General features: G+C 34.2%; 57 protein-coding genes and 1 pseudogene (2 of these 58 cut by a window edge). 21 read left to right on the top strand and 37 right to left on the bottom strand.

Translation table 11 applies throughout. From position 1 onward, the window contains the following. Together metE and IDG64_RS02310 are read left to right on the top strand one after the other, a co-directional pair. On the top strand, positions 1–818 hold the final stretch of the coding sequence (metE, locus tag IDG64_RS02305; RefSeq protein ID WP_000207615.1) for a 5-methyltetrahydropteroyltriglutamate--homocysteine S-methyltransferase. Its footprint begins 1,411 nt before the window's first position; only the last 818 of its 2,229 coding nucleotides appear in the window; the start codon falls outside the window, past its left edge; the stop codon is at positions 816–818. 42 nt (positions 819–860) lie between these two features. After that, positions 861–1,613 (top strand): cyclase family protein, encoded by a 753-nt coding sequence (locus tag IDG64_RS02310; RefSeq protein ID WP_000195907.1) that lies wholly within the window; start codon positions 861–863, stop codon positions 1,611–1,613. An 82-nt stretch (positions 1,614–1,695) separates the two neighbouring features. Here IDG64_RS02310 and IDG64_RS02315 read toward each other — a convergent pair whose 3' ends face one another. Continuing rightward, positions 1,696–2,877 (bottom strand): acetyl-CoA C-acetyltransferase, encoded by a 1,182-nt coding sequence (locus IDG64_RS02315; protein WP_000199068.1) that lies wholly within the window; start codon positions 2,875–2,877, stop codon positions 1,696–1,698. A gap of 538 nt (positions 2,878–3,415) precedes the next feature. On the opposite strand from IDG64_RS02315, the gene IDG64_RS02320 reads away from it, so the two are divergent. Continuing rightward, complete coding sequence (locus tag IDG64_RS02320) at positions 3,416–4,549, top strand: low temperature requirement protein A (RefSeq protein ID WP_000245684.1); 1,134 nt, start codon at positions 3,416–3,418, stop codon at positions 4,547–4,549. Between the two features lie 380 nt (positions 4,550–4,929). On the opposite strand, the gene IDG64_RS02325 is transcribed toward IDG64_RS02320, so the two are convergent. The 4 genes from IDG64_RS02325 to IDG64_RS02340 are packed head-to-tail and all read right to left on the bottom strand — an operon-like array spanning position 4,930 to position 7,339. After that, a complete protein-coding gene (locus IDG64_RS02325) occupies positions 4,930–5,559 on the bottom strand; it encodes an ABC-2 transporter permease (RefSeq protein WP_000677723.1) in 630 nt (209 codons plus the stop codon). Beyond that, complete coding sequence (locus IDG64_RS02330; RefSeq protein ID WP_000209562.1) at positions 5,559–6,401, bottom strand: ABC transporter ATP-binding protein; 843 nt, start codon at positions 6,399–6,401, stop codon at positions 5,559–5,561. Before IDG64_RS02330 ends, IDG64_RS02325 begins: the two co-directional genes overlap by 1 nt. A 24-nt stretch (positions 6,402–6,425) precedes the next feature. Continuing rightward, the gene (locus IDG64_RS02335; RefSeq protein ID WP_000698767.1) at positions 6,426–7,139 is read right to left on the bottom strand and encodes a DUF3169 family protein; all 714 of its coding nucleotides are present in this window, start codon (positions 7,137–7,139) and stop codon (positions 6,426–6,428) included. Next, on the bottom strand, positions 7,136–7,339 hold the full coding sequence (locus tag IDG64_RS02340) for a helix-turn-helix transcriptional regulator (protein WP_001246014.1): 204 nt from the start codon (positions 7,337–7,339) through the stop codon (positions 7,136–7,138). The genes IDG64_RS02335 and IDG64_RS02340 overlap by 4 nt, the downstream gene beginning before the upstream one ends. Positions 7,340–7,579: 240 nt before the next feature. Between IDG64_RS02340 and IDG64_RS02345 the strand changes: the two genes are divergently transcribed. From IDG64_RS02345 to tatC, 3 genes are all read left to right on the top strand, one after another. Beyond that, positions 7,580–7,969 (top strand): DUF1398 domain-containing protein, encoded by a 390-nt coding sequence (locus tag IDG64_RS02345; RefSeq protein WP_000886005.1) that lies wholly within the window; start codon positions 7,580–7,582, stop codon positions 7,967–7,969. Positions 7,970–8,068: 99 nt separating this feature from the next. After that, positions 8,069–8,293 carry a twin-arginine translocase TatA/TatE family subunit gene (locus IDG64_RS02350; protein ID WP_001794540.1) on the top strand — a complete coding sequence of 75 codons (225 nt, stop codon included), beginning with the start codon at positions 8,069–8,071 and terminating at the stop codon, positions 8,291–8,293. A 55-nt stretch (positions 8,294–8,348) separates the two neighbouring features. Beyond that, positions 8,349–9,011: a twin-arginine translocase subunit TatC gene (tatC, locus tag IDG64_RS02355; RefSeq protein ID WP_077477263.1), complete on the top strand. Its 663-nt coding sequence runs from the start codon at positions 8,349–8,351 to the stop codon at positions 9,009–9,011. A gap of 91 nt (positions 9,012–9,102) precedes the next feature. Here tatC and IDG64_RS02360 read toward each other — a convergent pair whose 3' ends face one another. The 4 genes from IDG64_RS02360 to IDG64_RS02375 all read right to left on the bottom strand — a co-directional run bounded on the left by IDG64_RS02360 (position 9,103) and on the right by IDG64_RS02375 (position 13,689). After that, positions 9,103–10,815, bottom strand: a complete 1,713-nt coding sequence (locus IDG64_RS02360; protein WP_206171277.1) for an FTR1 family protein — start codon at positions 10,813–10,815, stop codon at positions 9,103–9,105. Then, entirely contained in the window at positions 10,796–12,025 is a 1,230-nt protein-coding gene (gene efeB, locus IDG64_RS02365) for an iron uptake transporter deferrochelatase/peroxidase subunit (protein ID WP_000186209.1), read from the bottom strand. The genes IDG64_RS02360 and efeB overlap by 20 nt, the downstream gene beginning before the upstream one ends. Next, entirely contained in the window at positions 12,022–12,876 is an 855-nt protein-coding gene (gene efeO / locus IDG64_RS02370) for an iron uptake system protein EfeO (RefSeq protein ID WP_000737196.1), read from the bottom strand. Before efeO ends, efeB begins: the two co-directional genes overlap by 4 nt. A gap of 267 nt (positions 12,877–13,143) precedes the next feature. Then, a complete protein-coding gene (locus tag IDG64_RS02375; protein WP_000467650.1) occupies positions 13,144–13,689 on the bottom strand; it encodes a GNAT family N-acetyltransferase in 546 nt (181 codons plus the stop codon). Positions 13,690–14,162: 473 nt separating this feature from the next. Between IDG64_RS02375 and IDG64_RS02380 the strand changes: the two genes are divergently transcribed. Further along, entirely contained in the window at positions 14,163–15,158 is a 996-nt protein-coding gene (locus tag IDG64_RS02380; RefSeq protein WP_000157639.1) for a YeiH family protein, read from the top strand. Between the two features lie 59 nt (positions 15,159–15,217). Here the strand turns inward: IDG64_RS02380 and IDG64_RS02385 are convergent, their stop codons facing one another. Genes IDG64_RS02385 through IDG64_RS02395 form a run of 3 tightly spaced genes read right to left on the bottom strand, consistent with a single transcriptional unit; the run spans position 15,218 to position 17,799 of the window. Further along, positions 15,218–15,784: an NADPH-dependent FMN reductase gene (locus IDG64_RS02385; RefSeq protein ID WP_001028431.1), complete on the bottom strand. Its 567-nt coding sequence runs from the start codon at positions 15,782–15,784 to the stop codon at positions 15,218–15,220. A 13-nt stretch (positions 15,785–15,797) separates the two neighbouring features. Further along, positions 15,798–16,859, bottom strand: coding sequence for an LLM class flavin-dependent oxidoreductase (locus IDG64_RS02390; RefSeq protein WP_001096115.1), 1,062 nt, complete (start codon positions 16,857–16,859; stop codon positions 15,798–15,800). A gap of 13 nt (positions 16,860–16,872) precedes the next feature. Continuing rightward, complete coding sequence (locus tag IDG64_RS02395) at positions 16,873–17,799, bottom strand: VOC family protein (protein ID WP_001028206.1); 927 nt, start codon at positions 17,797–17,799, stop codon at positions 16,873–16,875. 311 nt (positions 17,800–18,110) lie between these two features. Between IDG64_RS02395 and glpT the strand changes: the two genes are divergently transcribed. Next, a complete protein-coding gene (gene glpT / locus IDG64_RS02400) occupies positions 18,111–19,469 on the top strand; it encodes a glycerol-3-phosphate transporter (RefSeq protein ID WP_001010111.1) in 1,359 nt (452 codons plus the stop codon). 82 nt (positions 19,470–19,551) lie between these two features. Here the strand turns inward: glpT and IDG64_RS02405 are convergent, their stop codons facing one another. From IDG64_RS02405 to mepR, 3 genes are all read right to left on the bottom strand, one after another. Beyond that, the gene (locus IDG64_RS02405) at positions 19,552–19,992 is read right to left on the bottom strand and encodes a MepB family protein (RefSeq protein WP_000335332.1); all 441 of its coding nucleotides are present in this window, start codon (positions 19,990–19,992) and stop codon (positions 19,552–19,554) included. A 103-nt stretch (positions 19,993–20,095) separates the two neighbouring features. After that, a complete protein-coding gene (gene mepA / locus IDG64_RS02410; protein ID WP_000651048.1) occupies positions 20,096–21,451 on the bottom strand; it encodes a multidrug efflux MATE transporter MepA in 1,356 nt (451 codons plus the stop codon). 106 nt (positions 21,452–21,557) lie between these two features. After that, on the bottom strand, positions 21,558–21,977 hold the full coding sequence (gene mepR, locus IDG64_RS02415; protein WP_000397416.1) for a multidrug efflux transporter transcriptional repressor MepR: 420 nt from the start codon (positions 21,975–21,977) through the stop codon (positions 21,558–21,560). A 211-nt stretch (positions 21,978–22,188) separates the two neighbouring features. Between mepR and IDG64_RS02420 the strand changes: the two genes are divergently transcribed. Genes IDG64_RS02420 through IDG64_RS02435 form a run of 4 tightly spaced genes read left to right on the top strand, consistent with a single transcriptional unit; the run spans position 22,189 to position 26,239 of the window. Next, the gene (locus IDG64_RS02420; RefSeq protein ID WP_000954265.1) at positions 22,189–24,144 is read left to right on the top strand and encodes a BglG family transcription antiterminator; all 1,956 of its coding nucleotides are present in this window, start codon (positions 22,189–22,191) and stop codon (positions 24,142–24,144) included. A gap of 4 nt (positions 24,145–24,148) precedes the next feature. Beyond that, entirely contained in the window at positions 24,149–24,592 is a 444-nt protein-coding gene (locus tag IDG64_RS02425; protein WP_000050769.1) for a PTS sugar transporter subunit IIA, read from the top strand. Between the two features lies 1 nt (position 24,593). Continuing rightward, the gene (locus IDG64_RS02430; RefSeq protein WP_000699538.1) at positions 24,594–24,878 is read left to right on the top strand and encodes a PTS sugar transporter subunit IIB; all 285 of its coding nucleotides are present in this window, start codon (positions 24,594–24,596) and stop codon (positions 24,876–24,878) included. Positions 24,879–24,892: 14 nt separating this feature from the next. Next, positions 24,893–26,239 carry a PTS ascorbate transporter subunit IIC gene (locus IDG64_RS02435; protein ID WP_001147984.1) on the top strand — a complete coding sequence of 449 codons (1,347 nt, stop codon included), beginning with the start codon at positions 24,893–24,895 and terminating at the stop codon, positions 26,237–26,239. A 92-nt stretch (positions 26,240–26,331) separates the two neighbouring features. Here IDG64_RS02435 and IDG64_RS02440 read toward each other — a convergent pair whose 3' ends face one another. The 7 genes from IDG64_RS02440 to IDG64_RS02470 form a co-directional block, all read right to left on the bottom strand. Beyond that, on the bottom strand, positions 26,332–27,357 hold the full coding sequence (locus IDG64_RS02440) for an SDR family oxidoreductase (RefSeq protein WP_001060936.1): 1,026 nt from the start codon (positions 27,355–27,357) through the stop codon (positions 26,332–26,334). Between the two features lie 315 nt (positions 27,358–27,672). Then, positions 27,673–28,695: a lipoate--protein ligase gene (gene lplA / locus IDG64_RS02445; RefSeq protein WP_000280795.1), complete on the bottom strand. Its 1,023-nt coding sequence runs from the start codon at positions 28,693–28,695 to the stop codon at positions 27,673–27,675. Further along, complete coding sequence (locus IDG64_RS02450) at positions 28,673–29,617, bottom strand: SIR2 family NAD-dependent protein deacylase (RefSeq protein ID WP_001191955.1); 945 nt, start codon at positions 29,615–29,617, stop codon at positions 28,673–28,675. Before IDG64_RS02450 ends, lplA begins: the two co-directional genes overlap by 23 nt. Continuing rightward, entirely contained in the window at positions 29,607–30,407 is an 801-nt protein-coding gene (locus IDG64_RS02455) for a protein-ADP-ribose hydrolase (protein ID WP_000449077.1), read from the bottom strand. The genes IDG64_RS02450 and IDG64_RS02455 overlap by 11 nt, the downstream gene beginning before the upstream one ends. Beyond that, positions 30,408–30,740 carry a glycine cleavage system H family protein gene (locus IDG64_RS02460; protein WP_000731878.1) on the bottom strand — a complete coding sequence of 111 codons (333 nt, stop codon included), beginning with the start codon at positions 30,738–30,740 and terminating at the stop codon, positions 30,408–30,410. Between the two features lie 33 nt (positions 30,741–30,773). Continuing rightward, entirely contained in the window at positions 30,774–31,775 is a 1,002-nt protein-coding gene (locus tag IDG64_RS02465; protein ID WP_000240062.1) for an LLM class flavin-dependent oxidoreductase, read from the bottom strand. Positions 31,776–31,888: 113 nt separating this feature from the next. Then, complete coding sequence (locus tag IDG64_RS02470) at positions 31,889–31,981, bottom strand: hypothetical protein (protein ID WP_001802007.1); 93 nt, start codon at positions 31,979–31,981, stop codon at positions 31,889–31,891. 95 nt (positions 31,982–32,076) lie between these two features. Between IDG64_RS02470 and IDG64_RS02475 the strand changes: the two genes are divergently transcribed. Both IDG64_RS02475 and IDG64_RS02480 read left to right on the top strand, forming a co-directional pair. Further along, positions 32,077–33,276 (top strand): NADH-dependent flavin oxidoreductase, encoded by a 1,200-nt coding sequence (locus tag IDG64_RS02475; RefSeq protein ID WP_000286465.1) that lies wholly within the window; start codon positions 32,077–32,079, stop codon positions 33,274–33,276. Between the two features lie 72 nt (positions 33,277–33,348). Next, entirely contained in the window at positions 33,349–34,176 is an 828-nt protein-coding gene (locus IDG64_RS02480; protein ID WP_000136016.1) for an alpha/beta hydrolase, read from the top strand. Positions 34,177–34,417: 241 nt separating this feature from the next. Here IDG64_RS02480 and lip2 read toward each other — a convergent pair whose 3' ends face one another. Then, positions 34,418–36,493: a YSIRK domain-containing triacylglycerol lipase Lip2/Geh gene (lip2, locus tag IDG64_RS02485; RefSeq protein ID WP_000943815.1), complete on the bottom strand. Its 2,076-nt coding sequence runs from the start codon at positions 36,491–36,493 to the stop codon at positions 34,418–34,420. 417 nt (positions 36,494–36,910) lie between these two features. Between lip2 and IDG64_RS02490 the strand changes: the two genes are divergently transcribed. Next, positions 36,911–38,224, top strand: a complete 1,314-nt coding sequence (locus IDG64_RS02490) for a YjiH family protein (protein ID WP_001077728.1) — start codon at positions 36,911–36,913, stop codon at positions 38,222–38,224. Between the two features lie 130 nt (positions 38,225–38,354). On the opposite strand, the gene IDG64_RS02495 is transcribed toward IDG64_RS02490, so the two are convergent. Further along, complete coding sequence (locus IDG64_RS02495; protein WP_000936721.1) at positions 38,355–39,023, bottom strand: N-acetylmannosamine-6-phosphate 2-epimerase; 669 nt, start codon at positions 39,021–39,023, stop codon at positions 38,355–38,357. Between the two features lie 139 nt (positions 39,024–39,162). On the opposite strand from IDG64_RS02495, the gene rpiRa reads away from it, so the two are divergent. Further along, positions 39,163–39,963 (top strand): pentose phosphate pathway transcriptional regulator RpiRA, encoded by an 801-nt coding sequence (gene rpiRa / locus IDG64_RS02500; RefSeq protein ID WP_000667382.1) that lies wholly within the window; start codon positions 39,163–39,165, stop codon positions 39,961–39,963. A gap of 277 nt (positions 39,964–40,240) precedes the next feature. Here rpiRa and IDG64_RS02505 read toward each other — a convergent pair whose 3' ends face one another. Next, entirely contained in the window at positions 40,241–41,101 is an 861-nt protein-coding gene (locus IDG64_RS02505) for an ROK family protein (protein WP_000291439.1), read from the bottom strand. A gap of 157 nt (positions 41,102–41,258) precedes the next feature. On the opposite strand from IDG64_RS02505, the gene IDG64_RS02510 reads away from it, so the two are divergent. Both IDG64_RS02510 and IDG64_RS02515 read left to right on the top strand, forming a co-directional pair. Next, a complete protein-coding gene (locus tag IDG64_RS02510; protein ID WP_001030741.1) occupies positions 41,259–42,140 on the top strand; it encodes an N-acetylneuraminate lyase in 882 nt (293 codons plus the stop codon). Positions 42,141–42,179: 39 nt separating this feature from the next. Beyond that, positions 42,180–43,712 (top strand): sodium:solute symporter family protein, encoded by a 1,533-nt coding sequence (locus IDG64_RS02515; protein ID WP_000665749.1) that lies wholly within the window; start codon positions 42,180–42,182, stop codon positions 43,710–43,712. A gap of 104 nt (positions 43,713–43,816) precedes the next feature. Here IDG64_RS02515 and IDG64_RS02520 read toward each other — a convergent pair whose 3' ends face one another. The 4 genes from IDG64_RS02520 to IDG64_RS02535 all read right to left on the bottom strand — a co-directional run bounded on the left by IDG64_RS02520 (position 43,817) and on the right by IDG64_RS02535 (position 48,396). Continuing rightward, positions 43,817–45,037 (bottom strand): NupC/NupG family nucleoside CNT transporter, encoded by a 1,221-nt coding sequence (locus IDG64_RS02520; protein ID WP_001022968.1) that lies wholly within the window; start codon positions 45,035–45,037, stop codon positions 43,817–43,819. A 10-nt stretch (positions 45,038–45,047) separates the two neighbouring features. Further along, positions 45,048–45,971, bottom strand: coding sequence for a pseudouridine-5'-phosphate glycosidase (locus IDG64_RS02525; RefSeq protein WP_000002071.1), 924 nt, complete (start codon positions 45,969–45,971; stop codon positions 45,048–45,050). Next, positions 45,946–47,064 carry a carbohydrate kinase gene (locus IDG64_RS02530; protein WP_001283961.1) on the bottom strand — a complete coding sequence of 373 codons (1,119 nt, stop codon included), beginning with the start codon at positions 47,062–47,064 and terminating at the stop codon, positions 45,946–45,948. Before IDG64_RS02530 ends, IDG64_RS02525 begins: the two co-directional genes overlap by 26 nt. Positions 47,065–47,406: 342 nt before the next feature. Next, positions 47,407–48,396 (bottom strand): PTS sugar transporter subunit IIC, encoded by a 990-nt coding sequence (locus IDG64_RS02535; RefSeq protein WP_001822575.1) that lies wholly within the window; start codon positions 48,394–48,396, stop codon positions 47,407–47,409. Here IDG64_RS02535 and IDG64_RS15130 point away from each other — a divergent pair. Continuing rightward, positions 48,347–48,487, top strand: coding sequence for a hypothetical protein (locus IDG64_RS15130; RefSeq protein ID WP_011446983.1), 141 nt, complete (start codon positions 48,347–48,349; stop codon positions 48,485–48,487). The two genes, IDG64_RS02535 and IDG64_RS15130, sit on opposite strands and share 50 nt — an antisense overlap. Before the next feature lie 158 nt (positions 48,488–48,645). Here IDG64_RS15130 and IDG64_RS02540 read toward each other — a convergent pair whose 3' ends face one another. The 3 genes from IDG64_RS02540 to IDG64_RS02550 form a co-directional block, all read right to left on the bottom strand. Further along, a complete protein-coding gene (locus IDG64_RS02540) occupies positions 48,646–49,323 on the bottom strand; it encodes an ABC transporter ATP-binding protein (RefSeq protein WP_000911019.1) in 678 nt (225 codons plus the stop codon). 12 nt (positions 49,324–49,335) lie between these two features. Further along, a complete protein-coding gene (locus tag IDG64_RS02545; protein ID WP_000477931.1) occupies positions 49,336–50,385 on the bottom strand; it encodes an ABC transporter permease in 1,050 nt (349 codons plus the stop codon). A gap of 248 nt (positions 50,386–50,633) precedes the next feature. Next, positions 50,634–51,524 (bottom strand): 5'-nucleotidase, lipoprotein e(P4) family, encoded by an 891-nt coding sequence (locus IDG64_RS02550; RefSeq protein WP_001033876.1) that lies wholly within the window; start codon positions 51,522–51,524, stop codon positions 50,634–50,636. Positions 51,525–52,107: 583 nt separating this feature from the next. Here IDG64_RS02550 and brnQ2 point away from each other — a divergent pair. Next, the gene (gene brnQ2, locus IDG64_RS02555) at positions 52,108–53,415 is read left to right on the top strand and encodes a branched-chain amino acid transport system II carrier protein BrnQ2 (protein WP_000828859.1); all 1,308 of its coding nucleotides are present in this window, start codon (positions 52,108–52,110) and stop codon (positions 53,413–53,415) included. A gap of 236 nt (positions 53,416–53,651) precedes the next feature. Next, positions 53,652–54,476: a formate/nitrite transporter family protein gene (locus tag IDG64_RS02560; protein ID WP_000659770.1), complete on the top strand. Its 825-nt coding sequence runs from the start codon at positions 53,652–53,654 to the stop codon at positions 54,474–54,476. A gap of 215 nt (positions 54,477–54,691) precedes the next feature. Here IDG64_RS02560 and IDG64_RS02565 read toward each other — a convergent pair whose 3' ends face one another. The 5 genes and pseudogenes from IDG64_RS02565 to IDG64_RS02585 form a co-directional block, all read right to left on the bottom strand. Further along, complete coding sequence (locus tag IDG64_RS02565) at positions 54,692–55,090, bottom strand: DUF4064 domain-containing protein (protein WP_000415676.1); 399 nt, start codon at positions 55,088–55,090, stop codon at positions 54,692–54,694. 155 nt (positions 55,091–55,245) lie between these two features. Then, positions 55,246–55,620, bottom strand: a complete 375-nt coding sequence (locus tag IDG64_RS02570; RefSeq protein WP_000822165.1) for a DUF4467 domain-containing protein — start codon at positions 55,618–55,620, stop codon at positions 55,246–55,248. 624 nt (positions 55,621–56,244) lie between these two features. Next, positions 56,245–56,733, bottom strand: coding sequence for a TIGR01741 family protein (locus IDG64_RS02575; RefSeq protein WP_000141987.1), 489 nt, complete (start codon positions 56,731–56,733; stop codon positions 56,245–56,247). 10 nt (positions 56,734–56,743) lie between these two features. Then, positions 56,744–57,240: pseudogene (locus IDG64_RS02580) on the bottom strand (TIGR01741 family protein). 10 nt (positions 57,241–57,250) lie between these two features. After that, on the bottom strand, positions 57,251–57,671 hold the 3' portion of the coding sequence (locus tag IDG64_RS02585; protein ID WP_000141961.1) for a TIGR01741 family protein. Its footprint extends 68 nt past the window's final position; the window shows 421 of its 489 coding nt (coding positions 69–489); its start codon lies beyond the right edge, outside the window — the gene reads right to left on this strand; its stop codon occupies positions 57,251–57,253.

Raw genomic sequence — 57,671 nt, forward strand, 5'->3', positions numbered from 1 at the left:
ACGGTGAATTTGAACGTAATGACATGGTTGAATTCTTCGGAGAAAAATTACAAGGTTTCTTAGTAACTAAATTCGGTTGGGTGCAATCATATGGTTCACGTGCCGTAAAACCACCAATCATTTATGGTGATGTAAAATGGACAGCGCCTTTAACTGTTGATGAAACAGTTTATGCACAAAGCTTAACAGATAAACCAGTTAAAGGTATGTTAACTGGACCTGTAACAATTCTAAACTGGTCATTTGAACGTGTTGATTTACCACGTAAAGTCGTTCAAGATCAAATTGCTTTAGCAATCAACGAAGAAGTATTAGCACTTGAAGCTGCAGGAATCAAAGTTATCCAAGTTGACGAACCTGCATTACGTGAAGGCTTACCATTACGCTCTGAATATCACGAACAATATCTTAAAGATGCTGTTTTATCATTTAAACTTGCAACGTCTTCAGTTCGTGATGAAACTCAAATCCATACACATATGTGTTATTCTCAATTCGGTCAAATCATTCATGCTATTCATGACTTAGATGCTGATGTTATTTCAATTGAAACATCTCGTAGCCATGGTGATTTAATTAAAGACTTTGAAGATATTAATTATGATTTAGGTATTGGTCTAGGTGTGTATGATATTCATAGTCCACGTATTCCAACAAAAGAAGAAATTACTACAGCAATCAATCGTTCACTACAACAAATCGACCGTTCATTATTCTGGGTAAACCCTGACTGTGGTTTGAAAACGCGAAAAGAAGAAGAAGTTAAAGATGCATTGACTGTGCTTGTGAATGCTGTTAAAGCTAAACGCCAAGAATAATCGCAGCATTTATCATATAATAAACTAAAAACGGGTGATTTTATGACACAATATCCTTTATGGCAACAATTAAATACTTTAAAACAAGCAACTTGGGTTGATTTAACGCATACATTTGATCCGGAAATACCACGTTTTAGTGAGTTTGAAAAAGGCGAAGTTTCAACTTTATTCACGGTTAAAGATCATGGTTTCTATGTGCAACGTTGGAATATTGTAACGCAATATGGTACTCACATTGATGCACCAATTCACTTTGTCGAGAATAAACGTTATTTAGAAGACATTGATTTAAAAGAATTGGTATTGCCGTTAATTGTATTAGACTTTTCAACAGAAGTAGCGAACAACAATGATTTCATCGTAACACGTGCGCATATAGAAGCATGGGAAAAAGAGCATGGTACTATTGAACCTGGCACTTTTGTTGCACTTCGTACCGATTGGTCAAAACGTTGGCCTAATATTGAAAAGTTTGAAAACAAAGATGCGAACGGACAACAACATGCACCGGGTTGGGGATTAGATGCTTTGAAGTACTTAATTGAAGAACGCCGTGTTGAAGCTGTTGGTCATGAAACATTCGATACCGATGCATCTGTGGACGTTGTAAAAAATGGCGATTTAGTTGGCGAACGTTATATTCTTGGTCAGGATAAATACCAAGTCGAGTTATTAACTAATTTAGATCAATTACCAACTCGTGGCGCCATCATTTACGCTATCAGCCCTAAACCAAAAGATGCACCTGGGTTCCCTGTTAGAGCATTTGCAATTAAACCATCAAATGACTAATATTACCCAATAAATCCATAAACAAATAAAAACAGGTTATGCCAACATGTAATTAATACTGTTGTGATAACCTGTTTTCTTATTATTTATATTTTGATACAACTGCAGCGATAGCTTGACCGCCACCAATACACAATGATGTTAAACCAGTTTCAACTTCATCATTCAGTTGATGCAATAATGTCACTAATACTCTAGCACCAGATGCACCAATAGGGTGTCCTAATGCAATAGCGCCACCTTTAACATTCACCTTCTCAGGAGGTAATTTTAATTCACGATCAACAGCTAATGATTGTGCTGCAAATGCTTCATTTAATTCAAATACATCAATATCGCTTAATTCTTTTTTACTACGTTTCAAAGCCTTTTCAACAGCGCCAACTGGTGCAATACCCATAATAGAAGGATCTACACCATGAGTTCCAAAGCCATCAAGCACTGCCAATGGTTCGATATTTAATTCTTTAGCTTTGTCTTCTGACATGACTAACATCATCGCAGCACCATCATTAATTCCTGATGCATTACCTGCTGTAACTGTACCGTCTTTTTTGAAAGCTGGTCTTAAGCGACTTAGTTTTTCGACTGATACATTTTCACGTACACCTTCATCCTTAGTGACAACTATTGGTTCACCTTTACGTTGAGGAATCGATACTGGAACTATTTCACTATCAAATTCACCATTTTGCTGTGCACGTACTGCTTTATGTTGTGAGTTTACAGCAAATGTATCTTGTTCTTCTCTTGAAATACCATATTGCTCTACTAAATTTTCAGCAGTAATACCCATATGATATTGATTAAATACATCTGTTAAACCATCATATACCATGCTATCAACCATTGATTGATGTCCCATTTTAAAACCGAAGCGACTGTTGTTGACAAGCATTGGTGACTGAGACATATTCTCCATACCGCCAGCTAGCACGATGTCATTTTCACCAGTCACAATAGATTGATATGCTAATTGAATCGACTTTAACCCAGAACCACATACTTTATTCACTGTAAATGCAGGTACTGTTTCTGGCAAGCCACCTTTCATAGCAGCAATTCGTGCTGGATTTTGTCCTTGTCCTGCTTGTAGTACGTTACCGATGATAACTTCATCAATCTCACTTGGATTCAAACCCGTCTCTTTAATAATATGTTCTATTAAAGTCGCACCTAAATCATAGGCTGGCACGTCTTTAAACGCACCTCCAAAAACGCCAATAGGTGTCCTGTATGCTGCTGCTAATACGACTCTCGTCATGTCATATTCATCTCCTTATGATATATACAATTTTATTACTAATACGTCTAATGAACCAATACGCCACTAACATCCAATTTATGAAACCAATTGCTACGTATGTTACATTTTCATTCTTGTTATGCATTTAACAAATCATATTATACAATGATGTAATTTGTTTGGGCAATCGGAAACGTAAACGGTTTCACGTTAACATTTCACACTCTTAAATATGCTCTATCATCCTCATCTATAGTACAAAATTATGCTTTGATTTACCACAAATTATCATTAATCATTTCGCGTAATGACTCTAATTAAATGCTATCTATCATTGCATCGCTATTCACAGCTGGTTTCACCATCAATTTCTCATCAACTTTTTCTTACCATGACGTCTCCAGTCAAATATTAAATCGCTGATGATTGTTAATTCAGCAATTACCTTGCAGTCACCTCTCCTTCCACTTCATCGCCAAATCTGCCCCTATTCACTAGAAAAAATAAATAGTATACTTAGTAAATTAATTACACATCTTAAAGGAGTTAAAATTTTATGGTTAATGCATTAACACCAAAACATTTAGCTGAAAAGCGTGCAGGATTCCATGAGTTGTTCTTTGATTTGATTTTCGTCTATGCCATTCAAAAAATTGCACATGTGATTTTAACAACACAAAATGGTTCCATTTCAGCTGATTTATTTTTCAAATACATCGTCATGAGTTTGTTCTTATGGTTAATGTGGTCTCATCAAACATTTTTTACAAATCGATTTGGTCAAGTTACATTCAAAGACGTCTCGTTTATGATGTTTAATATGTTCATCATGGTCTTCCTATCTAACAGCCTATATCCGGACTTTGAAAAGACATTCTTCCCATTCTTCTTATGCGTGGCAATTATGTATTTAAGTATCGGATTACAGTATTTATTACATATACGTACAGGGTTAGATTATGGCGATAAGCGTACATGTCAAGCTTTTGCGAGCGTAGCCTTTGTGATTTCATTTTTATCATTTCTATCATTAGTACTACCACAAAGTATCCATTACATCCCTGGATTTTTAGGCGTATTCATTGCAGCGACAGGACTTATTCCATTTCAGAAATATCTTGTATTATCACCTGTTAATATGATGCATTTAGTAGAACGTTTTTCGTTACTAACAATTATTATCTTTGGCGAGGTACTGGTTGGTTTAGCTTCGTCATCATTTAGCATTGATCATTTTAGTTACATTTATATATTCCAATTTATGATTTTAATTAGTCTTTTCGGTGTTTATTGGATCATTACTGAAAATTACATTAATCATAAATTGTCATCTATCGGTTTCCGTTTATCGTATACGCATCTATTAATCAATATCGCTTTAGGTGTGATTAATGCCGCAATTGTTTTTAGTAATAACAATAAACTAAATGACTTGTTTGAAATTAATATGATGTATATCAGTGTTTTAATATTCTATACTGGATTATGGTTAATCACGCCTTATTTCCATAATGAACTGACAAACGCAAAATATATTTCTTCTTCACTAGGCATACTTGTAGTTTCATATATCATCAGCCTTATCTTTAAAGGGCATGACCAAGTAATGATTATTTCGGTATCCGTTGCGACTTTCTGCATCATGCTCATCTATTTTAAAAATCAACGTCTACGTAATAAAAATGAATAAATAGTATTCACCTCGGTCAAAGTATTTGAACTGAATCCAAAAGTGTCGAACTTCACATTATACTTTTGGATTCAGTTATGCTACATGATCGAGGTTTTTAAATATTTCCAAGGAAATCATTGGCATATACCATCATCAATTGATACACACAAATAAATTTCAGCAACATACTAAATAATATATACACGTTAATCCTCACTATAAAAGGAAATAATTCCCACACAACATAACCACCTCAAAACAAATAAATCAATATAGATATGTCACCTATACTTATCCCCCACATTTCATTCCACACCAAAAAGAACAGATGACAATCGTAAAGATTTATCACCTGCTCTAAATATTATTTCAAATACTATCATCACCAAAATCGACAATTATAGTTCTTGTTTGTTAAAAATTTTAATAGACAATATATAAGAAACGCTCGTTATAACTATACCAATGACCGCATATGCTATGACAACTAGCCATCCTTCAGTGCTAATTTTTTCAAATTCTAATGCAGATGCACCACTAACCATACCATATATAAAGAAAAAGACCACGAAAGAAATAAGTAGTAGTATAGATGCAAATATCATAATGACATTAGAGTTTTCAGCGCCAAATTTAAATGTCAATGGGAAAATGATAGAGTATGCCCCTATGATACCAAAACTCATTAAACCTGACATAATACCAATCATCACACTTTGGGTCACGATTGTAGTCACAACTAATCCAATCATTAAACTTGCACCGAATAAGATTAAATAAAAGGCAAAGTATGACTTAATATAATCACTACGTTTAACCGGTAACGTAGATACATAATACATCCATCTTGAGTCTTTTTCATGTTTAATATTATCAGTAATGGGTGTGATTAACATAACCCCAGCCATTGCAGAACTCATCAACGGATTAAATACTGCAAAGTATCCCGCAGCTATGATAGCGACTATAAAATAAATATATGTTTGCTTTCTCGTTGCATAAAAACTACTTAGGAACATACCTTTCATTATACTTCACCTCGCATTATGATTTTCGTAGCGTCATCAATGTGTTTTAAAGGCTCTGCATTTTCAATTTCTGCATAATCTTTAACTAAAATTTGATATTTCCCCTTTGACAATCTAGAAGCAATGATTAAATGCTTAGGAATTTCAACATCTTTATCTCCTGTCGTAACAATTCCATATTGTGCTAAAAGTATATCTTTCTGTTCAGTTAAAATCATTCGTCCATCTTTCATAAACACTAATTTATCCGCTAATTGTTCTATATCTTCAGAAATATGCGATGATATTAAGATGCCTCCACCTTGAGCGACAAAATCTTCTAATAGTTCCATTACTTCTTCTCGTCCAGAAACATCCATACCTGCAGTTGCTTCATCTAAGATTAATAACTTCACATCATGAGAAAGCGCAATTGTTAAAGCTATCTTCATTCGCATCCCTCTTGAAAAAGTTTTAATTTTAGTTTGTAGTGGTAACTCGAAATATTTGATTAAATCAAAGAATTTTTGACTATTCCAAGTCGTATAAATAGATTGAAATACTTTATCAATATCTTTAATAGTCAATTTATTAGGTACTCTCAGATCATCAAACACAACACCTATGTGTTCTTTATATTCGACATCATCCGCAGCATGTTCTTCTCCAAAAAATGCAATACTACCGTTATCTTTATGTCGATTGCCTACTAGAATATTAATTAATGTCGATTTACCTGAGCCATTTTTCCCAATTAATCCAACTGTCTCATTAGTAGAAATCGTTAAAGATGCATCTTGCAATTTAAAATCCGAATCTTTGTATTGTTTGTTCACACTATCTACGTTTAACAATGTTGTCATATCCATGCTCCTCTTTGTTTAATTTTAATAAAAACGTCTTCTCTTCAATAAATAACTAAAGGCGTTATATATGAAAATAGCAATGATAAGTAGCAAACTAAAGCTTTGATTAATTCCTGTAGCAATTGAATAAGACCCTATAAAAATAATGGCTAGTATCAATATGGATAAGTTGATCGCATATGTTTTAAATAATGCAATTAATTCTATATGGCGTTCACCCTCATCCAATATTTCCAATCGCTTTTCAGTGTAATTCTTATCTGCAATTTTTGGCATTCTGTCATCAAATTTTCTATTAAACAGTGTAAATTGTGTATTGAAAATAGCACTAGCAAAAAATGGTATTAAAAAGAATAGCATTGCATTTGCTGCAGCTTGCCCTACCACAAAAATTAGTAACACTACAAAGGCAATAATTGTCTGTATAACGCTTAATATACTTCCATTTAAAACATAACGATTCGCAAGCAATTCATATTGATCTGTTGCATCGATATCTACCTCTTCATCTACAAGTCGCTTATACTTCAATGCACGTCTTTGATTCATCAAAACAATGGCTTCTACCAATATGATAATAATCGTCGCAACAATCGATATTACAACGACATTGGTATATGTCGCAAACGTCAAGTTCTCAATACCCAATCCATCAAAATTACCTAAAATTCCACCAATGATACCCCCTACAAGTCCACCTAGTAAAAGATATCCGATATATCTTAGTATTTTCATACCTCATCCTCCTCAATAATAAAAACAGTTTCCACCGTTTCATTGAAAATTCGAGCAATTTTTATTGCCGTTAATACTGATGGCATAAAATTGTTTCGCTCAATTAGCGATATGGTTTGTCTTGAAACGCCCGCTTGTTTAGCAAGTTGCGTTTGGTTTAAGCCATCTCGTGCTCGTAATTCTTTCAATCGATTACGCACATCGCATCAACTCCTTAACTACACTGTAAATGATATGCGTCTTTTTGACAACTATATTTGTCAAATCCACACAAAAAAATATGATTGTCCACCTATGTATGACATTTTGAAACAAACACCTCAACGCCTACAAGTCATAATTGTTTACTTTCGTTACACCTTCCTGCATAATTAACAGCATTCTAATTTTAGTATGATGCACGCATTTTCACTAAATCAAATCATTCAAAGGAGATTATTATGGCATTTACATTATCTGCAATTCAACAAGCACATCAACAATTTACTGGTGTTGATTTTCCAAAACTATTCAAAGCATTTAAGGATATGGGTATGACGTACAATATTGTTAATATTCAAGATGGTACAGCAACATACGTACATCAATCAGAAGATGATATCGTTACGTCATCTGTAAAAAGTAATCATCCTGTTGCTCAAAAATCAAACAAAACAATAGTTCAAGACGTCTTAACAAGACATCAACAAGGGCAAACAGATTTTGAAACATTTTGTGATGAAATGGCTGAAGCTGGCATTTATAAATGGCATATCGATATTCAAGCGGGCACTTGTACTTATATCGACTTGCAAGACCAAGCTGTTATTTCAGAATTAATCCCTCAATAAACTATATTTATAGCAACATTTTAATTATTTCATAAAATTTTATTGATAATCATTATCGTTCGGTATAAAGTAAATACTATATACTACTTATGAGTGAGGTTGATTATCATGATAACTAACACTTTTATTTTAGGCATCACAGGCCCAACAAGTCTTGTCGTCATTAGCATTATCGCTTTAATTATTTTTGGTCCGAAAAAATTACCACAATTTGGTCGTGCTATCGGTTCTACTTTAAAAGAATTTAAATCTGCAACAGAAGATTTAGACAAAGAGTCTCACGACACACCCAGTAAGGAATCGAAACAACAGCGAGAGCAATAGCACTGACCACACCTTACTAGTTCATTTTAGCGAACTACGCCAACGGTTAGTTAAAATACTATTGTCGTTCGTCGTCACAGTCATCATCGTTTATGTTTCATCATTTTGGTGGATGACATTAGTCATATCATATATTACTCGAGCACATGTGTCCTTACATGCATTTTCATTCACAGAAATGATCCAAATATACGTGATGATTATATTTTTCATCTCGTTTTGTCTCATTTCACCGGTTATGTTTTATCAATTGTGGGCGTTTGTTGCGCCTGGTTTGCATAATAATGAGCGCCAATTTATTTATAAATATAGCTTATTTAGCGTACTTTTATTTATTTTTGGTGTCGCTTTTGCATTTTATGTTGGCTTTCCAATGATCATTCAATTCGCGTTAAAATTATCAACCACTTTGAACATTTCGCCAGTGATTGGCTTTAAAGCGTATTTAGTTGAACTTATACGTTGGTTATTCACTTTTGGCATTTTATTCCAATTGCCAATATTATTCATAGGACTTGCAAAATTCGGTCTTATAGATACCACATCATTGAAGCATTATCGAAAATATATTTATTTCGCTTGCTTTGTATTAGCAAGTATCATTGCACCACCCGATTTAACATTAAATATATTACTTACATTGCCACTCATATTGCTCTTTGAGTTCAGCATGTTCATTGTTAAGTTCACATGCCGAGGCAAACCGCCAACACATTAACCTTATACGAATTAATGCTGTGATTATCGTTATACTGCAATACCGAATATTTCCAACATCGCAACAAAAAAACAGGCACTCGGCCTGTTTTTTATTTTTTAAATTTAAAGATTAAGATAGCAACTACCATAATATAGGCAGCTTGTGCTATCAATGGTTCATAAGTTGGATAGAATCCTAACCAGTTAATCGTTGGGAATCCTTCAATGACATGTCTCGGCATAGCACCTAATAATTGTAACTTTTGAATACTTACGCCAAGCATTTTGAATCCCATAATAAAAATAAAAATCGACAACACTCTAAATATATAGAATATAGGTATCAATCTGACGATAAATCTAAATAATAACGCAAAGATGATTAAAATAACGATAGCTAAAGCAATACCAATAATAAAATCTTTGGTCGCTAGCTCACCTATCATCCCCATATAGAAAATGATAACCTCGACACCTTCACGCAACACAGATATTAAACCAATCGTCGCTAACAATACCAAATTACCATTACTAATCGCATTAGCATACATATTTTTAATCATGTCATTCCAACGTTTTGCATTTGAACGTTTGTGCATCCAAACACCAACGATAAACATTAATATGACCGCAACGATACCTAATCCCGCTTCCATACTTTCACGAAGAATGCCACTATTCCCTAAAGTTTCTACAAACGTAATTGCTATGATAATACTCAGTACAAGTCCGGCAATTGCACCACCAATCACACTTGCAGTCCCTTTCTTATCTTTTACATTACGCGTCATGGTAGTCAATGTCATTACAATTAACAACACTTCTAGCCCTTCACGTAAAAAGATAATCATCACATCGACAAAGCTATAACTATGGCCAACAACCTCTTTAATTTGATTGTTTATATCTACTAAGCCATATTTCACATGTGCTTTATTATGTTCGTCTAATACACTTTGATAATATGGTATTTTATCTTCAATTTTCGTATACAAAGCACCGTCTTTAGTTTGAATTTGACCTTCAACATACGGCCAAGTTTCTATAAAATGTGTAAGCGCAGCATCAGCATCCGACAATTGATTGTCGTCGATAGCTTTAATCGCCTTCTCTAACTCATCATTTAATTGTGATACACGGTATTGATCATTTGCAGACGTATCACTTTTTTTATCGACATGATCAATATTTGATTTAAAAGTTGTCCAAGCATGTGACACTTTTGCCGTATCTAATGGTGACTTATGAATTGCAATTCTAAGTTGTAATAATGCGACTTCAATTTGTCCATATTGATTTGCGTCATAATTGCGAATCACTGTTTCATTACTTGTCCAAATCTGATTCAAACTATTGTTCAAAGATTCTAATTCCGCTTTATTTTTATCTTTAATCGCTTTTGTCATCGCAGCATCTTTGGCATCGACTTGCTGTTGTAATAGTTTAATTTTAGAACCCGCATCTTTACTAGCCAATTTCTCTTCATAAGCAATTAATGACTTCGTTAATTGCGAAAGTGTATCTTTTTGATCATCATTCGCTTTTGCATCTTCAAGCTTTCTCACATCTGATTTGACAGCATTACCTTCACTATTATCTTCAAGCGATAATTTCTTAACTGCACTTACCACTTGCTCAATTGCTTTCTGCTTATTGTCATTCGATATCGAATTATTAGAAAGTGCAGATTTCGCATCCGTTATCACACTATATACATCACTAATACTTTGTTGTTCTGCTGCCTGACTTTTCAGTAACCCAAAGCTACACACCATAGCAGCAGTTATTAGCATTGCTACAAATTTAGTCAAATAATGTTTCACCAAGGTATCCTCCCTTACTAACACCTGGTAATACTAAAAATGAAGCAGAACCTCTATGTGTAATATATTCATTTAATTTATCATTACTACCTAAATTATTTTGTATATCGATAAATTGTTTTGTCGCTTTTTGAAAAGCAATGAACAACAAGCCTGTTTCGAAGTTACCTGTGCGGTCATCCGTGCCATCAACATAATTAAAGGCTCTACGTAAAATTGACGTATTTGCTTCTTTCGCTAGTCTCGTATGGGCATCTTTATCAATAATATACTCGCCATGACTATCTTTCGCTTTTAAGTCAATTTCATCAAACTCTTTCCCACCTGTTAACGGCGCACCACTATGTCGTTTCCGACCAAATGTAGCCTCTTGTTCTTCCAGCGCAGTACGATCCCACGTTTCAATGTGTATTTGAATACGTCTGACAACACAATAAGTTCCATGTTTCGCCCATCCGTCATCAATAAACACATAATCTTTAAGTTGATTACTCTTTCTAGGATTAATTGTTCCATCTTTAAATGCCATTAAATTTCTAGGTGTTTCCTTACCTTTAGCAGAGATAAAACCAGATTGCGCCCAACGTACCTTAACAATATCTCGAAATGGACGAACTAAATTATGAACCGCATGAAAGGATACTTGCGAATCATTTGAGCATGCTTGAATCATAATATCACCATCGCTGTAATCGTCTATTAACTGATCATTCGGAAAATGCGGTAAATCTTTAAAGGCATCGGGAATTTTACTAGATAACCCAATTTTCTTCATCAAAGACTTACTAATCCCAAAGGTAATCGTTAACTTGCTTGCACCTAATCCTATCGATTCACCGGTATCTACTGGTGGCATTAAAGGATTGTTACTCGTCTTGCCAACTGTATCACCATCCATCATACGATCAGCCATAACCGTCCACTTTTTAAACATTGCCTTAATTGCATCTCTATCTTTTGACTTCAAATCTAACGCAACGAAATTGCATGTTTTTTGCGTGGGTGTGGTAATGCCTGGTTGCACTTTACCATAAAATTCATACGCATCTTTTTCCGGATCTTCTGGTGTATTGAACATTGATTTGAAAGACCACATGCTACCAACACCACTTGCGCCAATTGCAACACCGGCACCGCCAATACCTAACATTTTCAAAAATGTACGTCTTGAAAATTGCGTACTATCGTTAACTTTTTCATAATTTGTCATTCAGTAATCACAGCCATTTTACTTAGTGGCTCTCCTAATGCATTAACAGCATCCGCAAATGCTTTACGGTCTTTCTTAGATACTTTTTCAAATGACTCATAACCGCCGTTGTTATCTTTATATTTATCCAATAATTGATTCACTTTATCGAAGTTCATTTGAATATCATCACTTAATTTTTTATCTTTTTTCTCTAAAATAGGTTTAAATAAGTCATAAATTTTTTGTGCGCCTTCAACGTTCGCTTTAAAATCATATAAATCTGTATGTGAATAAATTTCTTCTTCACCTGTGATTTTAGAAGTTGCAACTTCATTTAATAGGTCAACAGAACCTTGTAACATTAATTTTGGTGTGATATCTAATGTATCAGCTTTGGCATGCAATTCTTTTGCATCTTTCAATAATTGTTGTGCATCTTTTTTAGTCACATCATCAATTTTCTTATCTTCGTATAATGCTTTTTCAATCTTATGATATCCTGACCATTCTTTTTCCTTTTTCTCTTCTTTCATATCTGCAAGACGTGCATCAATTTTAGGATCTAAATCTCCAAATGCTTCTGCAACTGGTTCAGAGCGTTCATAATACATACGAACTTTTGGATATAACGCTTTTGCTTGGGCCATATCATTATTTTCAATCGCCTTAACAAATTTTTCTGTACCTTTTAAAAATTCATTTAACTGTTCATCAGTATATTTATCATATGCTTTTGTTGCTTGTTTTAATTCTGCTTTAACACCATCATCTTTTTTCGATGTCTTTGAATCATCCTTCTTACTATCGTCGTTCCCACATGCAGCAATTAATAACGTTGATGCTAATAATAGCGTTGTTAACTTTTTCATTTTGACACCTCATTATAGAAATTCTATTATCCCCATAGATGTGTTCTTATAAATATTATTTTCGCATTCCCTACACGCTAAAATAATACATTACACTTAAAACGGCTGTTTTAAAGCATCCTCCCATAAACATCATCTAGTTGATAATAATTATCAAAATCATTATATTGTTATAAAATAATACTGTCAACAACCTTTTATTTTCAAAAATTAAATAAAAGAGCGCTGCCATTTTAAATGTCATCACTCTTTTGTAAGTCTAATTTGTCATTTTTGGTCGTATTCTGATTTTAATAAACTATAGATGTAACTCGATGAATAAATACCATTTAGTAATTCATTGTCACGTAACATACCTTCTCTAGTAAATCCCAGCCTTTCAGGAATAGCTCGGCTTTTTTCATTATTAACTGCGGCACTAATCTCAATTCGGTTTAAGTCAAGCTCTTCGAAACAATACTTTATCAATGCCTCAACTGCTTGTGTCATAATCCCATGACACTCAAATTGTTTATCTAAATAATATCCTAATGAAGTTTTTCTGTGAATGTGATTAATTTCATGTAAACCGATGACACCAACTAACGTTCCTTCATACCAAATGCCACACTGAAATCCATTACCATCAGCAAATTGCAAAAGTCCTCTTTTAATAAATGCACGCGTATCTGATGGTTGCTCAGTTGCATCTACCCAAGGTAACCATTCCCTAAGTGAATTTCTTGAACGATTGACTAAATTGAAAAGCGCTTCTGTGTCATGAGCTTCTAAAATTTTTAATGTTATTTGTTCATTCACTTTCATTCCAAACATACCATCACATCCTCATTCATTTTTCATATAATTCTGTAAATTATCATAATAATAACATATTAATATTACGCCTTGTATCTTAAATTTGTTGTCCTTCCCCAACTTGCATTGCTTGTAGAATTTCTTTTCGAAATTCTCTTTGTTGGGGCCCCGCCAACTTGCATTGCTTGTAGAATTTCTTTTCGAAATTCTCTATGTTGGGGCCCCGCCAACTTGCATTGTCTGTAGAAATTACGGACCCAATTTCTCTATGTTGGGGCCCATCCCCAACTTGCACATTATTGTAAGCTGACTTTTCGTCAGCTTCTTTGTTGGGACCCCGCCAATAAGCGTTGTAGTGCCTATTACTTTGGTTGATGTCCTTGATACCTATCACACAACTTAATTTAATCACTACTTTATTATTCATTCCAAATTTATATTTAAAAATACGACAAAACAGTGCTAAAATGCTATTAAAGGAGGCACTGCTCATGGCATCATTGAAAAACAAGCATTTTATGATTGGACTATCATTAACATTTATAGTCGCATTATTTAGCTTTTTAGCAGCTAAATTGCCAATCTTAGATAAGGTTGGCGCATTAACTATCGCGATATTAATCGCTATTCTATATCGTCACTTTAGAGGATATCCTGAGCAATATAGCTCAGGTATTACGTTTTCATCTAAATATTTATTAAGATTTGCAATCATCCTATATGGACTTAAACTCAATATATTCGATATTATCGGTCAAGGTAGTAGACTATTAGCCATCGATGTAGGTGTCGTTATTTTTAGTATTGTAATGATGCTCTTTGTCAACAAACTGTTACATGGTGACAAAAACATCGCATTATTACTAGGTGTAGGTACAGGCGTTTGTGGTGCTGCCGCTATTGCTGCAGTAGCTCCAATATTCAAATCACGTGAAAAGGATACAGCTATTAGTATCGGTATCATCGCATTGATTGGTACGATATTTTCACTTATATATACAGCTATCTATGCTATCTTTTCAATGACGACAACTGTCTATGGCGCTTGGTCCGGCGTTAGTCTTCATGAAATTGCGCATGTTGTCTTAGCTGGCGGCTTTGGTGGTAGTGATGCACTTAAAATTGCACTGCTGGGCAAACTTGGCAGAGTATTCTTACTGATTCCATTAACCATCGTACTTATTTTAATTATGCGTTTCCGTTCATCAGAATCATCTAGCAAAGGTCGAATAAGCATTCCATACTTTTTAATTGGATTTGTCATTATGGCATTAGTGAATACATATGTAACTATTCCGTCAGCATTGCTAAATATTTTAAATACTGTATCAACAATTTGCTTATTAATGGCCATGGTTGCTTTAGGGTTAAATGTGGCATTTAAAGATCTTAAAAATCGCGCACTTAAACCGCTTATGACAATCATTATTACCTCAATATGCTTGTCATCACTTGCCTTTATCGTCGTTCATTGGCTATATAGTTAATATGAAAAGACGCTCAAACACTTACAAATTTAGTGTGCCGAGCGTCTTATTTTTATACTTTAAAAGTCGTATTGGTTGTTTTCTTCTTCAAACACTTGTTGTTGTACTTTGGCAGTTCGCATTGTGGATTGTGCCAACGCTTTTAAACGAAATACAACATCATCATTGACAATTTGTTGATTTGAAAAATCTTTCTCTTCAATAAATACATACGTTTGCATCGTATGTGCTTTCATGTAACTCAATATTGGTTTTAAATGCATTTCAGGAATTAAATAATGTTTACTAGAACCTGCTGTCGCTACAAGTCCTATTACCTTGTCACGAAACGCATTGACCGGAAGCAAATCAAATACATTTTTCAAAGCACCAGGGATGGAAGCTTGAAAAATTGGAAAACCAATAAAAATCACATCAGCCTGCATTAACGACGTCGTTAATTTATATACATCTCCTGTAGTATCTAGATAATTCTTTCCAACGCTAAATTCTAATTCAAGTTCTCGTAAATCCATCAACTCTATTTGATGTCCCTCATTGATGACTTCTAGTTCATTTTTTAAATCATCCATAGCAATTCTCGTTTTAGAACCTACTGTGGAACCTGACAATAATACAATATTCATGATGACGCCCCTCCTATTTTGATAAATGCTTTTTAATCGCCGGTATAATTTCGTTGCCAATTAACTCAATATTCTTCATAACATTTTCAAATGGCACACCGCCAAAATCAAGCTGTGCCATAAAACGTTGATGACCATACAACTCGTGTTGATACAATATCTTTTCAATAATTTGTTGCGGACTTCCAACCATTAGCGCTTCTCGATAATCTGACGAATTAGCAAATTGCTGTTTTGGATAACCAACGCCACGAATAAATGACATCCCTGTATTCAAATGTGGATAAAATTCTCTCATAGCATCCTGAGTTGTTTCAGCTGTATAAAACAGACTCGCTGTACTTACTGGTAAAGACTTAGACGAAACATCGAAACCTGCTTCAGTTGCTGCTTGACGATAAGCATCTATAGAACCTTTAAAGTTCATTGCTGGGCCACCAAGGGTTGTAATCATCATTGGCACACCTTGTTTTCCCGCTTTGATAGCACTTGCAGGTGGACCACCAACAGCACGCCATATTGGCAATGTATTATCGATTGGTCTTGGGAATATTTTCATATTTCTAAGTTCTGGACGATATTTTCCAGACCAAGTAATACGCTCAGTTTTATTTAACTCTAAAAGTAAACCTAATTTTTCTTCAAACAATTCATCATAGTCTTTTAAATCATAGCCAAACAAGTCAAAAATACCTGTTCTTGATGCTCTACCAGCCACAATTTCGGCTCTACCATGAGAAATCAAATCTAATGTTGCGAAGTCTTCAAATGCTCTTACAGGATCTGTTGCACTAATAATCGTTGAAGAACTTGAAACTTTAATATGCTTTGTCGCTTGGGCAATTGCACCTAACACAACCGTATGTGCCTGTGTTGTAAAATGCTCCTGATGACTTTCACCAACTGCAAAAACATCAATACCTGCTTCATCTGCTAATTTACTTGCTTCAATAATTTCATTAATACGTTGCTCATAACTAACTTTTTCACCTTTCAATGGATTCAATAAATGATCACCTAAGGAATACAAACCAAACTCAAGAGGCGTATTTTTATTCATTTCTAATTTGGCCATTAAACATTCTCCTTTATATTTCGTGTAACTTACTTTCAATTTGTTCACGTTCTGCTTCTAAAAAGTCAGGCAAGTTCAATTGACTTCCTAATTGTTCAACAGGTGTATCAATAGTAAATCCAGGCGCTTCAGTCGCAAATTCATACATAATTGAATTATGGCGATAGTATAATGATTTAAAGAAATAGCGATCAATTATACCTGAATTACTTTGTGGTTGTTGTTGTAATTTCTTGTAAATTGCATCTAAATCACTCATTAGTGGTGTATTAACTGCAATATGATGGATATAACCTCGTCCAGGTCTTTCACGTTGTCCCTGTTGCTCAATAACTACAAAATCCGAATATAAACCTTGTGGTGCTAATGTCAGCACATCGAATGATTTATTATCTCTTTTGCGATAACCTAAGACATTTTCCAAAAATTCTACCGTACGCGCTGCATTTCTAACTCTTAATTCGACTGGCCCTATTCCTAAAATTTGATATGCTTGAGGTATTTCACTATAAACGTTATGTTGCCATTGATGTGGTACTTCAAAACTATCATTAACAAGCAATATGATTTCTAAGTCGTCTTCATCTTTAAAGACAACACCTTCTTGTCCAAGATAGTACAAACGTTCAGACGTAATACCATTATTATCAAGGCGTTTTTCAAAATAATGAAGTGCCGCTTGATTTGGTACTAATAAAGAAAATCGATAAATCGTTTCAGTGCCTGGCTGCTTATGACCCGCATTGGGAATTTCAAAAAAGCTTAAAATTGTTCCGGCTGTACCTACTTCGTCCCCATAAAACAAATGATACATTGAAGGATTGTCTTGATTAACCGACTTTTCAACTAATCGTAATCCAAGGACATTTGTGTAAAAATCCTTATTACGTTTTGCATCTTTTGTATACATGGATATGTGATGATGCCCTACTATATTCATACTATCCCTCCTATTAGTATAAATTTTATACCAGCTTACATAAAAAAGATAGTTATATGCCATTTACCCCTTTTCTGCAAATAAAAATATGTTTGTACTCATTCGTAGATACACAGCTAGTATGTATAACGACATAATAATTGCATAATTATAAATTTATGTGTAGCAATTTATTTTTTCTAAATGTTTATAAAATACTTCAATAACTAAATATGCAAGATTTCACAAAAGTATATTGACAACGCTTTCATACATGTCTAATATAAGTTTATCGCACAAAATGCATATAAATACATATTAAGGAGGATTTTATGAATTTTCTTAAACCTGCAAAGCATATTAAGCCTTTGCCAGAAAATCAGATAGATGATACCTATAAACGATTACGTCTCCAAGTATTTCTTGGTATTTTCATCGGTTACGCTGGGTACTATTTATTACGTAAAAACTTTTCGTTAGCGATGCCGGCATTGCAAGAGCAAGGTTTTACAAAAGCGGAACTAGGTTTTGCACTTTCTGCTGTTTCCATCGCATATGGATTTAGTAAGTTCTTTATGGGTACTGTAAGTGATCGGAGCAATGCTCGGATATTCTTAGTTCTTGGATTAGCACTCACTGCTATCGTCAATTTGTTAATGGGATTTGTACCGTTCTTTACATCAGGTATCGGTATTATGTTTGTCCTATTATTCTTAAATGGATGGTTTCAAGGTATGGGCTGGCCACCTTCAGGCCGTGTTCTCGTTCACTGGTTTAGTGTAAGTGAACGCGGAAGTAAGACTGCCCTTTGGAACGTTGCGCATAATGTTGGTGGAGGTATTATGGCACCTATTGCTGCTTGGGGTATTACAACAACAGCATTTATCAACTTTGGTTATTTAAAAGGTTTCGAAGGTGTATTCATTTACCCTGCACTCTTAGCACTTATCATTGCAGCAATTTCATACGTATTGATTAGAGACACACCTCAATCTCAAGGTTTACCTCCAATCGAAATTTATAAAAATGACTTTGCTACAAGCGATAAGAAAACATTAGAAACAGAATTAACTACAAAAGAAATTTTATTTAAATATGTACTAAACAATAAATGGGTATGGGCAATTGCCTTTGCAAATATATTTGTTTATTTCGTGCGTTATGGTGTACTTGATTGGGCGCCAGTCTACTTAAGTGAAGAAAAACATTTCGACTTAAAAGCATCAGGTTGGGCATACTTCTTATACGAATGGGCTGGAATTCCTGGTACATTATTATGTGGTTACATTTCTGATAAATTATTCAAAGGTCGTCGTGGACCTGCAGGTTTCTTCTTTATGTTAGGTGTCACAGTATTTGTATTAATTTATTGGTTAAATCCTCCAGGCAATGCTTGGTTAGACAATGTCTCATTAATTGCCATTGGTTTCTTAATATATGGACCAGTTATGTTAATTGGTTTACAAGCATTAGATTATGTACCTAAAAAAGCAGCTGGCACAGCAGCTGGATTAACAGGATTATTTGGTTATCTGTTTGGTGCTGTAATGGCCAATATCGTCTTAGGTGCTGTAGTTGATAAATTCGGATGGGATGTCGGTTTTATTTTATTAACAGCAATCAGTGTGTTTGCAATGTTGAGCTTTATCCTCACTTGGAATAAAGTAGGACAAGAAACCGTTCATCATTAAATGATAAAAAATAAAGTCATATGGTTATCTTATCGAAAGATGATATATTCATCTCTTATAAGTTCAACCATATGACTTTTTATTAGTATTCAAAAAAATATTTACATTGCCACTTTTGTGTTTGCCCTGCTGTTTTATTCAATTGATTACACCACTTAGGATAAACTCTAAAAGCCATTTTCCCTTGATACTTAGATGAAGCTAAGATACCTTTTTCTACCAATAATTCCCTAGGAAATAGAAAGTAGCCATTTAATTCATCATCGATAACAGCAACAATCAGGTAATCAGCAAACTCTTCAATTTTGTATGGCCGATTATAATTATCTTCGTCTTTTGTCCAACATGTCACGAAATATCCCGATTTAGTCGGTGTTTTCTTAGCTAACCTACTTTGATATGTTTCCTCTTTAAAGCTAAATGTTAATGCTTCGTAATCTTGATTATATTTTTCTTCAGTTAAATCTTTAACTTCTGATTCTTCACTAAAAATATTTTTCAACAGTATTTTAGATTTACACATATGCCAATCTCACTTTATTTTTTCATAATCGTATCATATATTTATTTTTTTCGAAAAATACACTTCCGACCGAAATATACTCAGCCAGAAGTGGACGAAATATTTAACCTTCTATTAATTCAGATGTATCAACTGTCAAACGATCACGTAATAAATAGACGATTAACATTGCTGCTAAAGCACAAAGTGACTCAGCAATTAATAATGACCAAATGACACCTGTTAGTCCAAACAAAGCATTCATAATAAATAATACTGGAATGATAATTGCACCTTGTAAAATGGCCATAATTGTAGCACCACGACCTTGCCCAGTCGCTTGAAGCATACCAGTAAACAAGAAACCTATACCATTTAATAATAATGATGCCATTGTTACTTTCAAAATAAATGTCGCCATCTCAACAATGGCTTGATCAGTAGTAAATAGTCCGACCATATGATGTCCAATTGTAAATACAGCACTCATACATACAACAAAGATAACGCCGATAGACATGATAACTGCTTTGATAACGTCTTTCATACGGCCTTTATTTGCCATAAAGTTATATGCAATTAATGGTACAACACCTTCACATAATCCCATGATAATAAGTTCTGGAAATTGCACAAGTCTAAATGAGATACCATAACTTGCAATCGCGAAGTTTCCATAATGTGCTAAAAATAAATTTAAAACTAATCCTGTGAATCCCATTAAGATACTCATTAAAAATGCAGGAATACCGATTTTAAAGATTTCAGAAAGCATTTCTTTATTAGGTTTCGCAAGTTTAATATTAACTGACACAACGTCACTATTTTTCATAAAATAAACGATAAAGAACAGAGCAGCAGCAACATTACTGATTGCAGTACCCAAAGCTGCACCAACAACGTTTAAATCAAAACCAAAAATTAAAATTGGATCTAAAATAATATTTAAGCCTACACTAGCTAACATACCAATCATAGAAACCATTGGTGCCCCAATTGCACGTGCAAATTGTTCTAATATGAAGAACAAAATTACAAAAGGTGCACTTAAAAACATTACTTTCAAATAATTACTTGTTAAAGCTAACGTTTCACCTCTCGCTCCTAAAATTGCTGCGATTTGATCACTGAATGGTAAAGCAACTAAAATCACGATAAGTCCTAGTGCAATACCACCATAAATAGAGAAACTACTTACAAATTTACTCTTACTATAGTCTTTCGCACCTAATAAGCGTGAAATATAAGTTCCTGCACCAACGCCAAATAAATTACCCAACCCCATTAAGATAGCAAATACTGGCAGTGTTAGTGAGATAGCAGAAATCATGTGGCTATCTTCTAAAAATCCTATAAAGTAAATATTTAATATGCCATAAATAACGCTTAATAAAGTCCCTATCATCATTGGCAATGAGAAATGCATCATCGCTTTAAATACTGGCGATTTCTCAAAATAATATAATTGTTCGTCTTTCATTGTTCAATACTCCTTGTCTTTTTCAATAATTAGCTTACTAATAATTAGATATCTAACTATAATATTAAAGATAAAGTGACTGATTTCTACCAGTCACACTTACCATTTATTGTAAACTAGATAACATTTTAGTTAAGTTTGCTTTCATTTGTTCATTTTCTTCTTCAGATAACTGCGATACGAGTGTTTGCTCCATTTCATCAAATATCGAAGTGAATGCTTCTACAAGTTTAATCCCAGAGGTAGTCAGTCCTATATTCTTTCTTCTCGTATCTTGTGCATCGACATAGCGATAGATCAGCTTTTTACGTTCAAGGTTTCTTAATAAATTACTGACAGTTGGACCTGTTCGTTGTAATGCTTTAGCAATATCATTTTGTGTCAGTCCATCTTGTTGATGTGCATAAAGATAACCTAACGTATGACCTTGCTCATTTGTAATATCAAATTGCTCTAACTTTTGATCAGCCTTTTGTTTCATCTCATGACTAATCATTCTAAATAAATACGAATAAGTGAATTCCATTTATTGCACCACCATTTCGTTAGATGTCTAACTAAATATACTGCGACATTTTTAAATTGTCAACATGAATATCTAATTTATTTTAAAAGTTCCTATAAAATCTTGCGCCATAAACATTTTGATATGCAATTTTTCGGATTAAAATATGAAAGAGATTGCATATCTACGTTTTTAAGAAATCGCTTACAATTACAAATAGGAGGATATTACGTTGTTAAGTTATAGACAAATCGAAATTTTGTATCTTTTAATTCATGAGCAAACGTTTATTCCAATCAATACCATTGCTAATCAACTTGGTGTATCACCTCGTACCATTCAATATGATATAGCATATATTGAGCAATATGCTGAAACTTATCATTACCAAGTCAGCCGTAATAAAGCTGCAGGCATCAAAGTAACAACAGCTCACGCGACACTATTAAATGAATTAGAGCACAATCTAACAAATCAAATTCATTTTTCAAAAGATGAACGACTCACACATATCGCTTTAAAGTTATTCGAAACAACCGATCCTGTTTCAACAAAGCAACTTGCGCAAGATGTTAATGTTTCGCGTCGGACAATTGCAGATGATATTAAAATGATACAGGCCCAACTAGATCAATACCATTTAAAGTTAAATTATGTCCACAATAAAGGATTCAATATTATTGGTGAGGAAGATCACTATCGTAAAGCGTATGCACACTTTATACATCAATATATGAAACAAGCTGCACCTTTTATAGAGGCGGATATCTTTAATTCAGAATCAATCGCATTGGTTCGCCGTGCCATTATTAAGACATTAAATAGTGAAAATTATCATTTAGTTCAGTCGGCTATCGATGGCTTAATCTATCATATACTCATTGCCATTCAGCGTCTAAATGAAAATTTTTCGTTCGATATACCTATCAATGAAATTGATAAATGGCGACATACTAGTCAGTATGCTATTGCTTCAAAAATGATAGAAAACTTAGAACGCAGTTGTAATGTCACATTTCCAGAGTCTGAAATTATCTTTATCACGTTACATTTACTAGGCTCTAAAATGACTGAACATACAGCATCTTCAATTACCTTTGAATACCATGATTTATCGCAAAATATACATGAATTGATTACTTGTGTTAGCCAAGAATTAGGCATTGATATGTCAAAAGATAACAAGTTACATACCAGTCTGATCACACATATCAAACCAGCTATACATCGTATTAAATACGATATGCTACAACCTAATCCTTTGAGGCAAGAAGTTATGCGTCGCTATCCTCAAATCATTGAAGCCGTTAGCAAGCATATTAGTCCAATTGAACAAGATGCTGCTATTCGCTTCAACGAAGATGAATTAACATACATTACAATTCACTTCGCATCAAGTATAGAGCGTGTTGCAACACATAAACAATCAATGATTAAGGTTGTCTTACTATGTGGTTCTGGTATAGGCACGTCACAACTTTTAAAATCAAAACTAAATCACCTGTATCCTGAGTTTCACATTTGGGATGCCTATTCCATTTATCAATTGGAAGAAAGTCGATTATTGCAAGATAACATTGATTATGTCATTTCAACAGTACCTTGTGAAATATCAGCTGTACCAGTTATTCATGTCGATCCATTTATCAATCAACAATCTCGTCAAAAATTGAATCAAATTATCAATGACTCAAGAGAACAACGAGTCATGAAAATGGCAACTGATGGCAAGTCACTCGCAGATTTATTGCCTGAACATCGCATCATTATAAATAAACAACCATTATCAATTGAATCCGCAATTGCAGTGGCTGTGCAACCTTTAATCAATGATGGCATTGTCTATTCAAATTATACAGCTGCAATTTTAAAACAATTTGAACAATTCGGGTCATATATGGTCATTAGTCCACATATTGCACGTATTCACGCTGGTACTGATTATGTACAGAATGGTGTAGGTTTCGCACTAACATATTTCACTGAAGGGATTATCTTTGGTAGTAAAGCTAACGATCCCGTTCACCTTGTAATTACATTAGCAACGGACCACCCCAATGCACATTTAAAGGCATTGGGACAGTTAAGCGAATGCTTAAGCAGCGACTTATATCGACAAGATTTCTTAGATGGGAATATTTTTAAAATTAAACAACACATTGCTTTAACTATGACAAAGGAGGCTTAATAACGTGTCATTAGACATTTTGTCAACAACACGCATCATTGTAAAAGAACAAGTAAATGATTGGACTGAAGCTATAACTATAGCTTCTCAGCCATTACTACAAGAACAAATTATTGAACAAGGCTATGTTCAAGCAATGATTGATAGCGTTAATGAACTTGGACCTTATATCGTTATCGCACCTGAAATTGCAATTGCACATGCAAGACCGAACAATGACGTACATCAAGTTGGTTTAAGTCTATTAAAGTTGAACCAACATGTGGCATTCTGTGATGAAAATCACTACGCATCACTCATTTTTGTATTGAGTGCCATCGACAATCATTCACACTTATCTGTATTACAAAATTTAGCAACCGTACTGGGCGATAACCAAACAGTCCAGCAACTATTAACTGCAACAAACGCACAAGACATTAAAAACATTTTAAAGGAGCATGATTAATATGAAAATTTTAGTAGTATGTGGCCACGGTTTAGGAAGTAGTTTTATGGTAGAAATGAACGCACAAGAAGCACTTAGGCAACTTAATGCACCATCTGATATCGAAGTTGAACATAGTGACATTATGACAGCAAGTCCAGAGATGGCTGACTTGTTTATTTGTGGTAGAGATTTAGCTGAAAATGCCGAACGTCTAGGGGATGTCTTAGTTCTTGATAATATTTTAGACAAAGCTGAATTACAACAAAAGCTCTCAGAAAAATTACAACAACTTAACATGATTTAAAGGAGGTACGACCTATGCAAGCAATCCTTAATTTTATAGTCGATATTTTAAGTCAACCAGCCATTCTTGTTGCACTGATTGCCTTTATAGGTTTAATCGTTCAGAAAAAACCTGCCGCAACGATCACTTCAGGAACCATTAAAACGATATTAGGCTTCTTAATTTTAAGTGCAGGTGCTGATGTCGTCGTTCGATCTCTTGAGCCATTCGGCAAAATATTCCAACACGCATTCGGTGTGCAAGGTATCGTACCTAACAACGAAGCTATCGTCTCACTAGCCTTAAAAGATTTTGGTACAACAGCTGCACTCATCATGGTCTGTGGCATGATTGTTAATATTTTAATTGCCCGCTTCACTAATTTAAAATATATCTTTTTAACAGGTCATCATACATTTTACATGGCTGCGTTTTTAGCAATCATTTTAACAGTCAGTCATATTAAAGGCTGGCTAACGATTGTTATCGGCGCACTCGTATTAGGATTAATCATGGCAGTCTTACCTGCATTACTCCAACCTACGATGCGAAAAATTACAGGGAATGATCAAGTAGCTTTAGGTCATTTTGGCTCAATCAGTTACTTTGCCGCAGGTGCTGTAGGTCAATTATTCAAAGGTAAGTCTAAATCAACGGAAGAGATTAAATTTCCAAAAGGCTTAAGTTTCTTACGAGAAAGTACAATTAGTATCTCGATTACGATGGCATTACTTTACTTCATCGCATGCTTATTTGCAGGCGTTAGTTATGTACACGAATCTATTAGTAATGGTCAAAACTTTATTGTTTTTTCATTAATTCAAGGTGTGACATTTGCTGCTGGTGTATTTATTATTTTAACGGGCGTTCGCTTAATCTTAGCTGAAATCGTCCCAGCATTTAAAGGGATTTCTGAAAAGCTTGTACCAAATTCTAAACCTGCATTAGACTGCCCTATTGTGTTCCCTTATGCACAAAATGCAGTATTAATTGGATTCTTTGTCAGCTTTATTACAGGTGTCATCGGTATGTTTATCTTATTCTTATTTGGTGGCGTCGTCATTTTACCTGGCGTAGTTGCACACTTCTTCTTAGGTGCAACGGCTGCTGTATTCGGTAATGCAAGAGGCGGTATTAAAGGTGCTGTTGCTGGCGCCGCTCTAAATGGTGTCCTAATCACGTTTTTACCATTATTATTCTTGCCATTTTTAGGCGAATTAGGTGGTGCTGCAACAACATTCTCAGATACAGACTTTTTAGCTGTCGGTATCGTGTTCGGTAACGCAGTAAAATATATGGGATTATTTGGTGCGATTCTATTTATTATTATCGTAGGTGCGACAGCAATTTTATTAAAAGGCCGTCAAAAGCCACAGCAATAGTGTTAACGTAAATATATAAAACACCGTCACATATTGAGTGAATGCCTCTTTTATCAAGAGGAAAGCCACTTACTTATGGACGGTGTTTTGTATTATATTAAATGATACTTAGCCATACTATCGACAGCTGCTAAAATTGCTTCTTTTTGTGTCGCAATCGGTTCCCAACCAAGAAGTATTTTTGCACGTTCGTTACTTACATTTCGATTCATATCTAATAAAAGTTTACCTTCTTTAGCTTGATGATTAAATTTAGCACCTAGACTCAAAACAAAGTCTGGTAATTTTTTAGTAGAAACTTTTTGAGCTATTTCAGGTCTCTTTTCTTTAATTAATTTTGCAATTTCCAACAAATTAATTTGTCCATCAGCTGTAGCAATAAATCGCTTGCCATTAGCCTGTTCATTTGTCATTGCCAAAATGTGTAGTTCAGCTACGTCTCTCACATCAACAACATTCAATGGAATTTGCGGTACACGTTTCATTGAACCATTCAATAAATTTTCTAATAAATGAAAGCTTCCTGAAACGTGTGCATCTAATGATGGCCCAAAAATTGCAACTGGATTGATTGTGGCAAATTCTACTGTTGTATTTTCATTCTCAACAAAATCCCACGCTGCCTTTTCAGCTAACAATTTTGATTTTTCATATACTGATAAGCCTGGTTCATCTTCATTTGTCCAATGACTTTCATTTGTGATTGAATTTTTATCTTTATTGCTAAAACCAACTGCACCAAAGTTTGCAGTCATCACCACACGCTTCACGCCAGCATGTTCTGCAGCTCTTAAAATACGTTGTATGCCTTCAATGGCAGGCTTCGCCATCACTTCTGCATCGTCTGTTTTACCGAAAAACACCGGAGATGCTACACTCAAGACATATTTACAATCTTTCATTGCTTCATCCCAATGTTCATCTTGTGATAAATCCGCTTCGACAAACATTAATCGCTCTGTGGAAATGCCATTGTCTTGCATTGTTTTAATTACTTTATCAGCTTTACTTAAATCACGTATCGTCGTTTGTACCTCATAACCTTGTTCTAATAATCGTGAAATAATTCGCATGCCAACAAACCCTGTACCACCGGTTACTAATACTTTATTATTCATCACATAATCTCCTCTTTGTGTCTATTGATTACTCATTATAGCAGTCATTATATTTTGACGTATATAAATAGACTTTAGTAGCTAGTATTTAATCTTACTTATATAAATGAAAATGAATTTATTCCTTTAAAAACTATCATTAACCATTTTCAAATACCCAATCACTAATAAACACAAACGCTATAAATATGATGTCTTTGCTAATTAACTAAATTCATTTTCAATCGTATGATCAAATTACATAACTACATAGTCACCATTTTAAAAGCAAATACACATATTCATTGAGGGTGTGACATTAACGCCTAAACAATATTAACTTAAAATCATCTCAACCAATGATTCTACCGTAACATTACCAAAATAATAAACGATGTCTAATTGCTTTAACTGATGCATTAAATCTTCTCTTGTCATTTTTGTTCCTTGTAATGCTTCTTCCACATCTTTTATATCACCTTGTCCAAAGAAATCCCCATAAATACGACAATCTGCGATACGATTTTGTTCAACAGAAATGGTAATATCTACAGTACCTGATGATAATCTTTCACTTCGATTATATTCATATTTAGGTGACTTACCATAATTCCAATCCCAATTTTTATACTTTTTATCAGCTAATTCATCAATCGCTTCCCAATCCGCATCAGATAATTCGTATCGTTTTGCCTCTTTAATGTCATCGATTCCCAAAATCTGCGTCACCATTAAATTTTTAAATTCTTCAATTGTTATATCACGATACTTTTCATCCAGTGCTTCTCTAAGATGACCAACACGTGCACGCACAGATTTAATCCCTTTCGATGCAATCTTTTTGCGATTAGGCTTTAACACTTTATCCATTGCTTCATAATTAACATCAAGTAATAGCGAATAACCGCCATAAATACGATTGTTCATTAATGTCATTGCGGCGCCTGACACTTTTTTGCCGTTCAATGTTAAATCATTTCTACCGCTTTGTATCACATCTGTTGCACCTAATGTATGCAATGCCTTTATAGCTGGTTGATAAAATCGTTGAAAATCACCATAAATTGAAGTGTCTTGTTCTAAAATACAACACATATTAACGGCACCTTTATCAACATACACAGCGCCACCACCAGTATCTCGGCGAACTACTTGAATACTGTGTTTATCTATATAATCTTGATTCACTTCTATAGCAGTATTTTGAAAACGTCCAATTTCCACTTTTGGATCACAATAATAAGGGAATAAAATATCTTCATCTAAAAAGATATGCTGGTTAACATAAACTTGCATAGCGAGTGCAATCGCACCATCAGTAATATATTCTCCATTCCTAATCGGTTCTATTAAGTACATCTTCTGTCTCTCCAATGTTGTTATTTTTCGTTGTGCTATCGTTCCGGAGTGCTGTTGTAATCAATGTTGAGATATCATCAGTCAAATGTATGGTACGTTCTTGAATTGAATTCGGAATGCGATATGCCTTTTTATTCATCGTCATATAAAGTGCATTTTCATTTTTACGTGTCATACGCTGAAAAGGATGCTTCACAAATTGTGGTGTAGTATAACCAATTCCAATTTCCAAATACAACACTTTATCATCTTGATGTTGCTCTAGAAAAGCATTATAACGATGTAGTTGCGCATGAAATTCAGCATCTTCAACCATCCCAACTTCCGCTTTACGTTTATTCACTTCCATTGGGGCATCACATTTTGGACATCTTGGAATCATCTCCCAAGGTATAAGCATATCTTGTTGCGCAACAACCATTTTACGAATTAAATCATCATTGCGATACGTTTGAGCATGACAATGCTGACTACACTGTTGCAGTATATACTCCCCTTGTATATGAAATACATGCGTCATATCATAATCAGCTACATCGAAAGCATTATCTGCATTCGTAGTTATAATGTGGTACTGTTTACCTTCCACCAAGGATTTTAAAGCGAGGTAAGACTGACCTACAGGTTGATCTAAATAGTTTAATGTAATAAAACGACTCTCAAATGCCCAATATTCTTGCCAACTGCCATAAGGATGTAAACTCGCTTGCAACATATCAAAGAAGCGATATTTTTCAATAAAATCTGGGAAATTTTCCGTAAAACGCTCTCCAACATATGTAAATCCGTCAGATGCAGACATGCCTGCACCAATTCCAATCACTATCGCATCTGCTTCATCAATCGCAGTACGCAATACTTCAGCCTGCTTTGTCTTTTCATCCATTAAAAGAGACATTGCATTCCATTTACTACTCTGCATCACGGTTCAATGCCTCCTTATACAGTTGTAAATCCTTATCTGTAAATACATTGAACACGACTTTCAATGTTGAATTTGTTTCTTTGAGATAGCTTTCTACTGTTCGAACAGCAATTTCTGCTGCTTCATCTTGAGGAAAAGCAAATACACCTGTAGATATACAGCAAAAAGCGACATGATTTAAACTATGTTGATCAGCCAATTTAAGACAGCTAAGATAACATTTAGCTAACAAGTCCTGATTCATCTTTGAAACAGGCAATCGACGTATTTGCGGACCAACCGTATGAATTATATACTTTGCTGGCAAATTATATCCACGTGTTATTTTGGCTTTACCTACACCTTCATTGCGCCCTTGTTGTCGAATGATCTCTGCACAATCAAGTCGAACTTGAACACCCGCTTTTGTATGAATAATATTATCAATGCAGTCATGATTAGCTTGCATACATCCTAGAAAACGACTATTTGCAGCATTAACAATAGCATCGATTTTTAACGTCGTGATATCACCTTGCCAAACAAAGATATTGTCACCTTTTATCGGCTTCAAATCCTTCAAATCCGTAACATGTTGACGATTCAAATCACTTAACATAGCATCTTGTACAGCTAAATATTCATCACTTACAGGTAATGCCGGTCTGACATTTGCTAAGCCTCGATATAATTCCCACAAATCTTCAAATGAAGATGGCATTACCAATACGTCATTGTCATTTCTCTCTCGACGCATATCATTGATTAAATATTCAAGTCTCGCTTTATTTGATTTTAACGTTTCCATTTAAGCCTCCGGTAATGCTAGGAATGCTTCTTTATCGACATCATCCAATTTGAACAACCAATTTTCTTCTGGTTTTTCAGAGTTTAAAATTGTCGGTTCTTCTTCCGCTTTTGTATTTCGCTCAATAATCGTTCCTGACAATGGCGTTTGCACATCAATGACCGTTTTCGATGCTTCGATACTCACAATTTCATCATCCACTTTAACTTCATCTGGACTTACGAATTCAACATAACCTACTGTCCCAATATCATCTTGCAATTCAGGTGTCATACTAAACACATACAAATCTCCTACTTTTTCTACCCATAAATAATTAGCTAACTTTTTCATCTTATCTTCATCCTTTCTCTTCTATTTAAAATGCTACAAATAGATTTCCGCGAGTAATTTTAATGTTTTACAACGCTGTTCAATGCCTGGAATAAGCGGTGCTACTAACACCTCATCAACTTCAAACGTAGCAATGAAATCATCTAATTGTGCTCTAACCTGTTCTTGTGTACCTGCAATGATGCGTGCTTGATGTGCTTGAATCATCTCTTTGTCTCGATCATTAAGCTTATACTTTTGCGCTGTGTCTACCGATGGAAAATGTTCAAATTCTGCAAATTGTAATTTACCTAATAACCAAACATCTAAGGCATGTTGCAATGCTGCTACTTCCGCTTCATTATCAGCTACAATGACAAATACAGATGCCATCACCTTTGCGTCCATTTTAATCGTTGATGCTTGGAAATGTTTTTTGTAAATATCAATGTTATCCTTCGCTGCATGTATCGCATTTATATCTGGTAGCAAAAATGTGCCAACAGAAAGCCCTATACCTAGTTCGGCAGCTATTTTGGCAGATGTTGCGCTACTACTTAATAACCACATTTCTGGAAAATGATCAATGTGTGGTTGGACACCTAACGTATGCGCACTTGGTTTATCCTTTATTGTAAGATAATCACGTAATAACGAAATCGATTCATCGTAACTATCATATGTAGGATTTATTCCATCTAAAGCTTGCTTTACCATAGTAGTACCCGGATTATTGCCAATACCTAAATCAATACGATTTGGATATAACGCTGCCATCATTCTAAAATGCTCAGCAATTTTATAAGGTCGATAGTGCGGCAACATCACACCACCAGAGCCAACTCGTATGTGATTTGTCTGCGCCAATGTATGCATCATCAAAAGTTCTGGACTACTACATGCAAACGCTGGTACATTATGATGTTCCGTAAACCAAATTCGCTTAAAGCCAAGTCGATCTGCTAATTTTGCAAGTGTCACTGAATCTTGCAATGCCTTTTGTGCATCCTTACCTTCATCTATTAAGGCATAGTCTAATACGCTTAATTTAACCAATCCGTCATCTCCAAACTTATCCTGTCATGTCAAACCGACATAACATTTTAGCGTTCTTAATACCATTCCCTCTTCATATACCCACGTATATGATAACGTTTTTCAATTAACTTTTATATCTTTTCGCCTTTATTTTTCTTTTTCATATTCATATTTTCAGACCTACAAATGCCATTCATTAGTTCAATTTTAAAAATGTTTTCCATGTACCAATTCTATTCTATCAAGACTGTTCATCATTGATTATTCATTCTTTCCATGGTACTTTGAAAACAATATTGAATAGAAAAGGAATCATAGTATGTACCGATACAAACCACTTTTACAATCAATCCACTTACCTAATGGCATCAAAATTTCGAATCGCTTTGTATTATCACCAATGACCGTAAACGCATCAACAAAAGAAGGCTATATTACAAAAGCAGACTTGGCTTATGCTGCACGTCGCTCTAATTCAGCTGGTATGCAAGTCACCGGCGCTGCTTACATTGAACCTTATGGTCAATTGTTTGAATATGGGTTCAACATTGATCATGATGCTTGTATCCCTGGATTAACTAACATGGCATCTACGATGAAACAACATGGTAGCCTCGCTATTATCCAGCTAGCGCATGCTGGTCGTTTTTCAAATCAAGCCATTTTAAATTTTGGAAAGGTGTATGGACCAAGCCCTATGACATTGCATTCACCGATTGAACACGATGTTATCGCCATGTCTCATGAGAAAATCAATAGCATCATTCAGCAGTATCGCGATGCTACATTACGCGCGATTAAAGCAGGTTTTGATGGTGTGGAAATTTCGATTGCACAACGTTTGCTGATTCAAACATTTTTCTCAACTTTTTCGAATAAACGTACAGACCATTACGGTGCCGACTCATTAAAAAATCGTGCAAGATTATGTTTAGAAGTTATGCGTGCGGTACAAGAAGTGATTGATAAAGAAGCACCTGACAATTTTATTTTAGGATTTCGAGCAACGCCAGAAGAAACCAGAGGCAGTGATTTAGGATATACCATTGACGAGTTCAACCAATTAATCGATTGGGTCATGGACGTTTCAAACATCCAATACTTAGCAATCGCTAGCTGGGGTCGACATATTTATCAAAATACGTCTCGTACACCAGGTGATCATTTCGGTCGACCAGTTAACCAAATTGTCTATGAACATTTAGCAGGTCGTATCCCTTTAATTGCAAGTGGCGGGATTAATTCTCCAGAGTCTGCTTTAGATGCTTTACAACATGCAGATATGGTCGGCATGTCTTCGCCTTTTGTCACAGAACCTGACTTTGTGCATAAACTTGCTGAACAGCGACCACATGATATCAATCTTGAATTTTCTATGGCAGATTTAGAAGATTTAGCCATTCCACATGCTGCTTTTAAAGATATTGTTAAAATGATGGATTATGGGGAAGGTCTAAAGAAGCATACCCGTGACGCTTTACGTCAATTGGAACAGAATTATCATGACTCATCGTCTTAAGACTATTTTTCATGGAAATTTAAGACAGTGTTATAATGACATCAATATCAAAAATAAGGAGCCTATTAAATCGTGACTGAAATTAAAGATAAAGTAATTACTAAAGATGCATTTGCATTACCTTACACAATTATTAAAGCAAAAAATCAACCAACAAAAGGCGCTATTGTCTACATCCACGGTGGTGGATTAATGTTCGGTAAAGCTAACGATTTATCCCCACAGTATATCGATATCCTTACGGAACATTACGATTTAATTCAACTAAGTTATCGTTTATTACCAGAAGTAAGTCTCGATTGCATTATTGAGGATGTCTACGCATCATTCGATGCGATTCAATCACAATATTCTAATTGCCCTATTTTTACCTTTGGCAGATCATCAGGTGCATATTTAAGTCTATTAATTGCACGAGACAGAGATATTGATGGTGTTATTGATTTTTATGGTTATAGTCGCATCAACACTGAACCTTTTAAAACAACTAATAGTTATTACGCAAAAATAGCTCAAAGCGTAAACGAAACAATGATTGCACAACTCACTTCACCAACACCGGTTGTTCAAGATCAAATCGCACAACGTTTTTTAATCTACGTTTATGCACGTGGCACAGGTAAATGGATAAATATGATTAACATTGCTGATTATACTGATTCAAAATATAATATTGCACCAGATGAACTTAAAACACTTCCACCTGTTTTCATTGCGCATTGTAATAGCGATTATGATGTTCCCGTTGAGGAAAGCGAACATATCATGAATCATGTTCCACATTCAACATTTGAACGCGTGAATAAAAACGAGCATGATTTTGATCGTAGACCTAATGACGAAGCAATCACTATTTATCGTAAAGTTGTTGATTTCTTAAACGCTATAACAATGGTGTAATATATCATTATTTTAAAAAACTCAATTTATCATCATGATAAACAGTTATTCGATCAACCATATTATTCATACAATTTATTAAGCTCATAAACAGATACGCCTGTCCCTTTAGTTTTCGCTAATGAGACAGGCGCTTTATTTCACTTTACTATTTTGAAATTCAACACTGTGATGCTACTTATATCTGCTGTGCCATGTTAGTAGCACGATTTACATAGCATATTAAATTCAGAAGATGAATTTAACTTGCTTTCAATTGTGTTCCTTTACTTTCAGTTGCTTCAACACGCAACAAGTCATTTATAATACCTGTATAGAAGTTGGCAAGTTCTGCACCTTTACGCTTGAAATCTAGGAAATCCACACCAATAAAATCGACATGATCCCATCCTTGTATGATTGGTTTAACTTGCCAGATACCTCTGCGTGTGGCAGGTTCATCATTCGTAACATTAACAAATGGTTGATTGGACGGATGTAATGACGAAATTACTGGTACGACACCATCATTTTTACGCCATTCTTCTCTTGCATCATGACCAATAATTCTACTCGTTGTATCCATTAAGAAAAATGTACCTAAATCAGGATTTTCATAACCTAATGGACCAGTATGAGATGATACACCTGTATAAGTCGTATACGTAATATTAGGATTCATACTTGTCATGTTGTTCAATTTTGCAGAGCCATCTAACGTTAAATCATAGGCAGCATTGTCGTCTGATGTCCAAATTTTGCTTTTACTAACGCGTTTTATATAGTCAATGTAACTCTCATTTGGTAATTGTTTAAAGCCCCATTGCGTTAATCCTAAATCGATATTCGAATACTTGTTACCCATAAATCGATTTAAAGCGAACATGATTTTTCTAACAGCTTCTGTATTTCCAAACTTATCAGCTGCTTGTGAACCATTATGTGGTGTTGCTAATGTTGTGATTGATGCAACCATATTGTTATGACCACCAGTGAATAATGGTGATATTTCTCCACCATGCGCTTTATGATAGGCAATTTCTTCTTTGTTACCATTTCTTAAAAACTCTTCCATTAAACGAATTGTTTGACCACCCATACTATGCCCTACAAGATGTACCTTTTTACCAGGTTCCCAATTAGGCATGATTCCTTTATAAGTCTTACCATAGCGCTCATGTCCGTATTTAGCTGCATGTGCTGCGCCATAATCTACGCGACCACCTTTAATGTAATAATAAAGTTCTACAGCGCGATCATAGTTACTACCAAATGCACTTACACTTGCTTGATGTACATTATATCCTTGCTTTCTCAATTCTTCGATAACTTTAAATTTATTTCCACCCCAATAATTTGGATATAAAGCAGGTGCATTATCGCCTACTAATCCTAAAAATCCATGTACAAAAACAACTGGATATTTGTTAAGTGGTTGTACTTGATTCGCTTTAAGTGGTCGAACCTTTTTAGCATCTGCTGCTGCATTTGTAGTCGAACGTGTTTTAGGCGCTTGAAGCGCATCTTTGATTAGTTGTTTATTATCAGTATTTTTATCTGTCGGTTTCTCTGGGGAATTTTGACCATCGATATGTTTACTTAAATCGCCAACTTGTGGTTTCTGTTCACTTTGGCGAACAGTATCATCTTGCTTTGCATCTATGATTTGATGCGCGGGTTGATGTGTATCTTGTTGATTTGGATGTTTTTCCGTGGTTGCATCTTGTGCTTTTGTTGATTTAGGTGCAGTTTTATCATTAGACGGGGGTGTAGTTGAAGTTGGTGCTGCTTTATCATGATTGGGTAATACCTTTTGTGCCGGAATGGATGGTTGTGATTTATCAACATCATTCGATTGTGACGTTGTCGATTGTGATCCATTACGTTCAGCATGATGGGTATTTTGAACCTGATCATTTTGACGTTCAGTATTATTAGTCGCATTATTTTGGTGTGAATGTTTAGAACCTTGTCGTTCAGAATCTTGCTTTACTTGATTATCATTTTGCGTTCTGATTGTTTTACTATTTTGTGTTGATTGATGCTTCGATGATTGAAGCGTGTCTTTACCTTCTGTCACTGTTCCACTTTTACCATTCTCTTTATGCATATCGTCTAATTGCTTTCCTGACTGCATTTGATGTGACGTTATCGCATTCCCTTGTTCTCCCGGTTGATTTAGTGTTTCTTTTTGTGCCGCTGCATTGGACGTTGGTGTTTTTTCCGAGGCTTGTGCTTCATGTGATGACACAACAAACATTGTAGCCGCTAACACTGACACCACGCCTATTGAATACTTTCTAATACTATACTTTCTTTCTTCTTGTCCTCTTAACATATAATCACCTCAAAAGTATTTTTTTGACCCCCTCTTGAGAATGAAAAACAACTGCACCTTCAATATAACATGACATATATTATTTTTTGATTAAGACTACAAAATTAATAAAAATTTAATAATACGATATTAAATCGATACTAATCATTTACAAATATGTGCATTTCCAAATAATTTATAAACACTTTTAGTTGTGGCGTTGAATCAACACAACAACATTTAAGATAAATATTTTATTAAGCAATATAGTTTCAATCTATATATAATTAGTTAATTTGTATTGGTATGAAAATAATTCAAACTATACAATTATAGTAAGTTTTCAGATTTTTCTAAATTAAAATAATGATTCATCTCATTAAGGGGAAGATGCATCATACAGTTTTGTGTATTCATTTAAACAAAGGGGTTGCTTTAATGAATCAATATCATTCTAATGCACAACAACCAAGTGCATGGCGTTTTTTTGTCTATAGTTTAGTGGGCATACTATGTTTCTTTATTCCTTTTACGATTAATGGTAACAACACTATTTTCGTCGATCATGTTCATCTAGCCATTCGCTCAATCATAGGTCCACTTATGCCCTATGTTGCACTGATTATGATTTTAATTGGTACAGCGTTACCAATAGTGAGACGTACTTTTATGACTTCAATCACAAACTTGGTCATTACATTATTTAAAGTTGCAGGTGCAATGATTGGTATAATGTATGTATTTAAAATCGGTCCATCAATACTATTTAAAGCTAACTATGGTCCGTTCTTGTTTGAAAAATTAATGATGCCATTAAGTATCTTAATTCCAGTAGGTGCAATTGCGCTTTCTTTATTAGTAGGCTATGGCTTATTAGAATTTGTCGGTGTTTATATGGAGCCTATTATGAGACCTATTTTTAAAACACCAGGAAAATCCGCTGTCGATGCAGTAGCTTCGTTTGTCGGCAGTTATTCCTTAGGATTATTGATTACTAATCGTGTCTATAAGCAAGGGATGTACAACAAACGAGAAGCCACGATTATTGCGACTGGCTTTTCAACAGTTTCAGCAACTTTTATGATTATCGTTGCTAAAACTTTAGGATTAATGCCGCATTGGAATTTATACTTTTGGATAACTTTAGTCATCACATTTGTCGTGACTGCAATTACTGCATGGCTACCGCCAATCACCAATGAATCAACAGAATATTATAACGGACAAGAAGGAGAACAAGAAGTTGCTATTGAAGGAAGCAGACTGAAAACTGCATATGCAGAGGCGATGAAACAAAATGCATTAACACCATCCCTCGTGAAGAACGTTTGGGACAATTTGAAAGACGGTTTAGAAATGACTGTTGGTATTTTACCTTCTATATTATCGATTGGTTTTTTAGGACTGATTGTAGCGAACTATACACCATTCATTGATTGGCTTGGCTATATATTCTATCCATTTATTTATATTTTCCCAATTGCTGATCAGGCTTTACTTGCAAAAGCGTCAGCGATTTCTATTGTAGAGATGTTTCTACCATCTTTGTTAGTAACTAAAGCTGCAATGAGTACTAAATTTGTCGTCGGTGTAGTAAGCGTATCAGCCATTATCTTTTTCTCAGCATTAGTGCCATGTATACTAGCAACTGAAATTAAAATACCTGTCTGGAAACTCATCATCATTTGGTTTTTACGCGTGGCATTCTCGCTATTAATCACCATCCCCGTCGCTTTACTTATTTTTGGATAATTCAAATTGAAAATAAAATCACTATCGTAAACAAACAAAACGAGATGAACCCATTACATTCATTCAGCCACCTAAGATAATTAGGTACCTTTAATTAATGATGGTCATCTCGTTTTTTTATCGTTATCATTTAATCTTCCATAACTTGAACAAAACGTTTCGTAATTTCTTTTGGTCGTGTTATCGCACCACCAACGACTGAACAATGAACGCCTAAGTCCATCACGCGTTTATACATATCCGGTGTAATGACATTACCTTCCGCAATAACTTTTGCATCAACACTTTGTAGTACATCTTTTAGAAATTGGAAGTCATTCTGATAAAGTAATTGTCCTTGCGTATAACTAGTATAGCCATGTAACGTCGTGCCAATATAATCAAAGCCAAGTCGTGCGGCATTTTTAGCTTCTTCAACGGTCGCGATATCAGCCATAATTTCAACGTTCGGTGCATGTGTTCTAATATATGATACTAATTCGTCTAACGTTTCTTTTGGACGTTGCTGTAACGTTGCATCCAATGCAATGACTTCACATTGGCTTTCTATCAGTTCATCAACTTCTTTTGACGTTGCAGTAATAAAAACATCTGAGTGATCATAGTCACGTTTCACAATGCCAATAACTGGTAAATCTACCGTTTCTTTAATTGCTAAAATGTCTTCCTTAGTATTTGCGCGAATACCAACAGCACCACCTTCATACGCAGCTAATGCCATTTTCGACATAATAAAAGATGAATGCAATGGTTCATCTGGTAGTGCCTGACAAGATACTATTAATCCATGTGGTAACATTATTCCTCACTCCATAAGTCATTTTTTCACGTAAAGTCATTTACAATATATCATTAAGATAATTTTTATCAATGCTTTTTACTATCTTGAAAATATTTTTCATATATAATAGTAATCATTAAGATGAAGGGGTGACACAATGAAATTTGAGAATCGTGTTCAACGTTATCAACATTTATTTACAAAAACTGATAAACGCATCGTCAATTATATAAGACAAAATGGTTATAGCGATGCCTTTTCAACGATTAACTCCTTAGCCCATGCGATTGGTACATCACCAGCAACAATGACACGCTTTAGTCATAAGCTGGATTATGAGAATTTCCAAGATTTAAAATTTAATATTCAACAAGAAATGACAGAGACAGTTATTGAAAATAGCCCAATCATTCAAAGAATTCATAAATATCATCAACAAATCATTCAACAAACTGGTGAATTTATTGATAACGACATTATCCAAACCTTTATCGACAAACTTCAATCAAGTCGACATATACTCTTTGCTGGACTAGGTAGCTCTGGTTTATCAGCGACTGAATTTTATTATCGTATGATTCGTATGGGGCTAAAAGGTAATGTTACTACCGATTCACATTTAATGAAAATATCGGCATCCCTACTATCTCATTCAGATATGTTTATTGCTATGTCAAATAGTGGTAATACTTCGGAATTAATTTCTGCAGCGGAAGTCGCCAAATCTCATGGTGCATATGTCGTTGCCATCACAAATTTTGAAGGTAGTAAACTTACAGATTGTGCAGATTTAGTACTTTTAACAACGGATCAATCGCGTAATACCGACCATCAATTTATCAACACACAAATTGCGACACTCTTTTTAATCGATATCGTGAGTTATCATTTATTAGAAAATACGAATCTGAGTCAAACTTATCAACATACTAAATCTATTATCCTAGACAACAAATAACTAGTAGTATATTCAAATCCACCTGCAACTGTAGACAATCATCGTGATTGCCCCAACGAGTTGCTAGGTGCTTTTTTAATTTCAATACCAAATATTTTTTTACATTTTCTAAAATTTTAATATCTCAGCTTCTTCAATTTAATATGCCCGTGGCACACTGTTGGTTGATATAGTTTAGATTGGTCCTAGATAGAGTGTGATGTGTGGAACTAACAACAGCTCTCATCTCTCGTAACGGTTTCAAATTCTATTTTAGAATGACTCCTTCTTTCAACTATCATTGCAAACAGCCATATAATGCTGCATCATTTTTACTCTTAGTCGTTTGTATCGGTGCATAAACATAGTCTTTTGGTAAATAGTGTGCAACTTTCGGCTCGATATATTTAATGAGATTGTCTCCTTGTTCAGATATACCGCCACCAATTAATATAAGCCCTGGATCATACATGACTTGTATTTGGGCAATCCCTTCTGCTACATCTTCTGCCCACTCATTCAATATTTGTTTTGCAATATCATCACCTTCTTCAGCTGCTTCAAACAATACTGGCACATGTGTGCTTCTCGTAAATCCTCCGTCAATCATGCGCTTTTTCAATGCACTCGTTGCAGCACGTTGCTCAAACGTTGTATTTTCAGTTGGACGATACAATAAATACCCAACTTCATTTGCCTTATGAAGCTCACCATTATCAATATGACCTTGATTATTCTTGTACGCACCCCCAATGCCTGTACCAAGCGTCATACAAAAGATCCGTTCTGCTTGATATTGATGTAATTTCAATTCGCCTAGTAATGCAGCGTTTACATCATTTTTTACTTTGACATAAGGAGACAATGATTTTAATAATCGCTTAAAATTAGTACCTTTATAATTCGGAATGGTTGGCCCTGCGTATACAATTTCGCCTTTTTGTTCATCAACAACGCCTGCTGATGAAATACCTATGACAGGTTGGATCAACTGATATTGCTTCATATATCCTGTTACAATCTCATATACTTTGTCAGTAATAAGCTCACTTTTGTTGTCCGGCGTTGGTATTTGTTGATAGTCAAACATATTCAATTGCTTATCAATAACTGCCGATTTAATTTGAGTGCCTCCAATATCGATTGCGATGTAATACACCTTACTCACTCCATTTCTATTGATTTTGAAAAACATTTTCATTAATTATACATAAATATGACTACAATTTTCAAAAAGATATTGTTACATTTTATGATAGCGTTTACAATTATAGCTGTAAACTATATTATCAAATGATTTTTGGAGGGACTTCATAATGAACAAAGATTTAAAAGGTTTATATGCAGCGTTACTCGTTCCTTTTGATGAAAATGGTCAAGTAAATGAACAAGGACTCAAACAAATTGCTCAAAATGCCATTGAAACTGAAGAATTAGACGGTCTTTATGTAAATGGTAGCTCAGGCGAAAACTTTTTATTAAATACAGAGCAGAAGAAGCAAGTTTTCAAAGTTGCCAAAGAGGCAGTTGGGGATAAAGTGAAATTGATTGCTCAAGTAGGTTCGTTAGATTTAAATGAAGCCATTGAACTCGGAAAATATGCCACAGAACTCGGTTATGATGCACTTTCTGCCGTAACACCATTCTACTATCCATTTACTTTTGAAGAAATTAGAGATTACTATTTCGATATTATCGAAGCAACACAGAACAATATGATTATTTATGCAATACCAGATTTAACAGGTGTGAATATTTCTATTGAACAATTCAGCGAGCTATTTAATCACGAAAAAATTGTTGGTGTTAAATATACAGCACCGAACTTCTTCTTACTAGAACGTATTAGAAAAGCATTCCCAGATAAATTAATCTTATCTGGCTTTGATGAAATGTTAGTTCAAGCTACGATTTCTGGCGTAGATGGTGCAATTGGTTCTACATATAACGTTAATGGTCGCCGTGCTAGAAAAATCTTCGACTTAGCACGACAAGGTCAAATTCAAGAAGCTTACCAACTACAACATGATTCGAACGACATCATCGAAACAGTGTTATCAACGGGGATTTATCCAACATTGAAAGAAATACTACGTCACCGTGGCATTGATGCAGGATTACCGAAAAGACCTTTCAAACCTTTTAACGAAGCACATCGACAAACATTAGATCAACTCATTGCAAAATACGATTTATAGACATCAAAGAATCAATACATTGTAAAGGGGATGTTTCCCATGAAAGAAGTTGGATTTGGCACACTAAACTGGGTTGCCGTTATCATTTATCTACTAGCTATGTTACTCATTGGCGTTTATTTTACCAAGCGCGCGAGTCAAAGTACGAATAGTTTCTTTACTGCAAGTGGTCGCTTGCCATCTTGGGTAGTTGGCTTTTCAATTTATGCTACTACATTAAGTGCAATTACGTTTATGTCGACACCAGAGAAAGCATTTTTAACAGATTGGTCATATATTGCAGGTAACATCGCTATCGTAGCAATTATTCCATTACTTATTTATTTCTATGTCCCTTTCTTTAAAAAGTTAAAGGTAACATCTGCATATGAATATTTAGAAGCTAGATTTGGCCCTAGCATACGTGTCATTGGCTCATTATTATTTGTCGTTTACCATTTAGGGCGTGTTGCAATCGTTATCTACTTACCAACATTAGCAATCACATCTGTATCAGACATGAACCCTTATATCGTTGCATCACTCGTTGGTTTACTATGTATTTTATATACATTTTTAGGTGGATTCGAAGGTGTGGTTTGGAGTGATTTCATTCAAGGCGTCATTTTATTAGGCGGCGCTTTAGTTATTATTATTCTAGGTGTTATGAACATTAAAGGCGGTTTTGGCACTGTCTTTGCAGATGCGATTGAGCACAAAAAATTAATTAGTGCAGATAATTGGAAGCTAAACACTGCGGCAGCTGCCATTCCAATTATTTTCCTAGGAAATATTTTCAACAACTTGTATCAATACACAGCGAGTCAAGACGTCGTGCAGCGTTATCAAGCTTCTGATAGTTTAAAAGAAACAAATAAATCGTTATGGACAAATGGTATCCTAGCTTTAATTTCAGCACCCTTATTTTATGGTATGGGTACAATGCTGTATTCATTTTATACACATGAAGCTGTTTTACCAAAAGGCTTCAATACATCATCTGTAGTGCCATATTTCATTTTGACTGAGATGCCACCATTTGTAGCAGGATTACTTATTGCAGCCATTTTCGCCGCTGCACAGTCTACCATTTCATCTAGTTTAAATTCTATATCTGCTTGTATTTCAATCGACATTAAGCAACGCTTCTTCGGAAAAGGTAGCGAGCGACACGAAGTTAACTTTGCTCGTTTGGTCATCATCATTGCAGGTATTTTCGGTTTTGGAATGTCACTATACTTAATTGCTTCTAATTCAAATGACTTATGGGATTTATTCTTGTTTGTGACTGGATTATTCGGCGTTCCATTGGCTGGTGTATTTGCAGTTGGTATTTTCACTAAACGTACGAATACATTCGGTGTTATTTGTGGATTAATATTGGGTATCATCTTTGCTTACGTCTATAATGATGTTGGCAAAGGTAACTCACCTTTCTATGTATCTACCATTTCATTTACAGTTGCTTTTGTCTTTGCTTATATACTTAGCTTCATTGTCCCTTCAAAACATAAAAAAGATATAACGGGATTAACAATTTTTGAAAAAGATAAACCATCAACATACATTTCAAAAACGGCTACGAAAAAGTAGATTGTTATGATAAAACCCCGTCACTAAGTTATGATGCGCTGTTGCGCCAACTTGGTGACGGGGTTTAGCTTTGCCATGAATTTAATTTAGATACTTCGATTAATTTACAATACTAAGCCAATAATTGATCCTGAAATGATTGAAGCTAGAGTTGAACCAAGTAGCAACCTCATTGCAAAGGATGCAACTTTTTCTCCTTGCTTATCACTAATTCCTTTAATTGAACCAACGATGATACCAACAGTACCGAAATTAGCAAAACTCACTAAGTAAACTGAGATAATACCTTGTGTTCTAGCTGATACGTCACCCAAAACATTTTTAAAATCTAGCATTGCTACAAACTCATTTGTAATTAATTTTGTAGCCATTAAAGAGCCAGCTGGAACAGCTTCACTCCAAGGAATCCCCATTAAGAATGCGATAGGTGCAAACAAATAACCAATTAACTGTTTAAAATTCAAACCAACACTACCAAAAATGATATTGATTGCTTCCATTAATGAAATAAACGCTAACAACATCACGGCTACTACAACAGCGATTTTAAACCCATCCATCGCACTATCACCAATCATTTGGAAAAAGGCAACTTTCTTAGGTTTTCCTGTTTTTCCATTCACTGATTTCGTTTCCGTTGATTTAGTTAAGTTATCAATTTCAACATCACTATCATCAGATTTATAGGGATTGATTACACTGGCGATGATAAGCGCACTAAAAATATTTAACATTACAGCTGTAACTACGAACTTGGGCTCAATCATCTGCATATATGAACCCAACATTGCCATACTAACAGCACTCATACCAGACGTCGCAATTGTATATAATTTCGCTCTAGATAATCTTGGAATAATATCTTTTATTGTTAAATATACTTCTGGTTGTCCAAACATTGCTGTTGAAATAGCAAAGTAACTTTCTAAGCGCCCCATTCTCGTTATTTTATTAATAGCGATACCTACATATTTGATAATAAATGGTAATACCTTAATATAATTAAAAATGCCTATTAATACAGAAATGAACACTAATGGCAGTAACACATTTAAAAAGAACGTAAAGCCATTTTTATTTTGTATATCTCCAAAAACAAAGTTTATACCTGCTTTACTAACATTTATTAACCCTTCAAAAAATGAGCCTAATGCAGTTAAGATTGTTAAACCAATCGTTGTGTTCATCATAAATAACACAATCAACACTTGAATAAATATCATTATTAACGTCTTTTTGAAGTCTATGTTTTTACGATCAAAACTGAATAAAAACGCAACAAATAGTGCAAATGCTATCCCTGTGATAGCGAATAAAATATTCATGTATCATCACCTACAATAATTTATTAACAGCGACAGCAATTTTAGCACCCAACGCCGCATTGTTTTCAACAAGTTTTATATTTGCTGCTAAACTTTTACCATTCGTTTTTTCTACAATTTTCCCTAACAAGAACGGTGTGGCGTCCTTACCTTTAATACCTTGATTTTCCGCTTCAACAACAGCTTCATTTATGATTGCCTCAATATATGCTTTTGATAAGGCATGCTCATATGGAATTGGATTAGCAACAACAATGCCACCTTCAAGATTTAACTGCTGTTTTGTTAAATGAATGTCAGCAAGTCGTTCTGGCGTTTCAACCGAACTTGTTAACTTAACACCGCTTTCGCGAGTGAAGAATGCTGGCAATTCATTCGTTTGATATCCAATAACTGGAACGCCTTTTGTTTCTAAATACTCCATCGTCTTAGGTAAGTCTAAAATTGATTTGGCACCTGCACAGATAACAGTGACATTTGTTTTAGACAGTTCTTCTAAGTCTGCTGAAATGTCCATCGTATGTTCTGCACCTTTATGGACGCCCCCAATACCTCCTGTAACAAAAAATTGAATACCAGCCATTGCAGCACATATCATCGTCGTCGCTACAGTAGTAGCACCAACACACTTCATCGCAACAACTTCTGCTAAATCCCTTCTAGATACTTTAGCAACGTCTTTACTAGTTGCCAGTATTTCTAAATCTTCGCTTTCTAAACCAATTTTAATTTTGCCATCTATAATGGCTATGGTTGCTGGAATGGCACCATTATTCCTGATAATTTGCTCTACTGTTGTTGCCATTTCAACATTTTGTGGGTACGGCATACCATGCGAAATAATTGTTGATTCTAATGCTACAATCGGTTGATTGTTCTCCCGTGCTTGCTGAACTTCTCGAGAATACTCAATATACTTTTGTAAATTTGCCATTTTTATAATCCTCCATATCGTGATAAAGTTGCTGTTGATCTAGGTTTTGCCTAACTGTATATTTCGTTTCTATCGTTTTCTTTGCGTTAACCATACCAGCAATTAATATATCTTCAGTAGACATCCCATTTAACCAGCTATATACTACTGCAGCACAGAATGAATCGCCTGCACCTGTAACATCTTTCACACTATTTGATGGCATAACTGACTTGATGATTTCTTCCTCACCACTTCGATAAATGAGTTCTTTCACGCCATTTGTCACAATAACATTTTTAACACCTAAATCATTCCAGCGTTTAGCAGCTATTTTTAAATCATCAGTAGATTCTATTTTTAAATTTAAGTATGTTTCTGTTTCATCTTTATTCGTGATAATCCAATCAATAGCATGTAATGAATCAGGCATATTTTTCATTTTTGGGGAAGAAACCGTGGTGATAACTAATTTGATTTGATGTTTCGTGGTATAGGCACATAAGAAGTTTAATGCCTCTTTGCCTAAATTCAAATCGACAATAATGCACTTAGCCTTTTTCAATAAGTGTGAACGCTTAATTAAAAATTCAGGCGTAATGTAGTCAAACACTTCCATATCTGCTAAGCCATATGTCATGTCGCCTTCTTTACTAATTAAAGCTGTATATGAACCTGTACTCGCATTTTCAAATTGTTGAACATGATCCAAATTCATAAATGGTGTGGACAATCGTTTAATCATTTCCCATTCACTATCTTGTCCACTAGCAGATAAAAAAGCGACCGTTTCGCCAAGCCTACCTAAGTTCTCAGCAATATTTCTTGCTACGCCACCAATAGAGCGTGTTGACGTTACAGGATTTGATGTTTCTGCAACTAAATCTTTATGCACATAAAACTTACAATCTACATTCGCTGCGCCAATACAAACAATAGGATAATCTTCATTTAAAACATATGCCTTTCCCATAACATATTCCTTTTGTATTAATCCTGAAATAATGTTTGCTACGCTGGGTCTAGATAATCCAATTGCCTCAGCAAGTTCACGTTGTGAAATAAACGGATTATCTTTAATTCTTTTTAAAATTTCTTTCTCAGAATCGCTCATAACATCCCTCCTCATATTGACTTAAAATACTTGAATCAGTGAATTTACAAAAATATCGTAGCATGCTGTTATTTCTGTTGTAAACGCTTACATTTACCGTTATATCAATGATATATGTTTATAAAATACGCATAATTTCGTAAAAAGTAAGTTCATTCCATCGTGTAAAAGGTACTTGAGAAAATGATAAATGTTTATACAGTATGATATTTGTCGACAATAAATTATGACATTTTTATGTCTTATATTTTTCTATAAAAAAACGTGACTCATTATCGATTTTTTCATCGACTGAATCACGTTACTATGTTTTATTTGTTTTTACTATTCAATATGATGATGCTATGCGTCAACTGCACCTCGATTAATCATGTCTTGCTTAGTAACAATTGGATATTTTTTAAATACGATTGAACCAAGATAACCTGCAAGCGCACCTACAATCGCCATTACTACACCATAAATTACAATAGTCATTGGATGATTAAATCCAAACATTACTAAAAATCCTGCAATCGGTGTAGCTGTACCTGTCGCATCGTTAATTAAACCTGACATAGCAATAATTAAACCAGCAATCGCACCACCAAAGAAATTTGTAATATAGATTGGAATTGGATTGGCTGATACAATATCTGCTTGTGATAAAGGTTCAATACTTACTGCAATCGTAGACTTACGATCACCTAATTTTAAGCGATGGAATAGCGTCCCATTCATAAATGCCGAACTAAATGCTGCCATGGCACCAATAGCCATAGGTACACCCGTTAAACCTAATAATGCTGTCAATGCCATTGAACTCAATGGCGCTGTGCCGACAACCGTAATAATACCACCTAAAATGATACCCATGATAATTGGATTCGTATTCGTACTACTTTGGATAATATCACCAATTCGAATCAATGTACTATTCACTACTGGCGTTAATAATACTGCAATAAGACGAGCTAATGGCGCTAAGATGACAATCGATCCAATTAAGTCGACACCATCCGGCACATATTTCTCTGTATATTTCATCACATATCCAATCATATAACCCGCAAAGAAACCTGGTAATAAATCCATACCACCGCACGCGGCTGCTATAACTAATGCATATACTGGTGACACACCGATAGCTAATGCTGTTAATCCAGCGGCAGCGACACCACCTAGACCTCCCGCAGCGTCTCCTAGCTCTTCTAAAAATTTAATACCGAATACTTCGCCACCAACATATTTATTAAATGCTTCCACTAAAAATGTTGCGATTGCTGCATTAGCTAATGCTCCCATGGCACGCATACCATTAGGTGCTTTATATGTAAATAATGTAAAAATCACTAAGACCAAAAATAAAAATAAAGTACCTATCAATAAATCCATAACCATTGACCCCCATTACGATAATTTTATATTCAATCCCCATATTTAAATATTGAATACTTAGAGGCCATTTTACTACAAAAAATATTATATTTCACGGAATATTTCTGATTTTCGATAATAATTATTATTAATTGAATGTGAAAGTTTATTCAAATAATACATAAACATAAAAATACCGGCACATGATGTACCGGCTTAATAAAACTATTCTACTGTTTCATTTTCAAGATTAAGGACGCCATCTTTCATATGATATGAACGATCACAATATGCTTTAAGTCGTTCATCATGTGTAACAATAATACATGCTTTCTTTCTTTGTTTGGCTTGATCACGTAGAATTTTAATGACTTCAATCGCATTTTCAGTATCTAACGCCGCGGTAGGTTCATCCGCTAAAATAATCGACGGATTCGTATATAACGCTTTGGCTATCGCCACACGTTGTTTCTGACCACCTGAAATTTCTGAAGGTAACTTATTAAGCAATGAAGTTAGACCTAATTGTGACATAAGTTGCTGATAGTCTTCATTAGACATAACATTCTTATTTTTCTTTTTCAATAATGTAAATTGTTGCTTTACCGTTAAAAATGGTACAAGGTTTGTAGCTTGTAAAATAAAACCTATTTCAGACATTCTAACTTTTGCCAATGCTTTTTGCTTCATTGTCGTAATATCTTGGTTATTGATTAAAATGTGCCCAGATGTCGGTGTTTGTAAAGCACCTGCCATAGTTAGAAATGTACTTTTACCAGAGCCAGAAGGTCCAACCAATGCTATAATATCACCTTTATTTATCTCAAAATTTGTATCTTTAACCGCTTCAATGTTACGATTCCCATCTTTAAATGACTTTGTTACATTTTCAAATTTCAACATTTGCTACACCTCCTACCCGATCGCCTTTAACGGATCTATTTTTCTAATTGTTAAAATGGAGAATAAACTTCCTAATACAGAGACAATCATTAACACAATTGCAAATACGAGCAATGTTAGTACATCGAATTTGACAGGTACTGCATCAGGTAAAAATGCACCTGTAACGCCTGTTAACAGTAAGCCAAATGCCGTACCAAATAATGCTAATATGAGCGTCTGCGAAATAACTACGTTCGCTAAATAGCCATTCGTAAATCCTTGAGCCTTTAATATGCCAAATAAACTTGTTTTTTGTAATGTCATGACATATAAGAAAATGCCTATAACTGTAGCTGAAATGACAAATAAGAATGAAATCATAAAGTTTAATGTTAAGTTCTGTGGTTTATAACCTGGTAAATTTTCAATAAAGTCATTAATACTTACCGCTTCAAGCTCTTGGTTTAATTTTTTGTCTTTCCAATTTGTATCACGTACAACAACTGCATTAATTTTATCTCCAGTCAATCTAGGATTGATTTTGGCAATGGTAGCGTCATTCGTGAAAATGACTGGTGACGCATTATATTTTGCACTTTCTGTAAAACCTACGATATGCAATTTTTCATCTGATTGAGATAGTGATAATGTGTCGCCAATTTTAAATCCTTTATTTTTAAGTGTTTCATCAGCTAACACTTCATTATCTTTAGTCGCTTTATGCCCTTCTATTAAACTCGGAACTAAAAATGATGACTTTTCAACACCGAACACTAAAACATTGTCTTTTTGATGGCCATTAGACACAATTTCCCCTGTTTGCTTCAAAGTAGCTTGCTTCTTGTATTTATTTTCAATATCTTTCTTGTTAAAAACAGATTGTTGCACAGTTTGATTGGCATCTTTATTTAGAACAATGGCATCTGCTTGCCACTTATCAATGCCTTCTTTATTCATATTGATAAGACCATTCGCCAATCCAGATAATAAAAATAGCAAGTAACTAATCATCGTTAACACACCAATAATTAGTCCAAACTTCAATTTGTTGCGCCGTATTTCATTCCAAGCTAAAAACATGCATTTCTCTCCCTACTACTATAATTTAAACATTGTTTATATTCTTAGATGCACGTACGTCGTGTTGCGCTCTGTAATGTTATACATACACTTATCCTTCATTATACCCGAACTTTTTATATTAAAAGCAAATTTATGGAAAATGCAATTAATTGTCTATTATTTTTGTACGGTACATTTAAAATTAAGGATCAATTTAAAAACGTCTACATATACCTTTAAGTACATGTAGACGTCCAATTCATATATTATTTAACTTCGCCTGTTTTAGGATCGAATTGCTTAATAGCATTTTTACGTAATTTATCTTTTGCTTTGTCACTTGCTTTATAGTTATTGTTGTAAATCGTAGCTTCCCAACTACCATACATTGGGTTAGGGAAAATGATATATTTCTTACCGAAATCGTCTTTATGTTTTTCAATTAATGCTTCACGAGATTCAGCTGTAGCTTCTTTTGGATCTGTAAAGTCTAATAAATTATCTCCAAATAGCATGACAAGTTTATGATCCTTTTGAACCATTTGTCTGCGTGATTCTTTACTCTTATCATCTTTACCTTTTAGTAAAATATGACTCTTCTTAGCTTGAGGGATACCTTGTTGTTTTAAGTTCTTTTGTGTTGCCTTTAAATCTTTTTCTTTATCTCTATCAGAAATATAGTAGATATCGACACCTTTTTTGTCAGCATATTTCAAGAATTCTTTTGCGCCATAGACAGGTTTAGCTTTAGCAGCTTGTACCCATTCATGCCAACCTTCTGGGAAAGGTTTATTATGTATTGATGCATAGCCTTGATATGGAGAATTATCTAAAACTGTTTCATCTAAATCCAAAGCAATAGCTAACTTATGTTTACCTTTATTCTTTTTAATCTCTTTATCTAACTGTGTCTTTGCACTGTTATAACCTTGTAAATATAATGCTTTTGCTTCAGCTGAATTTTGATACCAAGCCACTGCCATAATATTTTGATTACCAAGATTCGCCTTTTGTGATGCTGGTATAGAAGCTTGTTGTGTTTGTTGAACTTCAGCAGAACTTTTGGCAAACGCTGTAGAATTTGTCGTTTGTGGTGCCGAAACTGTAACCGCTACCGATAATGATGCTATTGCAATATACTTTGAAATTTTATTCATCTTATCACCTCATGATTAATATTTAAAATACAGTTAAAATTATAAATGCATTTATTTAATATTGCTATACTATGAAAAGATATTTAATATTATTTCTTGAAAAGCTAACAAATATGTGAACATTTCATATAAGCATGATTTAATGGGAGACCTATCACATGAGAGAGATTTGTGATTTATCACGTAATAAACTTAAATTCATTTGAGTGACTAGGCCTTCCTATCAGACATATTCACTCATCCACGTATCATTATGTGTACAGTGTGCTATCTCTTATTTACCTATTGGAACAACCATAAACTCATCCATAGTTTACCTTTTATAAATAGCAGTCCTCACTCATACAATTTCTCATAAAAATCACAACGCTCCAACGTATTTCCAACTTACTTTCACCTATTTTAATTCATAAAAACGACACTTTAATTGTCATTATCCAATAATAGCAAGACGTTATTATTGCAATCTTTTTTATAAAATAATAGAATCATAGTATTGTCATTTAAAGATAAAGTAAGAACGTTTTTATTTTTCAGATTTTTTAAATTATTATGAATATCTAGTTTTAGGAAGGAAATTACATTGAAAAGACAAGTTATTATTTCGGGCCTCATGTTATTTTCACTATTTTTTGGAGCCGGAAATTTAATATTCCCGCCCATGCTTGGCCATACAGCAGGTCAAAATATGTGGATTGGTATGTTAGGCTTTGCCCTTACAGGCATATTACTCCCCTTTATTACTGTTATTGTTGTTGCATTTTATGATGAAGGTGTTGAAAGTGTAGGCAATCGTATACATCCATGGTTCGGGTTTATTTTTGCTGTCGTGATTTACATGTCTATCGGAGCATTTTACGGTATTCCACGTGCTGCAAATGTCGCGTACGAAATTGGTACAAGACACATTTTACCTGTGCACAACCAATGGACTTTAATTATATTCGCAGCAGTCTTTTTTGCCATCGTTTACTGGATTAGTTTAAATCCATCGAAAATCGTTGATAATTTAGGTAAATTATTAACACCATTATTACTATTAATGGTCGCTCTATTAAGTATTGCTGTCATTTTCAACCCTGAATCTGCACTAAGTGCACCTAAGGATAAATATATAACACATCCTTTCATTTCAGGAAGTTTGGAAGGCTATTTTACAATGGATCTTGTTGCTGCGTTAGCTTTTTCCGTAGTCATTGTCAATGGCTATAAGTTTAAAGGCCTCACAGATCGCATGAAAATTTTAAAATATGTCTGCTTTTCAGGTCTTATTGCAGCCATATTACTTGGAATGATTTACTTTGCACTTGCATACGTTGGGGCATCAACGGCTCCAGGAAACTTTAAAGATGGTACAGATATATTGACGTATAACTCATTACGAGTATTTGGTTCATTTGGCAACATAGTATTTGGTATGACAGTGATACTTGCATGTTTAACAACATGTATAGGACTCGTCAATGCTTGCGCCACATTTACTAAGAAACACGTACCTAAGTTTTCTTATAAAATATTCGCACTTATTTTCTCTATCATAGGGTTCTTATTTACAACACTTGGTTTAGAAATGATTTTAAAAATTGCTGTCCCATTATTGACTTTAATATATCCCGTGTCGATTGCACTTGTACTCATATCATTTGCTAACATGTTTAGCAAATTCAGATTCAGTTGGGCCTATCGACTCGCAACTGTTATTACATTGATTATTTCAATTTTACAAATACTAAATAGTTTCAACTTATTACACGGTGTTATTTTGAAATGGTTTATGATGTTACCTTTAGCAGATATCGATTTAGCTTGGCTTGTACCATTCATGCTCTTTGCTATTATCGGTTTCATCATCGATGTAGTTATACGTCGTCCGAAACAAGCGACAACTTAATAAATGCTCACTGCCTAGTAATGATTGACCCATCGTTACTAGGCTTTTTTATATGAAATTCATGACTTTTCAGTGATACCGTCTGTCTATTAATTATTTTAAAATAAATGATTTGTTAAAAAATCCTAGCTGTTATTCAAAAATATTAGTTTTTAAAATTAATTTTGTGAAATTATTCACAAATAAGGCAATTCATAGTATACTCTGATTAACAAATGAAAAGTGAGGATGTCATTGTGAAGGAGAAACATATTAAATGGGATAAAATATTTTATGGGGACGACTGGGTAAATAACGTAGTCGAAACGATAAGAACGAAAGATATATTACAAAGCGTTTATTTAAAACGTTATTTATTACGCGCGATGATGGCAGGATTTATTATCGGGATTATTACGGTCTTCGTATTATCAGTTAAAGCAACACACGAACCAGATTTACCGCCAGGCATTGTGAATATGGCCAGTGCCATTACATTCAGCTTTGCGTTAGTACTCATTTTATTTACAAACTCCGAACTACTAACCAGTAACTTCATGTACTTTACTGTAGGCCTGTATTATAAAGTAATTAAACCAACTAGAGTATTGAAAATATTTTTATTATGCTTTGCAGGAAATATTTTAGGTGCTGCTATTTTATTTAGTTTCATGCGTTTTTCAAATGTAATGACGCCAGATATGTTAAATCAGTTATCAGCAGTTATTGAGCACAAAACGTTGTCTACTGGTTTTGTAAGTATATTAATGAAAGCGATATTCGCCAATTTCTTTATCAATATTTCATTAGTTATTGCCATGCAAATTGACGATGTACTCGCAAAAATGTTTGTCATGATGTTCGGTGTTACCATATTTGCCTTTATGGGTTATGAACATGTCGTTTACAACAGTTGCTTATTTATGGGTGGTTTAATTTATCAAGTTGATACATTGCACTTCATACCAGCTATTTCGAATATCGCTGCGGCTTTTATCGGTAACTATATTGGAGGCGGACTCATTATAGGTTTATTCTATGCTTACTTGAATGATCATCATCAATTTTATAAAAATAATTAACTCTATTTGAACAATGCGTTAGTCGATGCCTTTAATATTTAGAAGTGCATTGTCTAACGTATTTTTTTAAAGTTCGTCAATGATTTTTATCCGATGCTATGAGCATTATCAAATACAAAATGCTCTCTTAAAAGCAGTTATTGACTGAAAATCTACTTCTAAGAGAGCACTTTATTTAATTACTTAAGAAATCTTGAAATTTCAATATACGATGTTTATGATAAGTCGCTTATTTCATCTTTAGGCTTGTTATTAGTAAGTAGTTTAATACCACTGATTAACCATAAAGCAAATGTAATTATGTTACCACTTATTACAGCTCCAATAATCAACAATATACCACTCATTTTTTTGTTTTTAGATGCTTTAAACATACCGATTGCACCTAAAATAATTGAAATGATTCCAAATATGAATAGGGATAAGAATAATACAGTGAAAATTGCTGCTGCTGTTTCTGCATCAACTGGGTCAACCTCACCATTAACTGTTGTTGACACATCTGTAGTCATTACACCTGATGCTGCTAAAACCATCAATAGTAAACTAAATACCGTTGCTAAACCCTGAACAACAATTCCTATTACTGTCATTATTTTGATCGATTTTTCCATTGTCTTACTCCTTTATTATTATTATTATTTACAAACTTGCGTTTGTGTTCTTATATATAAATGTTTAAATTTATATCGTGTTTATTTTAAAAATTATTGTCGCTAAAGCTCATTTACTTTTTGAAACTGGTTAAAAGTTTTAAAGAAAGCCTACGTTAATCTTTTTCCACTTCTACATTTTCATCTTCATAATCTGCTTTATGGTCTTTCATATACTTAATTGGGTCTATTTCTCTATTGATCTCTGCCTTACCATCTTTTATTTCATATGCGAAATAATACATTTTTTCACGATCTTTATACAATTGAATACCAATAATAATGACTTTACCATCTTTATAAACATGTGTATTACTGTCTTCTTGTTTAATGTCTGTTTTAATAGTGTTTTGTACTTTCGAGGCAATTTTATTCATTTGATTCTGTTCTTTGTACACTTTATCAATATCTTTTTGATACTTTTCACCTTTATTAGAACAACCTGCTAATACAATTGCTAACATTAAAAATACTACCAATATTCTTTTCATCATTTTTCTCCTCAGATGGCTGTCATTTTCCACACACTACAATACTGATAATATACTTTATCATTGTAACGTTTGAACAATGTTTAACCAATTGTTATAAACTTAAAATTCGTTTAAATGTTTGACGCAAGATTTTGATTAATTATGATATTAAAGTCTTCTTAATATAAACATCTATTTCAGTGTTAATTTACAACTATCTACTGAAAATTATGTCATCATAATAAATTATGCAATAACTATTTGATACCTTTACATTGCTATGTATCTCTAAAAATTGCCTCCTATATATTTATTTAATCTCCAAATATTTAACTATTTATAATTATAGTAAAAAACATTTTAATAGTATATACTTTTCTCATATTTTTTTGATATAAGCTTTAAAAAATAAGTCGATGTGCATCAACTTTATAAAATACACTACAATAACCTTTTCAATTAATGGCAATTTTAAATTTATATCGTGATTTATTAATTAGTTAAACTCATCTATACATATGATGTATGGATACCGAGAAGCTAATAGACTTTTTAAGTTACAAATAATCTTATTTTTTACCTTCTTCTTTGAGTCAAATGTATAACGAGGTTGGTTTTGCACAGCCTTCTATAACATATATGCTACTCTTGGTCTTTAACATACTTCTCTACTTCTCGAATTTCTTCCATTTCATATTCCATTTCTGGTAAAACACCAAACTTTTTATACATATAGTAGTTTTCCTTTCCAGATGGGCCAAAACCTAATTTAATCCAATCTATATAATCAAATGATACTTTCAAATTTCCCTCTCTTGTAAAGTCAAATTCACATGATGTCCATGGTTCTAAATCTTCTTCTTTAAATGCGTTTCTTAACTTCTTAAACAATCTATATAAATCCGTCCACAAATCATAAAATACTTTTTCAGAGACATTATACTCTCTAGGGATATATGTGTAATAATTCAAGTCCTCGCTACCTGGTTTAGTATAATTAAAAACGACCTCTCCACCTTCATCATCTACATAAGCAATTGTATATACTTTTTCCCACTCTACTGGTATCATCCCACTAATCTCATTCGCAATCTTGTTGTATATTTCACTTAGTTTTTCTTCGAAAGTCATGTTATCTCCCCTATAGTTCAGCTTCTTCTTGCTCTTTAACATAATCTTCTATTTTTTTAACCCTATTTATTGCATATTCTTTTTCAGGCCAAATTCCAAACTTTTTATACATGTAATAATCTTCTCTTCCCATTGGTCCAAATTCTGAATTCATCCAATCAATATAATCAAAAGATACGTTTAATTTACCATCTCTTGTAAAATCAAATTCACATGATGTCCATGGTTCTAAATCTTCTTTAAATAAATCTCTTAACTTCTTAAACAATCTATATAAATCCGTCCACAAATCATAAAATACTTTTCAGAGACATTATACTCTCTAGGGATATATGTGTAATAATTCAATTCATCGCTACCTGGTTTAGTATAATTAAAAACGACCTCTCCACCTTCATCATTTAGGTAGGCAATTGTATATACCTTTTCCCACTCTACTGGTATCATCCCACTAATCTCATTCGCAATCTTGTTGTACATTTGACTTAGTTTTTCTTCGAAAGTCATATTATCGCCCCTATATTTCAGCTTCATCTTGCTCTTTAATATATTGCACGATTTCTTTAATTTCTTCCATTTCTGGTATAACCCCAAATTTTTTATACATATAGTAATTTTCTCTAGCTAACGGACCTAAGCCTAATTTAATCCAATCAATATAATCAAAAGATACGTTTAATTTACCATCTCTTGTAAAGTCAAATTCGCATGATGTCCATGGTTCATGTCCTTCTGTTTTAAATAAATTCCTTAAATTCTTAAACAAGTAATACAGATTCATCCATAAATCATCAAATATTTCTTCCGAAACATTATAATCTCTAGATATATCCGTGTAATAATTCAATTCATCGCTACCTGGTTTAGTATAATTAAAAATGACCTCTCCACCTCTATCATTTACATAGGCTATCGTATATACTTGCTCCCATTCTACT

Origin of the sequence: Staphylococcus sp. EG-SA-15, from assembly GCF_017151895.1 — a bacterium.
GTDB classification, from domain to species: Bacteria; Bacillota; Bacilli; order Staphylococcales; family Staphylococcaceae; genus Staphylococcus; species Staphylococcus aureus.

Coding starts and splice junctions, on each gene's coding strand:
- IDG64_RS02510 (WP_001030741.1), top strand. CDS start 41,259: ATGAACAAAGATTTAAAAGGTTTATATGCAGCGTTACTCGTTCCTTTT.
- IDG64_RS02325 (WP_000677723.1), bottom strand. CDS start 5,559: ATGAAAGGTATGTTCCTAAGTAGTTTTTATGCAACGAGAAAGCAAACA.
- IDG64_RS02525 (WP_000002071.1), bottom strand. CDS start 45,971: ATGGCAAATTTACAAAAGTATATTGAGTATTCTCGAGAAGTTCAGCAA.
- IDG64_RS02310 (WP_000195907.1), top strand. CDS start 861: ATGACACAATATCCTTTATGGCAACAATTAAATACTTTAAAACAAGCA.
- IDG64_RS02330 (WP_000209562.1), bottom strand. CDS start 6,401: ATGACAACATTGTTAAACGTAGATAGTGTGAACAAACAATACAAAGAT.
- IDG64_RS02455 (WP_000449077.1), bottom strand. CDS start 30,407: ATGGAAACGTTAAAATCAAATAAAGCGAGACTTGAATATTTAATCAAT.
- IDG64_RS02440 (WP_001060936.1), bottom strand. CDS start 27,357: ATGAATAATAAAGTATTAGTAACCGGTGGTACAGGGTTTGTTGGCATG.
- lip2 (WP_000943815.1), bottom strand. CDS start 36,493: ATGTTAAGAGGACAAGAAGAAAGAAAGTATAGTATTAGAAAGTATTCA.
- IDG64_RS02395 (WP_001028206.1), bottom strand. CDS start 17,799: ATGAATATAGTAGGGCATCATCACATATCCATGTATACAAAAGATGCA.
- IDG64_RS02375 (WP_000467650.1), bottom strand. CDS start 13,689: ATGTTTGGAATGAAAGTGAATGAACAAATAACATTAAAAATTTTAGAA.
- IDG64_RS02570 (WP_000822165.1), bottom strand. CDS start 55,620: ATGAAAAGAATATTGGTAGTATTTTTAATGTTAGCAATTGTATTAGCA.
- IDG64_RS02460 (WP_000731878.1), bottom strand. CDS start 30,740: ATGAAAAAGTTAGCTAATTATTTATGGGTAGAAAAAGTAGGAGATTTG.
- IDG64_RS02515 (WP_000665749.1), top strand. CDS start 42,180: ATGAAAGAAGTTGGATTTGGCACACTAAACTGGGTTGCCGTTATCATT.
- IDG64_RS02575 (WP_000141987.1), bottom strand. CDS start 56,733: ATGACTTTCGAAGAAAAACTAAGTGAAATATACAACAAGATTGCGAAT.
- IDG64_RS02380 (WP_000157639.1), top strand. CDS start 14,163: ATGGCATCATTGAAAAACAAGCATTTTATGATTGGACTATCATTAACA.
- IDG64_RS02390 (WP_001096115.1), bottom strand. CDS start 16,859: ATGGCCAAATTAGAAATGAATAAAAATACGCCTCTTGAGTTTGGTTTG.
- mepA (WP_000651048.1), bottom strand. CDS start 21,451: ATGAAAGACGAACAATTATATTATTTTGAGAAATCGCCAGTATTTAAA.
- IDG64_RS02550 (WP_001033876.1), bottom strand. CDS start 51,524: ATGAATAAAATTTCAAAGTATATTGCAATAGCATCATTATCGGTAGCG.
- rpiRa (WP_000667382.1), top strand. CDS start 39,163: ATGAAATTTGAGAATCGTGTTCAACGTTATCAACATTTATTTACAAAA.
- IDG64_RS02520 (WP_001022968.1), bottom strand. CDS start 45,037: ATGAATATTTTATTCGCTATCACAGGGATAGCATTTGCACTATTTGTT.
- IDG64_RS02490 (WP_001077728.1), top strand. CDS start 36,911: ATGAATCAATATCATTCTAATGCACAACAACCAAGTGCATGGCGTTTT.
- IDG64_RS02435 (WP_001147984.1), top strand. CDS start 24,893: ATGCAAGCAATCCTTAATTTTATAGTCGATATTTTAAGTCAACCAGCC.
- lplA (WP_000280795.1), bottom strand. CDS start 28,695: ATGTACTTAATAGAACCGATTAGGAATGGAGAATATATTACTGATGGT.
- IDG64_RS02385 (WP_001028431.1), bottom strand. CDS start 15,784: ATGAATATTGTATTATTGTCAGGTTCCACAGTAGGTTCTAAAACGAGA.
- mepR (WP_000397416.1), bottom strand. CDS start 21,977: ATGGAATTCACTTATTCGTATTTATTTAGAATGATTAGTCATGAGATG.
- efeO (WP_000737196.1), bottom strand. CDS start 12,876: ATGAAAAAGTTAACAACGCTATTATTAGCATCAACGTTATTAATTGCT.
- IDG64_RS02345 (WP_000886005.1), top strand. CDS start 7,580: ATGGCATTTACATTATCTGCAATTCAACAAGCACATCAACAATTTACT.
- IDG64_RS02320 (WP_000245684.1), top strand. CDS start 3,416: ATGGTTAATGCATTAACACCAAAACATTTAGCTGAAAAGCGTGCAGGA.
- IDG64_RS02545 (WP_000477931.1), bottom strand. CDS start 50,385: ATGTTTTTAGCTTGGAATGAAATACGGCGCAACAAATTGAAGTTTGGA.
- IDG64_RS02495 (WP_000936721.1), bottom strand. CDS start 39,023: ATGTTACCACATGGATTAATAGTATCTTGTCAGGCACTACCAGATGAA.
- IDG64_RS15130 (WP_011446983.1), top strand. CDS start 48,347: ATGGCACGCATACCATTAGGTGCTTTATATGTAAATAATGTAAAAATC.
- efeB (WP_000186209.1), bottom strand. CDS start 12,025: ATGACAAATTATGAAAAAGTTAACGATAGTACGCAATTTTCAAGACGT.
- IDG64_RS02565 (WP_000415676.1), bottom strand. CDS start 55,090: ATGGAAAAATCGATCAAAATAATGACAGTAATAGGAATTGTTGTTCAG.
- IDG64_RS02530 (WP_001283961.1), bottom strand. CDS start 47,064: ATGAGCGATTCTGAGAAAGAAATTTTAAAAAGAATTAAAGATAATCCG.
- IDG64_RS02430 (WP_000699538.1), top strand. CDS start 24,594: ATGAAAATTTTAGTAGTATGTGGCCACGGTTTAGGAAGTAGTTTTATG.
- IDG64_RS02540 (WP_000911019.1), bottom strand. CDS start 49,323: ATGTTGAAATTTGAAAATGTAACAAAGTCATTTAAAGATGGGAATCGT.
- IDG64_RS02315 (WP_000199068.1), bottom strand. CDS start 2,877: ATGACGAGAGTCGTATTAGCAGCAGCATACAGGACACCTATTGGCGTT.
- IDG64_RS02335 (WP_000698767.1), bottom strand. CDS start 7,139: ATGAAAATACTAAGATATATCGGATATCTTTTACTAGGTGGACTTGTA.
- IDG64_RS02405 (WP_000335332.1), bottom strand. CDS start 19,992: ATGTGTAAATCTAAAATACTGTTGAAAAATATTTTTAGTGAAGAATCA.
- IDG64_RS02475 (WP_000286465.1), top strand. CDS start 32,077: ATGTACCGATACAAACCACTTTTACAATCAATCCACTTACCTAATGGC.
- IDG64_RS02450 (WP_001191955.1), bottom strand. CDS start 29,617: ATGCAGAGTAGTAAATGGAATGCAATGTCTCTTTTAATGGATGAAAAG.
- glpT (WP_001010111.1), top strand. CDS start 18,111: ATGAATTTTCTTAAACCTGCAAAGCATATTAAGCCTTTGCCAGAAAAT.
- IDG64_RS02470 (WP_001802007.1), bottom strand. CDS start 31,981: ATGGAAAACATTTTTAAAATTGAACTAATGAATGGCATTTGTAGGTCT.